Genomic DNA, 57375 nt, shown 5'->3' on the forward strand with positions numbered 1-57375 from the left:
CCAACGAGATCTTCGGGCTTCTGATAGTTGGCTAACAGACTGCTAAGCAGCTCGTCGGGCACTTCGTGTTTGCGTGGACTCATGGTGTCTCCGGGTCAGATGGCAGTTTCCTGCCAATGCCCCGTTTACACAAAATCTAGGATAGGCCCTGCTTTCGAACTGGGGAACCTATCCGTCGTGGTCGCCGTACCAGGGCGAGGTGATTGAACAGGCCATCACATTCAGCCAATCCAACGTCTTCAGCAGCAACATGTATGTTGGTCCCTGGCAGTTCATGGTGGAGGACCAGGGTCAAAGCTTGACTCCAGCGCAATGGCAAGCTGCACCTTATAACCAGGATGCGGGCAGCAGCTTTCACTGAGGCGCACGCCATCCAGCTTGCCACACCGTCGATGGGTGCCCTCGCTCGGCGAAGGCACCCATCGCTTTCAGCACCAGCTGCGGCGAAGATGGACGCCCGAGGGCGATGGCGAATAGCACGTCGCCCTTTACCGTGTAGCGGATGTCATCGCCAGTGAATGCGCCAGCCTTGTCCTCCGCAGACATGCCTGTCGCGCAGGCGCGTGATGACGGTGGCGGCGCTCTTGTAACCGTGCCGCTCGAACAGCCTTCGCTAAGGTTTGCCTAGAAGCTCGACCAGTCGCGACTCGCATGGGGAGAGGTCATAACCTCGTCGTTGCGAGATCACGAACGTGAGCGGACCGAGGTGCCAGGCGCGGCGTTCGAGTTCGACGAGCTCGCCGCGCGCTAGGTCCTCGCCAACGAGGTGTCGCGGCATGTGCCCCCAGCCGAGCCCGGCCTTGAGTAGATCACGCTTGGCGCCGAGATCGTTGACCAGCCATAGGCGCTTGCCGGCTACGCCCTGTTGGGTCTTTTCCGCTTCCGGTTGATTGTCCGTCACGACAATCTGGACATGCCGACCGAACTCGTCCACTGGTATGGGTTTCGCTGTCGAAGCGAGCGGATGGGATGGCGCACACAGCGTCACCATCTCTGCCTCGCACAGCCAGTGGCGTTCCACGGCATCCGGGCTCACCTCCGGCACATTCTGGACAGTGACGGCCAGCGCACACATCTTTTCGAGCACCAGTCTCTCGCCCCCCTGCATGGTCGTGATGCGCAAGTTGATCGCGGCGGTGGGGAACTCTGCTTGCAGCGTGCGCAAGCCCTCGATCAGCTGGGCGCGCGGGAAGTAGACATCGACCGCCACCGAGAGCTGGGGCGCCCCGGCTCGGGTGATCGAGCCGGCACGGGTCTTCATTTCTTCCGTGCGTGAGATCACCGCCCGCGCGTCCGGCAGGAGGCTACGCCCCGCTGCGGTGAGCTGCGCCTTGCGGGTGTCGCGATCGAACAACTCAACATCGAAGGCGCTTTCCAGCGCCTTGATCGCGTGACTGATGGCCGACTGCGCGCGGCTGAGCTTGCGCGCCGCACCCGAGAAGCTTCCCTGATCGCATACCGCAACGAACGCACGCAGCTGGTTGATGGTGACGTTGTCGAGCACGACCATCCAATAAATAGATCTAATTAAGCGATTTTTCGTCAATTGTCTTGATGCGTCAAGCAACCCATCTTGGTTTGGACCCTAAACACAGAACGAAGGATGCATGACATGAACAGACTGAATGGAAAGACCGCCGTGATCACCGGCGGCGCCACGGGTATCCACGATCTGTCGTGCCGTCAGGATCTCGCCGATGACCGGCAGGATGGCGCCGGCGTACTTCTCCGGATGATCGAATATCTCCAGCACGGCGGGTCCGGTCGCGGTAAGCGGGTCGACGAATGGCATGGGCGTATCGGGCGGCAGATAGATGGCGAAGCTCAGGCTGCCGTCGTCTTGGCGCGCGGGGACGTAGTACTCCAGGAAGTTGCTGTAGAAGAACGCCAGGTAGATGAAAGAGCTGCGCAGCGGCAGCGAGCGGATGTGCTCTTCCACCAATGCCTTCTCGGTGAAGTGCGGCGCCCATTTGGCGCCCGCGGTTCGCGCGTGGACGTTTTCCAGACCGCTCCACACGACATGCCTGACGCCCGCGGCGTTGGCGGCATCGGCCAACTCTCGTCCCAGTGCCAGTTCGGGCTGGCTCGGTGGCGGCAGTGGCATGGTCGGCGGGGTCATGAGAAAGGCGCCGTGGGAGCCTTGCATGGCGGCGGTGAGCTCCGCCCGTCGGCCAAGCTCCAGCGGCGCCACGACGACTTCGGCGCCGTGCTCGGCCAGTTGGCGGATCGGCGCGCTGTCGGCGCGCCGGGTCAGTGCGCGTACGCGGTAACGGCCGCTCGCCAGCAAGGCGGAGGCGACGCTGCGCCCTTGTTTGCTGGCCGCGCCAGCGACAGTGATGAGGGGTTTCTGCGAGGCGAGTGACATGGCGTTTTCCCGGAGTGAACAAGCGGCACATGGTGCGAATGAGTGCTTACTCTCGGGTCTTTCTGGCCATTCGTGAAATTGCATCTTTGTTGGCCTAGTATCCATTGCATGAATACCAAGCGCCTGGATCTCAATCTGCTGGTCACGCTGGAAGCCCTGCTGGCGGAGCAGAACGTGACCAGGGCGGCGAGCCGCCTGCACCTGAGTCAGCCGGCGGTGAGCGCGCAGCTCGGTCGCCTGCGCGATATGTTCGACGATCCGCTGCTGGTCCCGGCCCAACGAGGCATGACGCCAACAGCCAAGGCGCTGGAGCTGCTCGAGCCACTGCGTCAGGCCTTGGATCAGGTCCGCGTCACGGTGGCGCAGCACGGCAACTTCGATCCCGCGCGGGCGCGCCTGACGGTGAACATCGCCTGCACCGACTATCTTCAGGTGGCGCTGGCGCAGCCGCTGATCCTGGAGCTGCGCCACCGCGCACCCGGTGTGCGGGTGGCGTTGCGGAGTCTGGACGTACTGCAACTGGAGGCGCAGCTCGCGCGGGGCGAGGTCGACCTGGCGCTGACGACACCTGGCGCTGCGGCACCCGGCCTGCGCGCACGGCATCTATTCGATGAGCGCTATGTATTGATCGGCCGGCAGGGGCATCCCCAATTGCGCAGAAACATCACCGTCGAGAAGTTCGCGCAACTGGAGCACGTCGTCGTATCGCTACACGGCGGCGGCTTCGTCACTCCGGTGGACCATGCGCTGGCTGCACTGGGCCACAAGCGCCGCGTAGTGCTCTCAGCGGCATCGTTTCTGTTTCTTCCGCAGATCGTTGCGCAGTCGGATTTCGTGGCGCTGGTGCCGCAGCAGCTGGTGCGCGATCGCGCCGGTGAGCTGAAGATCGTCGAATGCCCATTTCCCGTACCGGGCTTCGAGGTGGGCATGGTGTGGCACGAGCGCAATCATGGTCACCAAGGCCAGCGCTGGGTGCGCGAGGTGCTGGTCGAGCTCGTGGCCCGCAGGCATGGCATGAAGGGCCACGCCTAGCCTCCGCGGTGCACAGACAATCAGCGGCGTAATGTTGAGGACAACAATGCGAATCGGATCGGTTTTCCTGGCAATCACCATGATGGCTACCCAGGCTGTGGCCGCGCCCTGGCCAGGCGGCAAGCGCGTGGCCGTGGTGCTGACCTATGACGATACGCTCGTCTCGCAGCTCGACACGGCGATTCCGGCGCTCGATGCCGCCGGCCTCAAAGGAACATTCTTCCTGATTGGCAGCAAGATCGCTCCGGAACAGATTGCGCGCTGGCGGTCTGCCGCAGCCGAAGGCCACGAACTCGGCAACCACTCCATTCGCCATGCTTGTCCACAGGCCAACTATCCGCCGGCGAAAAAGATCGACACCAGCGAAACCTACGATGTCGACACCATGCTGACGGAGATACGCACGATGAACACCATGCTGACGGCGATCGACGGCAAGCCGCAGCACAGCTATGCCACACCTTGTGGTCAGCACCTGGCCGGAGGCGTCGATTATCTTCCGGCGCTGCGCGCCAGCGGACTGGCACGCTACACCCGCGCCGCGGATCCATCAGAGCGCTCTCTCGATCCGATGGATGTGCCGGCCCGCTTTTTCCCCTCGAGCGCAACCGGCGCCGATCTGATCGCCGCAGTCCAAGATGCCGAGCGCAAGGGCGGGATGATCGTGTTCGGTTTCCACGGTGTGGGCGGCGACTACCTCTCCGTGTCCGCAGAAGCCCATGCTCAACTCCTTGCCTATCTCAAAGCCCACTCCGACACGATTTGGGTAGCGCCGTTCTCCACCGTGATCGGTTACGCCACCAGACCTCGAGCGTAACGAGCGAAATGGGCGCCGGTGATCGAGCAGCAAGGGAAGGGGACAGGCCCACTTCTAATCATTCGCTCCAGGCGGATGGCTACGCCACCGCTTAACTCCAGCGTTGAACGTCCGCTTCTGGCTGATTTCGGACTTAGGGAAGGGCGATTAGCCCGTGTTATCGGGGGTAGGGCGAAGCCAAAACCCATTACTGGAACGCCTCCGATCCAGAGCGGCTTCCGTCAGATGTGCATACTGCCTGCGCGGGAATGACAGCGTGGGAGGTTTTCGAGGCTTGCCTCCCAAGCCGCCGGTCGTTACGGATTGCAGCGGTTTACCAAGTGACAGTTCACCGATATCCCTGCGCCTGCAACGAGAACAGATGTGCGTAGTGGCCATCCTCGGACATCAACTGCTCATGATTGCCGCGCTCGATGATGCGGCAGTCCTGGATCACGATGATCTGGTCGGCCATGCGCACGGTGGAGAAGCGGTGCGATATGAGGATGGCGATGCGGCCGCCGGAGAGCTCGCGGAAGTGTTCGAATATGATGGCCTCGGCCTGCGCGTCCATCGCGGCGGTGGGTTCATCCAGCACCAGGATGTCGGCGCGTGAGCGCATGAAGGCGCGGGCCAGGGCGATCTTCTGCCATTGCCCGCCAGACAGCTCGCGCCCGTCGTTGAACCATTTGCCCAGTGGCGTCTCGAAGCCGGCAGGCAGGCTGTCGATGAAGTCGCTGGCCATACCCTTGTCGCTGGCTTCGCGCCAGCGCGCCTCGTCATGGAAATGGGTGACATCGCCGGCACCGACGTTCTCGCCCACGCGCATCTGATAGCGGGCGAAGTCCTGGAAGATCACCCCGATGCGCTGCAGCAGGACGGATTCATCCCACTCACGCAGATCGGTGCCGTCGAGCAGGATGCGGCCACTGTCAGGCGAGTACAGGCGCGTGAGCAGCTTGATCAGGGTGGTCTTGCCCGAGCCGTTCTGGCCAACCAGAGCCAGTGATTCGCCGGGACGGATATGCAGGTCGATGTCGCGCAATGCCGGCTCGCCGGCGCCGGGGTAGGTGAAACTGACCCGCTCGAAGCGGATGCCGTCCTTTGGTGTGGCGCCATGCCGCACAGTGCCGGTGACTGCGGGCACAGGCGTTTCCAGATACTCGTACAGCGTGGACAGGTAGAGGTTGTCTTCGTACATGCCGCCGATCGCCGACAGCATCGCCGACACCGCCGACTGGCCCTGACGGAACAGCGACAGATACATCGTCATTTGGCCCAGGGTGATGCGTGCCATCACGGTGCTGGCGGCGATCCATGCGTAGGCGCCGTATAGCGCCAACGTGCCGAGCAGGCCCAGGCCGAAGCCCCAACTGTCGCGACGCACGGCCAGATCGCGATCGGCGCGATACAACATGTGGAAGATGTCGCGATAACGCTGCAGGAACAAGGGGCCAAGGCCAAACAGCTTCACTTCCTTGGCGTGGTCCTCGCGGGCAAGCACGGTTTCATCTCATCTGGTGAGACCGGCTGGCGAAAGAATAACCAACCAGTTGGCGTGGACCGAGGAAGGTGTCATGCATCGATGGATTTGGGTGGCAGTGCGGGCTTATGGCCCTGCCGGATTCATGCTGTTGGTGGCGATAGCATCGGATGCGACCCTATCGTCTTTGCAAGCCAGCCCACTGTTGGCCGGGTTCGTATCGATTACAGACTGGATACCCATGCTGGCGCTCGCGGCCGCGCTCGTGCTGCTGGCACCGCCGACCTACAGATTGCTGAAATGGCAGCGTGGGGCAGGAATAGATTGCCCGCATTGCGGTGGCCCGCTGGGGCACGAACGCATCGGCCGCGAACGCATGGGAGGCGCCTATAGGCGTTGCTATGGCTGCGGTAACAATGTGAATCATCGGCACTACGAATAGCAGTCCTCGTAGCGCCAGCACCATGCGCCACAGCGAGTCCGCTCAATGGGTTACGAGTCATGCCCCATCTCAGCGGCAGTATAGCGACTCGACATATTCGCTCTTGGACTGCAACTGAGAGGTGGCCAAGTCTTTGGCTTCCCCAAGGCGAGAACACATGGCGAAGTCATCCATGGCCCGCAAGCACTGACTACGCTGCCATCAGGAGGGCGGACTCGTACGCCGGACGTTCGGGCTGTCACATGAGAAGCCCAGTTTGATGCTCAGCCTGGGGCGTAGCGTACAGAGGCACAGTGGCGCGTTCCATGGGCGGCGCCAATGCCTTCCATGCTGAGCCCTGGGCGATGAAATCAAGGACTCGATGTGATGCATGGCCAAGTTTGTTGGCCCGCATGGATCAAGTTGTCGGCCGATATGGATCGAGTTTCATGGCTGCAAGCAACAACCGGGAGATTCCCCATGACAGTCTTGGCGGGCTGACGCCCGCCGAATTCCGTATCCAGAACGACCCGGCTACCTCTAATTATTCGTGGCACTGATCTGAGGGGAGTCGACACTGGCGCTCTGCGTTATAGAGCCAATTCAAGCGCTTGCGGGCCATTCCTGCGTTCCATGCATCAGGGAACGCAGGAAAGCACGGAGCATGCCCGCCGCCCGCCGCAGCCTTCCGAAATTGCGCATAATGTATACACAGAGCTATTAGAAACTGCGCTGTAGAGCGGTTTTGCGACCGCCGCATGAGCGGGGTTTAGGCCTATGGCGAGCGTGACCGCCGCAGCCATCTGTGCAAGCCGAAGCCACACCTTGCGAGCCTCCGGGTTCCGCGCCCGGTCAGCTTCGATCAGTGGTAGCCAGTGCGCCACGTTCTCGCCGCTGGCTTCGCACATCCTCCCCACGCTGTCCGCGTCAGGGTGCGAGTGACCATTTCTCCACCCGCTCACCGCCTGTTTCGTCACGCGTAGACGTGCCGCCAATTCCTTGTCCTGCTTGATGGAGCAGGCTTCCGCGTACTTGTCAAGCAATTTGTTTGTGGCGTTCACGGTCCGAGGGTCCTTGACTTAACGGTACGAGGGTACTTTACTCCGCCCTGAGTCCGAGAGTCTCGGACCGACAGGGGATCAAGGATGCTCGCTCTAGCCGCTCTCTGCGTGCTTTTCCCGGCCGTCTGGCTGTTGGCCGCCGCTTTCACCCTCCGCGATCTGACCGCCCGCCAGCGCCGCAGCTTGGAAGGGGTGACGGCATGACCCGCTACGCCGTGCAAACCAAGATCGGACGGGGCTGGGGGACCGTTGAAGTCTTCGGCACCCGTGCCGCCGCTCTCGAATGGCTGCGTCCGGTCATTGAGCGGTGCGGCAACAGCGACGGTCTGCGCGTCAGGCGGGTGCGCTGATGTTCTGCATCTCTCGCGACTCCCTGGCATACGGTCTCCTCCACAGCTCTGTCGTCGGCGACGTGCAGTTTTGCCTATTCGCGGCTATCGCCATTGCGTTCTGGTGGCGTATGCGGGGTCGCCGTCGATGACTGCTCGTGAACCCACCCCGGTTTATGTCGACGCCGCCATGGTCTTCGCCGAAGGCCGGCTCTCCGCGTTTCGCGACATCGCGAACCTGCTTGGCCGCCGCGATATGGGTGGTGTGCCGCCCGAAGTACATCACCTGGTGCGCGCTGCCTGGGCGACGGTGATCCACAACCAATGGCTCGCCCAGCAAGGCCGGCCCGCTGACCTCCCGCCCATTCCCGACCGTGACGCGCTCATCGCGCGCGTGCACGCCTTTCTCTCCACCTTTCCGGACGCACGTGATGGCTATCGAGAGTGACGGCCCCGTCAGCATGGCTGACGTTGAGGCGATGCAGCAGCAGCTAACCGCGCTGACGATCCGTGCGGCCGAGAACGGTCAACACGGCTTTGGCGTGGTCTTCCATCTCGCTGCGGCCGCGCTGGTCGACAACGCCGAGATGCTCGCGGAATGGGAAGAGGCTGAGCATGCTGACGGCGGCTGACCTCTCGCGCGTCGACCGCGAAATCAGCTTCCTCCGGCGCGCCCCGTACATGCAGTGGGGCAAGGTGCCGGATTTCGTGCCCGCGCGTGACCTGGTGCCGGCGTCGGCGCCTATCGTGCTGGAGGGCAGGGCAGAGACCGCGTATGACGCCGCCCAGCACGCTCGCCGCGTGACTGGCGCGCTCGATTACGTGCAGCAACAGAACGCGCTCGATGCGCCTTTTGCTCAGATTGCCAAGGCCAGAGCCACGGGCAAAAAGGGCGAGGCGCACCAGGCGTCACCCGCGCGTAGCGCGGGTGACGCCCTGGGGCTTGTCTCCAATGCAACAAAGTGGAAAACCGCTGGCGAAACTTCGGAAGGGCGGCAGCCGCGCGAGAAGCTACTCATCAATCGCGACGCGCAGCGTGTGAAGCGCATGCGGACCGCTGTCGGACACGCGGCTCGCCTTCTGCACTTCGATGCGCACATGGAGCGCCACGCGCAGCGCTGGAACATGAAGCTCATCACGTTGACCTACGCCAAGGTCGACGGCTGGCGACCGGGTCACTTTGCGGCCTTTCGCGACAACCTGCGCAAGTGGTGCCAGGCCAACGGCGTGCACGCGCGCTGGGTGTGGGTGGCTGAGCTGCAAGAGCGCGGCGCGTTGCACTACCACATCATCGTGTGGCTGCCCAAGGGCAAGTTCATTCCGACGCCCGACAAGGTCAACAAGCACCACAAGTGGTGGCCGCACGGCCAGACCAACGTCAAGACGGCGCACTCCGCCGTGAGCTACATCGCCAAGTATGCGAGCAAGACAACGGCGGGCCAGGCCGGCATGTATCCGCGCGGTGCGCGTATGCACGGCTGTGGCGGTCTCGATCGCGAGGCGCGTCGGCACATCCGCTACTGGCAAGCCCCTTTCTGGGTGCGTGACGCACTCACTGGTCGCGCCGACATCCGCAAGGTCTCGGGCGGCTACATGGATCGTTTTACCGGCGAATTCCTCGCTTCGCCGTGGCGTGTGTGTATCGGCCCCGGACGCGAGGTGTGGGCCTATCGAATCGACCAACCAACGGAGACTATCCAATGAAAATTCGTGTCCTCGACCGCGCTGTGGAACTGGTGCAGCAGACCTGGGAAGGCGTCACGCGCGATCGCGCCAAGCAGTGGTGCGTGATCGAAATCGACGGTCTGCCGACTGCGTTCCAGGTGACCAACGATCCGGACAAGGTGCTCAAGCCCGGCGAATACGAACTGGCGCCGCAGTCGTTCGGCGTCACCAACGGCCGGCTCACGCTGAGCCGCCCGGTGCTGATCCCGGTCGACGCGCCCGCGATCAAGCCGCAGCCCGTCAGCAAGGCGGGCTAAGCCATGACCACAACCGTTGTGAAGTACTACGCCTGTACGCAGTTCGATGACGCGGGCCAGTGCGTCACGGCGGTGTGGATCGATCAGCCGACAGTCATTCCGCCGCTGTCGTTTGAGGACGGTGGTGCCATTGGCATGCAGATGTTCATTGGCATCGTCGGTGTCTACGTCGTGCGGAAGCTCATGGGCGCTGCCCTTTAACCAACGAAAGGAGATACACACATGAAGTACGTCGAAACCAAGCTGCTGGCCGCCAAGGCCTCCGTGAAGTCGCTCGCCAAGCGCGGCTCCGGCGCGCTCGCGCTGGTCATGTTCGCGCCGATGGCGTTCGCGCAGACCGCTCCGAGCGACCCTGCCAGTGCGCAGACCTCGATCCTCGCCACCATTGCCACCTGGTCGGCGGTCGCCATCGCTGTTTCGATCGCGATCACCGTGGCCGTGATGAGCATCCGCGCGTCCAAGCTCGGCCGTCGCGGCTAATCGGGGTCCTGACCATGAAAGGGCCGCAGACTTCTCGCAAGGGCCGTCTGTGGCCCTTTTCTTTTCTCACGGAGTGGACGTATGGACGGCTACATCGCAATCGTGTTCTGGCTGCTCTTGGCACGTGCGGTCTGTTCTTCCTGATGGCCGTTGCGCCATCGTTGGCGCTGGCTACGCAGTGCCCAAGCTATGACAGGGCGATGGCCGCCTGTCAGACATCACTCGCCGGGGATGCGGGTAACCCGCGCATCAACAACCCGGTGTGTCGGCCATCTGGCAGCAACATTGTTGAGTTCTACACGGACTCTGACGGCAGCCCCGGGCAGGCCGGCAACTGGTATTTCGAGTGTCCGCCAGGACTGTGCACGTGCGGCCCCACCACGCGGCAGATGTCGATGGCGCAATACGGCCCGATCACGGGTGGTGGTCCGCATATGGCCGATGGCATTTGCGACGTAGTGTTTACCTCCGGCGGCGCGTTGCTCGGCAATTTCCGCGGCGTGAGTCAGTGCACCGGCCACTACACGTGGGAAGTGGGTAATGGCACGCCGCCCGGTGATGCGCCGCCACCGGATGCGCCGTGCAACGTCTCGGACCTGCTGTGCTTCAACCCTGGCGATGGCACGGTGTGTGGCAATGTCGGCGCCAACAAGGTATGCACGTCGCCTGGCAGCTCGGGACCGCCACCCAACTCGGGGGGATGCAATAGCGCGGGCGGATCGTCGTACATCTGTGGTGGCTCGCCTGATGCGCCTCGACCTATTGACCCATCGGGCAACACGGTTCCGCCGACCGCGCAGAACAGCAACAACAGCGGCCAGATTGCACCAGGTGGCGGCCAGCCGCCGTACACGATCAACATCACCACGTACAACACCAACCCGCAAACCAACACCGGCGGCACGGGTGGCAATGGCAGCACCGGCACCGGCAGCGTTCCGCCCAGTCAAGTGCAAGACGGCAAGTCTGACACCAACGGCCATTGCCCCGATGGTTCGACGCCTTCAGCGGGCGGTTGTGGCGCGGGCTACACCGACAACGGTTGCGACACGCCGCCGATGTGCACGGGCGACCCGCTGCTTTGCGGGCAGCTTCGCGAGACGCATCGTTACGCGTGCGAGGAACGCAAGTTTCGCGCTGACAACGGTCTCGACTTCACGCCGAGTGATATCGAGAAAGAGCTAGCGCAGTGGGCGCCGGTATCGATTGATTACGACGGTACGGACGCATGGATGCATCAGCTCCCCGATGGCTGCGTCAAGGGCACGGATGGCTCCGTGCAGTGCACGCCTGGTGGTGCGTCGACGGACCCGCTGCAGCAAAACGTGCCGCGCCTGCAGTGGTCTCGCTTCTGGGGCGGACGTCAGGCTTGCCCAGGTTTGCCGGAATACAAGGTGGGCGACGTGGGCGGAAAGATCGATGACGGCTTGTGCACCACAGCCGGTTATCTCGGCGATCTGATTCTGGGCCTCGCATTCATTGGCGCCGCGATCATCATGCAACGCGGCCTCACGAACTGGAGCTAACGACTATGTGGGCCATTCTTCGCAAGCTGGCAGGCCTTCTGCTGGGCGGTACGGAAAAGATGTTGAGCACGCGCCTTGGCCGCTGGTTCGCAGCGGCGATGGCGTTTCTTGGCATCTCGTTCGGCGTCACGCGTGGCGTGCGCTACGTGACCGACACCATCATCTCCGATGGACTTTCGCAGATGCCAAGCCAGCTGATCGGCTGGCTGAGCTACCTCAACTTTGACGCGGGCGTGGCGGTCATCATGGCCGCCTATGCCGCCGTCGCCGGCATCAAGGCAGCTACCGGTGGGCTGCTCAAGCTGCAAGCGCGCAACGCGGCAGCCAGCATCCCTAACGGCACGCACAACTAGCCATGCGCGTTCACCTCCATGCCGCTGTCAGCGGCCCGCAGTGCTCACGCTGCCTCGCCCCTCCGGACGTATACGCCCTTGACCTCGGCGCCCATCGGAGGCGGGGCAGGGGTGGCCCTGTGGGGGAGGTGAGTGCCCCACCTTCCATGGCCTCCACGCCAACCCGCTTTTGTTCTCGCGGGCAGGCGTCAGTGCCACGGGCAAGGCTGGCCGGGCAAGTTGCAAGGCAACTTGTTCGGACGGTCTTGCGTGCGCACACCCAGGATCGAAGCGCGGGGTGTGGGGCGGAGCCCCACGGATACGCACTTGACCTCGGCGACGAACGAAGCCCGTTCCGTGTGTGGCCCGATCAACACCACGGTGCAACACCTTTCATGGCCCACCCGCCAACCCGCTTTTCACTCGCCACCTAAGCCGGGCATGCCTAGGGAAATGGCTCGCCATTTTCCTAGGCATGTTCGGCCAACTCTCGATGCCGCCTCGTTGATGCGGCCACACGACAGGGGATGTTTATGCTCTACGTGATTACCGGTGGACCTGGTGCCGCCAAATCGCTCAACGCCGTTGCCACGTTTGTGGAGTGGCAGAAAAAGGATGAGTACAAGGGGCGCCAGTTCTTCACGTGCAACCTCAACGGCGCGAACATCCCGGGTGCCGGCATCTTGCCGAAAGAAGAGTTTCCGCGCTGGCATGAGTTGCTTCCGGAGGGCGCGGTGCTGCTCGTGGATGAGGGCCAAGAGGTGATGCGCCCCGACAGTGGTCGCGGCACGCCGCCGCCGCATCTGACGGCGCTGGAGAAGCACCGCCACAGCGGCATCGACATGATCATTACTACGCAGCACCCGAGCTTCATTCACACGCACGTGCGCAAGCTCGCCACGGTGCATCGCCACCTGGTGCCATTGACCAACAACAGCAGCACGATTTTCGAGTGGCGCGAGTGCAACGAAAACCCGGATTTCAAGCGCGACTCGGCGGACATGAAGCAATGGCTGTATCCGAGCGAGTACTACAGCTACTACAAGTCCGCGACGCGCCACACGAAGAAACTGAGAATGCCGCCGTGGCTGCGCAAGCTGGTGATCTGCGCGTGCATCGGCATTCCGCTGGTGATCTGGATCGTCTACAAGTTCGCGACGATGTTTCACTCGCAGATGGACGTGGTGCAGGGCAAGGGCGCTCCTACGTCGAAGACGGAGGCCGCTGTGGCGTCGATCGCGCATGACGCCGAAGGTGTGCGACCGCAAGCACCGATGACGCAAGAGCAATACCTCAAGCGCTTCGTACCTCGCGTGGCTTCGATGCCGTGGAGTGCGCCGGCCTACGATGACCGCAAGCCGGTGACCAACCCGGAGTTGTATTGCGTGACCATCGCCGACGATAACAGCGAGACGTGCCAGTGCTACACGGAGCAAGCGACGCGGTATGAGGTCGACGCCGCGACGTGTCGGCATAACGTGCAGTTCGGCAGCTATAACCCATTCCGCGCCGCGCCAGAGGAACAAGCCAAGCGGCGAGGCCGCTCCGCCGATGACCAGGGCGCCGCGCCGTCGCGGACCCCCTCCGCCCCCGTACCGGTGGCCGTGGTGGGTGCGTCGACGGGCAGGGACAGGGCCACGGCCACGCCGTACACTCCGCCCACGTTTGGGCACTGGGAAGCCGACGCATTTGGATCATCTGCCAGCCATAAATAGTATGGAATTGAAATAACGCAATAAGCGTGCCATTCATTTACGGCTCATTATTGAGTTGGTTTTCATTAAGGATTGCGATGCGATCGATGGATCGATGGCTATGGGGGCTCACCGCATTGGCCGTGCTCATGGCCAGCGCGCTCGTATATCGCACCCATCGGCAGAATGATGCACCGGAACCGGTCCCGGAGCCCGACCCGGTTGTTGAGGTTCGGCAGGCAAAGCCGGCCACACATCTCTCGGTCGCGCCGCCTAAGCCGGCACGCATGGCGTTGACCGCGCCGCCTGAGGGTGTTCGCTGCTACGGCGAGACTGCTGTGCGTGTCACCGGGAACGCGTATACACAAGCCGTAGGCGCGGACGGTCGCCCGATGAGATGCGTGGCTGGGAAGGTGCTGAGGCGGGGTCAGTGACCCAGCGCGCGAAGGCGGCGGCGTTGTTCGTCGTGATGGCTGCGCCGCGCATCGAGCCGCCTGGCGGGATGAGCCGGCCACCGCGTATTTTCCAGCCCGACCAGGGACCAGCAAGATCTATCCGGCACTGCGCATAATCGGCGAGTAGGCCGGCTATCTCATGGAGTGAGATAGTCCGGCCGCTGGGCGTGGTGAATTCTTGGCGTTCTTCGTTCCATTGCCAATTCAGGCGCTTGCGTGACATTCCTGCGTTCCATGCAACAGGGAACGTAGGAAAGCACGGAGTATGCCCGCCGCGCGCCGGACACCTCTAATTGCGCATAATGTATATTATGTAAAATTAAATAAGCGCCCAGTAAGCAAGCAGCTCCAGGCATCAGTCCCCTCACTCATAATGCGTCTCCTCTCCCAATAGCCTCGGCAGCCTGTATTTCCTGCTGGCTGCGCCCGCGCTGATGTGGTCGCGCGAAGGCTTCAAAAATGAGAAGCCCCGTGCGAAACCACGCCCAGGGAAACTTCATGATCAACGGCGGCCATACGAATGTATCGGCCGTCGTCCAGCGCAGTCGTACCGGGCCCAAGGCATGCCCTTTTTTTGGACCCGGAATTTAGATCGATCTACATCGAGGCCGGATTCCCGCCTGCGGTCCGGCCATGGACTGGCGGATGGGGTTTGCTTCCATCCATTTCGTGGGCATCCGAAAGGAGCGCTTCCGATCATGAAGCTCGAAGCCATACGCACCCGAGTTCGGACACTGCTGGCAGTGACCACCCTGACCATGGCCGCCGCAGCCATGGCAACCGAACCAAGCTATCCAGCCAACCCCCGAGCCGACGGCGCGACCGCCGTCGCCCGCGCCCGGGTGGCAGCGGACGTATTGATGAATTCCTACGACCCCGGCAAGGCCTGGTTTCCATCCAGCTGGTGGAACTCGGCGGTGGCGCTGCAGACCATTGGCGATTACATGCAACGCACCGGCGACCGCCGTTATCTCGGCCAGCTCGATAACACCTACGAAAAGGACAAAGGCGTATTTCCACCCGGCGTACTGTCGGGCGATCCCTTGCTGGGCAATTTCACCAGCCGCGCCATCGACGATTCCGAATGGTGGGGCCTGACCTGGCTGCAGGCCTACGACCTCACCAGGAACCCCAAGTACCTGGACATGGCGATCACCATCGCCAACTACGTGGATGGCTATTGGGACACCAGCACCTGCGAAGGAGGCGTCTGGTGGAATGCCGAGCGCACCTACAAGAACGCCGTCACCAATGGGCTCTGGATCCGGCTTACCGCGGAGCTGCATAACCGCATCCCTGGCGATCAACTGTGGCTCACCCGATCGCGCACCGCATGGAATTGGTTTCAGCACAGCGGCATGATCAACGCCGGCGGCCTGGTCAACGATGGCCTCACCGACGCCTGCACCAACAACGGCCAGAACGTGTGGAGTTATAACCAGGGCCTGGCGATCGGCGCCGGCCTGGAATTGTGGCGTGCCACCCGGGACCCGGCCATCCTCGCGAGCGTGCGCCGCCTGGCCGACGCCGCGATCGGCCCCAACGGCTTGGCCACATCTGGCGTGCTGACCGAAGCCTGCGACGCCATCACTCAGACCTGCGATGACAACGGCAAGCAGTTCAAGGGCATCTTCATGCGCTACTGGACCGACCTTGTCGACACCACGCGCGACCGCCGCTACGCAGCATTCCTCGAGCAGCAGGCCGAAAGCATCTGGAATGAAGACCGCGATGCCGCCGGCCGCCTCGGCACGCGCTGGTCCGGCGCCAGCAGCGACGACCATCCCAATGTATTCGACTGGCGCACCCAGGCCAGCGCACTCAGCGCCCTGATCGGCCACGTGCCGACTCCGCCACCGTGGGAATCGCTGGCCGCAACCATGTCTCCGGCGCAACCGGTGATCATGCCGTCGGCATCGGGAACCACCCCCATCGCGATCGATCTCGGCATCTCAGCCACTGGCTTCGTTCCGCTCCAGGCGCTGGCCTCGATCGATGCACCTTCGGGCTGGAGCGTTTCTCCACGCGCCACCCTGGTGCGCCTGCAACCGCACGGCAATGCGACCCCGGTCAGCAACACGCTTCCGTTGAAAATCACCGTGCCAAGTTCGGCAACCGATGGGCATCACCTGATCACCGCGAACCTGATGGCAGCCGGCTTGCGCTTCAACACCCAGGCCGACGTACTGGTTGCGCACACGATCGACTTCGACACCGGCACCGCCGACGAAAACCCGTGGCTGTTCGATCCGGATGGCTCGCAGAGCAATGGCGTGCAAAATCGCTTTGCCGACGGCAATGCTCATTTCACCTATCGACTCCCCTTCCCCGCCGACACCACCTCGGCACAGGTCACCCTGACCATCGACGCTGAATTCCTGGTGCAGGTCAGCGCTGACAACGAACACTGGACGACGGTGCTGCAAGAAACCCGGCGTATCACTGACGGCTCGAACAAGGCCGACCGCAGCATCGACCTGACGCCATACCTCGGCGCTGCCACCCATGGCTCCAGGCCGATATACCTGAAGGTGTCGGATGCGTTCCCCGATGATGGCTGGGGTGGGCGCGTGTATCACGTGTCGGCGAATATCGTCGAATAAACCGACCGGCGCCTCCGTCCTTCATCAAGCGGGGACGGAGGCATCGATCAGCCCAGTGCCGGAAACGCCGCGATACGCAACTTGGCGCCTGCATAGGGCACCAGCGTGATGTCCTGGACGTCCTCGTCAAGCGACGGCTCGGCATGGGCGGGCACCGCATCGGCACTGCCATCGGATGCTTTCCAGGCCGGCACATAGCGCCCTTGCATCGCCAATTGAACGGCTGGCGTGGCGCCTGCAAAGGGCCGCTCTGCCACCGGATGCTCGCTCACCGTGACCTGCACGTCCGGCTTGATGCCGATATTCCAGCGCGAGCCGGGATACACCTGCCAATCGTTAGTGCGATCGCGCTTGCGCCAGATGACCCAGTTCTCCTTGATCGGCAACGCATAGACCAGCGCCCCGCGACTGAAACTCAGCGCGCCGTTGTAGCCGCGTTCGACCGCCACGCCAGCACCGAAGGTCAATTCAATCGTGTCACCCGCGGCCCAGGTGCGCTCGATCGTCGTAAAACCAGAAACAACCGCAACCGGCTTTCCGTTGACCGAGATCCGCGTACCCTGCGACCAGCCAGGTATGCGCAAGCGCAAAGGAAACGCGACTGCCTGTTGCGGTTTCAATGTGATGCGGGCGACCTGCCGAAACGGATACTCGCTGACCTGTTCGACCACCACCCGCACCCCGCGCACGACGGTGGTCACCGTACACGGCGCATAGCTCATCGCCGCCAAGCCCTGATCGGCGGTCGCCATCCACAAGCTATGGGCGAACTTCGGCCAGCCTTGATGGAAATTCGCGGTGCAGCAGCGGAAATTAGGTTCCAGCCCGAACAGATTCGACTCCGGCCCGTCGGTGGTCCACGGCTCGCGATGAAGGCTGCATTCGACCTGGTTGGGCTGCTGGTTGTATTGATGCGCCCACATATCGTCGGTCAGCGCGGCGGGCAGCGCATTGAAGGCGATCCGCTCCAGGCGATCGCCCAAGCCGGCATCGCCGGTAGTCGCCAACGCCACCTCCAGCGAGAACATGGTCTCCACCACGGTGCACAGCTCCGTGCCCTGCGAAGGACTGCGACCGGCAAGATGTTCATCCGCGGAAAACATGCCATTGGGCAAGCCGTGATACGTATCCAGCATCCGCAACTGATGATGGATCGCATCGCGGTCGGATGCACCGCCGGACACCGCCGACCATGCCGGCGATGCCTTCAAGGCCTGCGCGACATTGACGCCATGCACCTGCAGGCCCAGGTCCTGCATGAACGCATCGGAAGCACCGGCCTGCTTGCGCAACGCCTCGGCATCGGTCTTCTGCGTGAATGGAAAATGGGCAAACATGCGTTGCCAGTCATAACCCTGCTGCTTAAGCAGATGCGCAAGCTCAAGCAGGCTCGCATCATGGGTGCGCTGATACAGCCACAGCACGGAAACAAGCTCGTCCTGCCAGCGCATGCGGCCCCAATCGCGCAGCGGCCGGCCGGGCAGCGCCTGCAGCTGGTAATGAAAATACCGTGTCATCAGCGGCATGACGCGGGCATCGCCGGTGAGCTCGTGATACTGCGTCAGCACCTTGAGCATGACCATGCGCGGCCACCAGTCGTCGTTGCCACGCGGACCGAACATGCCGTTTTCCCAGGGGTGGTCCAGCGTCCAGTCGATAAAACGCATCGCCTTCGCCTTGAGCTTCGGCGAATCGAGCTGCCACGCGAGCGGAACCAGGCCATCGAGAAAATACGGGCCGTCCTCCCACGATTCGCCCTTGCCGCCCGACCATCCGCTATCCGGCCCCACGATCGGCCAGAACTCGTCGAGATGGCCACCCAGGCCGTCCGCCTGGATCTGTAGCTGGCGCAACAACCAACCACCTGCCTTGATGGAGCCAGCTGGAAGCAGTGCGAAGGGCTGCTGCGCCAACGGCGCCTGCGGAAATAACGGTGCTTGCTGCGCCTGCCCTGCGCTCGCCTCGGTGGCCTGCACGGCAGCGGCGTGAAGCGGACGGAACGTCAGCGTACTTGCCACGCCGGCCAAGGCCATGCCCTGCAGAAAGGAGCGGCGGCTCATCGAAGACAGCGGAGTCATGCGTTCACTCTCGGACTGTGGCGATCCGTCGAGTGTCATTTAATTATCAGACAAATTCAAATGACCGCGGCAACAGGCGCCTCACTACCGTCGACTGGTGCACATGCGTCGAGTCTCGCGGCCAACACGGCGGCCTGATCCGCGACGCAGCTTACTGCCCCGCCTGGCTCGACCGCTCCCGCGGATTTTCGAAGGCCAGCTGGGTCTGGAGCAGCACCTGGTAAATGCGCCGCCCCTTTGCCGTCAGCCCGTGCACGCGGATATCGACCGTCAGATAGCCGGAGGCATCGGTGAGGATCTCAGAACTGGTCAGCCCGTGCTGATGCAGCACACTGAAGCCACCCAGCACCTGTTCCCGTGTATGGCTGCCGCCCGGATCGTATTCCGTGGCAATCATCGGAGCGCACAGCGCCGCGGCGTGCAGAAGCTCGAAGATGAGCGTGATATCAGCGAACGACACGAATGCCACCCATATCGCCGTGCATTTTTTGACGAGGCGAACGTGTAGAAGTTGCCGCGCCGCCGCCCGCGCGGATCACCATTCCATGAAAATCCGGCGTGGTGAGCAGCGTCTCGCGCAGCAGGCGATGCATGCCCCTGCCGCAATCGTTGGCTCCATGGCCAAATGAAATGACGCTGTCCTGTCCGTCGACGAAGCTGACGACCGGCGGCATGATCAAGCGCTCCCGCCAAAGCATGCAAAGACAGGACAAAATTTCCGTTCGGGTGTAATCCCCATTCTTGACGTAATGGGAGATATCGAGTTCGCCTCGCGCAATGGCCGCGCCGAGCAAATCGTAAACGAGAAAGATATCGGCGTATGGCATAAGGCGAACCCCTGATCGAAGGCCGCCAGACTAAAAATGCCCGAAGAGCTTACCAACCGGAAATTTCTCGTCCCCTTTCGCAAAACCCCATGGAACGAAGCAACCCCACCAAACTGGACTATTCCGGAAGGAATGATGAGCCGCCATCGCTGCAATGAGCAACGCCCGCGCATCGATGACGTGGGCTTTTCGAAGGCCACTCTGGAGGACATCATGACTTGGTTCAAACCACTCGCATGGATCGCCACCTGCGCACTCGCAGCGACAAGCGCACATGCCGCTGCAACGCATGGGATCAGCGTACACGTACTGGATCAGGTGCGCGGACAACCGGCAGACGCGGTAGGCGTCACACTCGAAGAACAGTCGTCCACGGGCGACCACTGGACGACCATTGCCAGGAAAACCACCGACGACCATGGCCGGGTAGCCAGCCTCCTTCCCGACGACAAGCCGCTGCACAAAGGCGCCTATCGCGTCACCTTCGCCACCGGCGACTGGTTCACCGCGCATGCCCAGTCCACCTTCTTTCCGTCGGTAACGGTGACCTTTCGCATTGAGAACTCTGACCAGGCGTATCACATTCCGCTGCTGCTGAGTCCGTACGGATATTCGACCTATCGAGGCAATTGATCGACCCACCTCGCCGCCGGAGCCGATGCATGGCTCCGGCGGCTCGATGGCAGCGCCACCTGGAATAATCGAGTCAAAGCCCACGTTCCTGCGACGCAGGAACATTCCAGTTAATCACCACCGTCATTTTGAGCAATTCTCTCGGCGATCTTTCAATCGGCCCATGGCCACTGGATAGCTCGCCATGCCCTCTTCCGTCTTCATGGCACTTCTGTTCGTGACTACCCACGGAAAGCGCCACTTTCACCAGCTCGTCCTGATTGCCCGCATCATGCTGGCCGCGGCCGCGGCATACGCCGGGCTTACCCTGTTCGGCGACGAGAGCAATCCGCGGGATATGCCGAGCCTGCTCGTGGCCATCGGCGCCTGCCTGGCTGTCCTGTCGGCCACCCTCCTCCCACGGCGATAAGACCACCCACCCTAAGCATCACACCCCGGACGGCTCGACGCCTGCCGGGGTGTACGTGGATGGGATACGGAAGCGCAGCCGTTCATAACGCCCTTGCGCGCCGCCTGTCTATCGGACCACCGGTGAGCGCTTCAACGACAGCAGCGAAGGACCCTCTCCACCGGCACGACTCGAACAGGTGAGCCCAGGGGTAGGCTGTTGCCGATCATGATCATCCTTGCGGTGGAGAGGGTAAAGCGAAGCGTCAAACGAGGCGAGACACTATCCGTGAGGAAGCTTATTGCCCTCAGGATTTTTCCAATTCGATGACATCGAATCGGCAACCACCGCCCGCCCTCCAAGCCTGAGCCACCTCGAACCCCGATGAGTTCATTTGCCTGGCAGCGCCACAGTTTCCTCGCGCGCCGGATCACATGACGCCTGCAGGCGCGCATAGTCCTGCACCCCCTTCGCGCCCTTCTGCCTGGGCGGCAAGCGGTATCTGATGCGGCAAGACTTGCTCTGCGGCAACGGAATCGTCAGCTGCCCTTCGTCGGACACGCCGCGAACCAGGATCCGCCCGCCCTGCGACACCACGCCAATCGCCTGCCCGCCTTCGTCCAGCACGTCGCTGCCAAAGGGAATGGTCATGCCATCCATGGGCGCCACATCGATCACCGCCACCCTTCCCTGCCTGGTTGCGAACGTCGCCATGATCACCGCATTGCTTCGCGGCACCGCCTCATGGCTTCCTTCGAGCAGCTCCACATCGGCCGACAAGCCCTGCGGATCGAGTTCGATCTGGTTGCGCCGATACGGAATGAGGTACGGCACGATGGCGTAGCCGCGCTTGTCCAGCTTGACGCCCGGATAGGAGCTGACGCTGGCGCCGGCTGCGTCCGGCGCCTTGATCAGCGCCACCGTATCGCCGATGGACTGGCCGAGGGTCACGCCACCCGAATGAATGAGCATGCCACCGGTGGCGCTGAAGCCGTACTGGCGATACCCCTGCCCCAGAGCCAGAGATCCATTCAACAATGCATACGGCGAGCGATAGCTGCCGCTGGCATTGAAAGCCGCAACGCCTTGCTGATCGCGGGAAACGGAAGCGCCGTAGCTGACCCGGTCGCCGCTGGACCCGCTGTAGGAGGCCTGTTCGTCATGACCGCCACGGCCGAAGCTGATGCCGGTATCCAACATGCCCCGGCCAAGCGGAATGGAGACCGTGGCGTACAGGCGGTTATCCACCCGCCCCGTGCCATCCCGCTGACGGGCTGCCGAGATCGAATAGTTGAACCAGCGCGTGCTGCTGTTGTAACCCAGCTGATACTGCAGGTCGGAACTGGCCCGTCCCCAATAATTCTGGGTCGAGCCGGTGAAATACAGGCTGCCGCTCTGGCCGATCGACTGGCTGAGCGTGATCTGCGCGGAATTGCGCCGATGCGGCGCATCGGCACCTGCGGCCGTTGAGCCAAGCACCGCATCGTGCAGGCTGTAATAGTCGCGCGTGGAATAACGATAGGCAGCCACCGTCAGATTGGTGCCGGTGGCATTGAGGTTCTTGCTGTAGCTCAAGCGCAGGCTGTCGCCCTGCGCTGTATGTCGACGGCTCGCATCACTGCCACCGGAACCTTCTTTCGGCGCAAGTCCGGGCACATTCACCACGGTCCGCGCATGGGTCAGATCCAAGCCGAATGCGCCAATCGGCGTATTCAACGCCGAACCCAGCTGTACGGCCTGATAATTTTTCGACACCACGGCGCCGGCGTAAGCAGTGACGCGATTGGACAAGCCACGTTGCCAGGTGGCCTGCGCCACCCACGGATGCTCGTCCAGGCCGCCTTCGCGATAGGCACCGGCCGCCACGCTGAACCGGGTCGATCCCGGACGAAGCATCCGCGCCACCGACGCATACGGCACCGTGAATTTCTGCTCGCGGCCGTCCGCCTCCAGCACACTGACTTCCAGGTCGCCGCCGTAACCGGTCGGATAGAGATCGTCGATACGGAACGGCCCCGCCGCTACCGTCGTTTCGTAAATGACATAGCCATTCTGGCGAACAGATACCTTCGCATTGCTCGCCGCGATGCCACGCACTACCGGCGCGTAGCCTTGCTGCGAATCCGGCAGCATCCGCTCATCGGAGGAGAGCTGGAAACCGCGCAGCGCCGCCGTATCGAACAAATCGCCGCTGGTGCTGAAATCACCCATCACCAGCTGCGACTTCAGCGCGGTGACGTCCCGCTGCACGTAGTTGCGCAGGTTCTGCCATTGCAGGCCATCGGCCTTGCTCCACTGGAACGACGACTGGTGCCGAAAATGCCATGCGCCGGCGTTGAAGCCGCCGGTAAGCCCGAGGTAAGCCTGGCCATCCTCGTGCCCGCCGCCTTGGCGCTGAAACCAGTTGTATTGATAGTTGAGCATGCCCGCCGTAATGCCATTGTCCCAGCGCGAGGGATCGACATAGCCGCGCACGCTTCGCCGCATGGCAGCCTGCGGAATACCGATATCCAGGCGCTGCTCGCCGACATCGAAGCGCACCGTCGCCGACGGAACCAGCGCGGCCAGATCCAGGCAGGCTTGCGTGGCGGCTTCAGGCGGAAGCTTGTCGACCAGGCGAGCCATGAAATCATAAGTCAGGCAGGGAACTGCACGTCCCTTGCCGGACTGGACGCGGAACTCGACATTGTCGCTACCTTGCGGCATGTCGTTGACGTAGATGTTCACGCGATAGGTGCCGGGCGCGACCTGCGCGCCCCGGCTGAACCTGGCCAGGTCCGCCGAGCCCACGCCGCCGGGCAGGAACACAGGATCGAAATCCACCGAACGGGCGCCTTCGATGGGCGCACCTTCGGCAGCTTCCGCGAACGCAAGGGCGGGGCTGGCCGTCAGCGCAGCACCGGCCAGCGCACGCATCATCCATACATGCAATATTTTGGGGCGCAATCGCCCAGCCCCGCCTCCTGCGAGGCAGGTCGTCGCCATTGACATGAGCAGGTCCTACGGAGTGATAAGCAGAAAAAGGCGTGTAGCGCGAAGCACGGACTTAGCCAGCCGGTGTCGCCGAATAGTCACGGCTCGCGCCGTAGTCATCGATGGCCACATATGTCACGCGCGGATGGCCGGGCGGTGCCTGCAGGCCTTTCAGGGTGAAGCGGTGCCTGCCCTGGGGCTCCACCATACCGTCGCCGCCATCGAGATCCTTGCCGCCATCGTCCAGATGCACGGCGCTGAGCGACACGTGATACGGACTATTATTGACCGCCTCGAGCATGTAGCGATCGCCCTCGCGCACCACCGACCAGGACAGCTGGGCAGCCGCCTCATCGGACTTGCTCTTGATGCCATCGGGACGAAAGAACAGCTTGATCCTCGAACGAATCGCGAACTGCAAGGTGTTCTGCCCGGCATCCTTCGTCGACTTCGGCGGGATCTCCAGCACGTTGAGCCAGAACACGGACTCTTTGTCGACCGGCAACGGCTCGCCGGTATAAACGATACGAACGATCTGACTGCGACCGGCATCGAGCCGCGCCATCGGCGGCATCAGCACGAACGGCGTGCGGATGCTGTCCGGCGCCTGGCGCGGATCGCCGGTATCGAGCCACGACTGCACCACGACGGGATCCCCGCCGTCGTTGCGCAAGCGCACGTCGACCTCTTTGTTCTGCGCTGGATACGCCCTGGCTGCCAGTGTGCGAGCCGGCGAATCGGCGAATCAGCACCTGCCGATCCTGGCGCTGACCGCCAGCGCCATGCCCGACGAAGCGGAGCGCTGTTCGCACGCCGGCATGGATGCGCTGCTGGTCAAGCCGGCGGGCATGGCCGAACTGCGCGAGGCGCTCTATCGCTGGATGCCTGCGGAGGTGCGCGGCAAGCGACCGGCTGCGGCTCCTGCGCAGGCTGCTTCACCGATCGAAGCGCTGACCGATCTGTTTGGCCCTTCGGCCCGGGTGGGTGAGTTGATCGATGGCTTTCTCGCCACCGTCCACGACGACCTGGCGAGATTCGACGAAGCCACGCGCACCGAGAACGCGCCAGCCATCGCCGGCCACATCCATCGGATCAATGGCGCGATCAAGATCTTCGGCGGCAGCGCCTTGGCGGACGAAGGCGAACGGGTTCGCACCATCCTGCTTGAGCAGGGACGGATCGATGGACAGGACATGCCGCTGGGGAGATACCGGCAGGGCCTGGTGAGTTTGATCGGCGAACTGGAACGGCATCGATCGGCGCCCGGCCCGGCACCGAAATCCATCGCCCCATAAAAAAGGCCCCCGAAGGAGCCTTGGCGGCAAAGTACGCGTGAGCCCAGGGCTCCGGCCTTGGCCCGCCGGCCCTGCATGGCTGACGGAGGCTCCGTGCGAACCCCATCCACCTAAACAGGGAGGTCTCTATAAAGGGAAGGCCCTCGTTGCTGAGGGAGATCTCTATAAAGGGAAGGCCCTCATTGCTGAGGGAGATCTCTACAAAGGGAAGGCCCTCATTGCTGAGGGCCTTCGGGTTGGCTACCGCATCACGCGGTTGCCGGTGCCTGCGAGAGGAACCTTCACGGGCTGGCTCGAGCAATGCTCCAGAGGCCCAGGGGGAAGAGAGCATGGAAGCATGTGTGTCGAGCCGTGGACAGATTGCCGGATTTGCCCGCCGCCGTAGCCTGGAAAATTCTCAAATCGCGGATGCTTGAATTGCAGATGGATGCGCAAGCCGATCCATTCCGCTACGTACATCAGCGAAACCGGCCGAACCTCAGGCGCGCGATCAGACTTCCATCAGCTGATCGAACGCCGCACCGCTCTCCACCGGCATGGCGATGACGTTCTGCAGCACGCGGCCGGGGAATACGTTCTCGCCCTGCCCCATGATGTTGCCCGGGTTGTACATGTGCGGCGCATGCGACCAGCAGCGGTAGCCGAGTTCCTTGATCGCCCGGACTTCCGCCAGCGCCTGCTCCGGCTCCAGCCGGGTGTAGATGACCGGACGATGCTTGCGCACCGTTTCTACGGCGCCCTGCAGCAGCGCGATGGTCGAGCCGGGTACGTTGATCTTGAGCAGGTCCAGGCCGCCCAGGCCCAGGTCGTCGATGGCGACCGGGCGCACCGTCTCGTCCGCCTCGCACTTCAGCGACGCGCCGCCCGGCAGCGTGCTCAGCGGCGCCGCGGCGCCGCTGCGGCCGAGCCACTGGTTGAGCGTGTACACATTGGTCAGGCCATTGAGCGCTGCCGTGGCGCACAGCTGCTGGAAACCGATGCGCGCCGGCTCGGCCACATAGACCTTGCCGGCCTCGCCCACCACGCGCGCCAGCCACAGCGTATGCGCGCCGTACTCACCGCCGAACTGCATCACCGTGTGCTTTTCCTGCAGCACGGAGCTGAGCAGGTCGATCTCCGCCTCGGCCCATTCGCCGTAGAGCTGCAGCGAGCGCGCCGCCGGATGCTGCGAGCTGGTGGCGCTGACGACGCCGTAGCGGACAGTCCACAACAGCGGTGCCACGGGTTCCTGCGCGGTGGAATTGAAAACGTTCATGGGTAAGTCCTCTTGGATGGTGAAATCGTTGGATGAATCGAAGGGGTGATGCAGGTTGCGGGAACGACCGTGGATCTGCTCAGGCGCGCATCGTTTGGGCAGGGCGAAGCGAAGCTGCCAAGGCCGCCGCTTCGGCGTGCTTGGCCTTGGCCGCCGGGCCGAGCAGCGCCGCGGCCCAGACATGCAGGACGTGAATCCGCGCATCGAGCGTTTCCGGCGCGGTGAAGCGCGCACCGGCGTCATGCAGGGCGCGCAGTTCCAGCAGGCGCCATGCACCGCTCATGCCGGCCAGGCGCGCCAGCCGCAGCTCGATCCAATGAGCCTGCCAGGCACCGCGCGAGGCTTCGGGTGCGCTACGGGCCACGCGCTCGGCCAAGGCTTCCGCTGCATCGAGCCATGGCGTGCGCGCGGCCTGCGGCAGCGCTTCGGCGTGAGCTGCAAGGCGTCGCGATGCATCCCACAGGGCTGGCTCGGTTTCCGCTGCGGCATCGGCTTCCCAGGCGTGGAGCAAGGGACCGATGCCGGCGAGCCAGGCCATGCCGCTTCGATCTTCCGGCGGCGTGGCTGCGGGTGCGGCTGGCGCTGAAGCCTCGGCTGCGCGGGAAGGAAGTTCGGGCAAGACCTCGGCGACGACCGGCTCCATCGGCTCCTCGATCGCCGGCTCAAAGATCCGGGGTTCGGGCTGAACGTCACGCTCCCGATCGATCGAGGCGATCGGTTCCTGCGCGGGCACGACGATATCGATGGGCGACGCGGCAACCTCGCTCGATGCAATGCCGTCCGCTTCGCCAGACATCGGCGAATGCAACTCGAACGGAACGTCCACCACATGCCCGACCACTTCTTCCTCGAGCACGGGCTCAACAAACCGGGCGAGCTGCAAGACCTCCTCCTGGACCGGATCCGGCGCCCCGCTCTCCGGCGTCGGAACCGCCGCCATCGATGGCGCGAACCGCCACTCGACCTGGCTGCCAGACATCGAGGCCTCGCGCGGATCGCCATGCAGGCTCAGGCCCAGCCGGCACCATCGGGCCAGGTGTTCGGCCGCATCGCCGGACAGCGGCGCGTAGCGCCAGTGCGGACGAACGAGCAAGGACCGCTGCGCGCGCGGCGCTGGCTGCCGCCAGCCGGAGAACAGGTAGGCATTCGGGACGGCATGGCCGGCGATGGCCATCAGCAGGCCCCACTCGCCAGAAATACTCAGCGCGATCGAATCCCAGCGCCGCAGGAAATCGTCCGAATCGTAATGGCCGGGGTCATAGTCCCAGTGCGGACGGATCAACTTGGGGCCGCCCCAGCGAATCGGTGTCCACGCTTCGCGACGCATGCGCCTGCGGCGTTCGCGCCGGCGCCGCCACAGCAAAAAGCCGCCAAGCATGCTGCAGCTCACCACCACCAGCCAGGTAACCGGACTTCCGCCCGCTTCCGCGGAGAGCGGCGGCGGCGCGAGATCGGGCGTCGGCACTTCCTCGATGGCCAGCGGCTCGGTCCATTCGACGGCAGGCGTCGATTCGGCACTCGGTGTTTCGATGATTTCGGGTGGCGCGGCATCCAGCTCTTCGGGCGGGACGGCTTCCGCTTCATCACGCGGCGGCTTGGCGCCCTTGTTGCGCTGCGCCTGCCGCGAGGTTGCGGCGGAGCGGGATTTCCTCGCCTTGCGCTCGTTATCGACCGGCTCGACCGGGAAGGTCTGCGCGGGCATCGGCTCCGGCTCCGGCGACCGTTCGTCGCTCTCGCCGGAGCGCACCAGCTCGCTGTCGTAAACCGGCGTCGGCTCCTGCCAGAAGCCCATGGCGCAGGCCGTCATGGTCGAGGCGACGAAGATCGCCAGCACCACCGGACGCAGGCGGCCGGACGCAGGCGTCAGTCCGGCGCGCCCGGTGCAAGCCGGCGCGCTATCGAGTTCGGACATCGACACGAAGGGCGTGTCGTTGAGCTCCCCCTTCGACACATCCGTATTGGTTGGACAGATCGTTCCCATGCCGCCAGCGTATGAAGCCGGCCGTGATCGCTGAACCTGAATTTTCCGGAGCTGGGACGGGATGTCACTTATCGGTGGTGTTCGAGCTTATGCAACAAGCTAGCGAAGTGAGCATTCACAGCGAATATTCTTTTTCTAGCCTGTACCTTGCGATGGCCAGCCGGCGCGCCGAATCTCTGGATAATTCCAATTCTGCAAGCCCGGTCGCCTGGCTAACGTCGCCAACATCCGATGCGGCACCCGCCCGCACTCCGCCGGAGCTCGCATGAGCATCAGACTCGCCATAGGCATCCTGCTTTCCTGTGCGATCACCGTGGCGCTGGCCTGGCTTGCGGTGGAGCGCCCCTTTGCCGGACCGCCGCCGCTGCCAGCCCTGATCGCACACCGCTGCGGCACCGCGGATGCGCCGGAGAACACGCTCACCGCCTGTCGCCTGGCGCTCTCTTATGGCGTCAAGAAACTCTGGGTCAGCGTTCAGGTGAGCCGCGACGGTGTCCCGGTGCTGTATCGGCCGCGCGAGCTTGCGGCCTTGACCGATGGCGCGGGCGACGTCGCCGAGATGTCTTATGCGAGCCTGGCGAACCTCAATGCCGGATGGCACTTCCAGGAAACAGGGGCCTCCGGCGCGGTGACTTATCCGTATCGGAATGCGCCGGTGCACATTCCCGCATTGGAAGATCTGATCGAGCAGCTGCCGGAGGATGTCGAACTGTTCGTCGACATCAAGACGCCGGACGCCGCGCGCGCGGCGCAGGCGATCGCCGACGTGCTGCAGCGGCATGGCATGTGGAACCGGACCTGGATCTATTCGACGCTGGCCGACAACCTGCGCGCCTTCGACAGCCATGCCCAGGCTCACCGTTTCGAGGCGCGCGAGCAAACCCGCCAGCGGCTGGCCACCCTGGCCATGGAACAGCGCTGCGCCAACCCGCCGGCCGCGGGTGCGCGCATCGGCTTCGAGCTGCGCCGCGCGATGGAAGTCACCGAGCCGCTGACCCTGGGCCCGGGCACCAGCAAGGTATCGGCGCTGCTGTGGAATGCGCGCAGCATGGAATGTTTCAACGCGGCGAATGGCAGCCACATCACCCTGTTCGGCATCAACAGCGAGCGCGACTACCAGCTCGCCGCCACACTGGGCGCCGACGCCGTGATGGTCGACTCGCCCAAGGCGGCATCGGCGTACCGGCCCGGCGCCAGCGGCCCGCTGCGGCGACTGCTGGCCCGCTGGGGCTGGCCCGAATCCTGATTCCGTGAAGGCCTGAGCCGCCCTCGCCCGTCCGGGCCAGCCAGGACTGTAACTTTCCTGTTATCCAGCCATCGATAACGGCGATCTGTGCTAGCTTCCATCCGGACAATGGGACCATTCCTATTCGTCCCAGCAGTCTCTCGAGCCGCATCGCCCCCTTCACCGGGCGGCATGTCCAGCCAACTCACGGGAGCAGCACAGCGATGGCACTTACTCGTCGCGAGTTCATCAAGATCACCGGCCTCGGCCTGGCCGCCTCGGGCTTGGGCGTACTGGGTTTCGGCGCCGCGGGCGAAGCACAGGCCGCCGCGGTGCGGCCGTTCAAGCTCACCCACGCTACCGAAACGCGCAACACCTGCACCTACTGTTCGGTGGCCTGCGGCATCCTGATCTACAGCATGGGCGACCGCGCCAAGAACGCGCGCTCGAACATCATCCATATCGAAGGCGACCCGGATCATCCGGTGAACCGCGGCACGCTATGCCCCAAGGGCTCGGCCCTGCTCGACGTGGTGCATGCCCCGACCCGGCTCAAGGCGCCAAGGTATCGACCACCCGGGGGCACCGAATTCAAAGAGGTCTCCTGGGACTTCGCACTGGACCGCATCGCCCGGTTGATGAAGGACGACCGCGACAAGAACTTCATCGCCAAGAACCCGGCCGGCACCACGGTCAACCGCTGGATCACCACCGGCATGCTGGCGGCCTCGGCCTCGTCCAGCGAAACCGCCTACCTCACCTGGAAGGTGGCCCGCTCCCTCGGCATGGTGGTGTTCGACAACCAGGCGCGCGTCTGACACGGACCGACGGTGGCCAGTCTGGCCCCATCATTCGGTCGCGGTGCGATGACCAACACCTGGCAGGACATCAAGAACGCCAATGTCGTGGTGGTGATGGGCGGCAATGCCGCCGAGGCGCATCCGTGCGGCTTCAAATGGGTGATCGAGGCGAAGATCGAGAACGGCGCCAAGCTCGTCGTGGTCGATCCGCGCTTTACGCGTACGGCCTCGGTGGCCGACTACTACGCGCCGATCCGCCCCGGCACCGATATCGCCTTCCTCAATGGCGTCATCCATTACCTGCTGGAGAAGGACGCGATCCAGCACGAATACGTGCGGGCCTATACCAATGCCGGCCTGATCGTGAAGGATGGCTTCGGCTTCCAGGACGGCCTGTTCAGCGGCTACAACGAGGAAAAGCACAGCTACGACAAGTCCAGCTGGGACTACGAGCTGGACAAGGACGGCTACGCCCAGTCCGACGACAGCTGGCAGAACCCGCGCTGCGTGATCAACCTGCTCAAGCAGCACGTGTCGCGCTACACACCGGAGATGGTCTCGCGCATCTGCGGCACGCCGCAGGACAAGTTCCTGCATGTGTGCGAACTGTTCGCCAGCACCGCCGCACCGGACAAGGCGATGACCTCGCTGTTCGCGCTGGGCTGGACCCAGCACTCGGTGGGTTCGCAGAACATCCGCACCATGGCGATGGTGCAGCTGCTGCTGGGCAATATCGGCGTGGCCGGCGGCGGCATGAATGCATTGCGCGGACATTCCAATATCCAGGGCCTGACCGACGTCGGCCTGCTCTCCAACCTGATGCCGGGCTATATGAATCTGCCGGTGGACAAGGAGACCAGCCTCGACGAATACATGAGAACGAAGCTGTTCAAGCCGCTGCGCCCGGGCCAGACCAGCTACTGGCAGAACTACCGCAAGTTCTTCGTCAGCCTGCAGAAGGCGCTGTGGGGCGATGCCGCCAGCAAGGACAATGACTGGGCCTACGACTGGCTGCCCAAGCTGGACGTGCCGCTGTACGACGTGATCAAGGCCTTCGAGATGATGGATCACGGCCAGATGGGCGGCTACATCTGCCAGGGCTTCAATCCGCTGCAGGCCTTCCCGGACCGCGGCAAGATCCGCCGCGGCCTGAGCAAGCTGAAGTTCCTGGTCACGATGGATCCGCTGGACACCGAAACCTCGCGTTTCTGGCAGGACTTCGGCCCGCAGAATCCGGCCAAGTCCGCCGAGATCCAGACCGAAGTGTTCCAGCTTCCGACCACATGCTTCGCCGAGGAAAACGGCTCGCTGGTCAATTCCGCGCGCTGGCTGCAGTGGCACTGGAAAGCGGCCGATGCACCGGGCGAAGCGAAGTCCGACATCTGGATCATGACCGGCCTCTTCCAGCGCCTGCGCGAGCTGTATCGCAAGGAGGGCGGCGCCTTCCCCGATCCGGTGCTGGGCATGACCTGGAAATACACCGATCCGCGCGAACCGGACCCGGAGGAACTGGCCAAGGAAATGAACGGCCGCGCATTGACCGACCTGATCGACCCGGCCACCAATACCGTGGCCACCAAGGCCGGAACGTTGCTCGACGGCTTCGCACAACTGCGCGACGACGGCAGCACGGCCTCGGGCTGCTGGATCTTCACCGGCAGCTTCACCGAGAAAGGCAATCAGATGGCGCGCCGCGACGCCACCGATCCGCGCGAGCAAGGCATCGCACCGAATTGGGCATGGGCGTGGCCGGCCAACCGGCGCATTCTCTACAACCGCGCCAGCGCGGACCCGGACGGCAAGCCGTGGAATCCGGCCAAGCCGGTGATCTCGTGGAACGGCAGCAAATGGGTCGGCGTCGATGTGCCCGACTACGGCCCCACGGTGAAGCCGTCCGACGGCGTCGGCCCCTTCATCATGAATGCCGAAGGCATGGGCCGCCTGTTCGCCCGCGACCTGATGGGCGACGGCCCCTTCCCCGAGCACTACGAACCGCTGGAGTCGCCAGTGGAAAACGTGCTGCATCCGAAGGTCGGCTCCAACCCGGTGGCGCGCGTGTTCCCTGGCGACCGCGAATCGTTCGGCAGCGCGCAGCACTTCCCGTACGTGGCGACCACGTATCGCCTTACCGAGCATTTCCATTTCTGGACCAAGCACGCGCTGATCAACGCCATCCTGCAACCGGAGGAATTCGTCGAGATCGGCGAGGTGCTGGCCAAGGAGAAAGGCATCGAGCAAGGCGGCTGGGTGAAGGTCAGTTCCAAGCGCGGCGAAGTGATCTGCAAGGCCTACGTGACCAAGCGCATCAAGCCATTGACGGTGGATGGCAAGCCGACCCACGTGATCGGCGTGCCGATCCATTGGGGTTTCACCGGCCAGGCGCGCAAGGGCTACGGCGCCAACACGCTGACGCCATCGGTGGGCGATGCCAATACGCAGACGCCGGAGTTCAAGGCGTTCCTGGTCAATGTCGAACGAACCACGGCACCGGCGGCCTGAGGACAGCAGTCATGTCAGATCTGCAATCGCAAGACTACGTCCGCCGCTCCGCCACCACCATGACGCCGCCGATGGCGCGCAGCCATGAGGACCAGGTTGCCAAGCTGATCGACGTCAGCCGCTGCATCGGCTGCAAGGCCTGCCAGTCCGCATGCATGGAATGGAACGACCTGCGTCCGGAGATCGGCCATTTCGAAGGCTCGTACGAAAACCCGGCGGACCTGGGCCCCAGCGTATGGACCCTGATGAAGTTCGCCGAGCACGAGAACGAACAGGGCAACCTCGAATGGCTGATCCGCAAGGACGGCTGCATGCACTGCGAAGACCCCGGCTGCCTCAAGGCCTGCCCGGCTCCCGGTGCGATCGTGCAGTACGCCAACGGCATCGTGGATTTCATCAGCGACAAGTGCATCGGCTGCGGCTATTGCGTGAAGGGTTGCCCGTTCAATATCCCGCGCATCAGCAAGCAGGATCACAAGTCATACAAGTGCACGCTGTGCTCCGATCGCGTCGCGGTCGGCCTGGAGCCGGCCTGCGTCAAGGCCTGCCCCACCGGCGCCATCATGTTCGGCGCCAAGACCGATATGCAGCACCAGGCGCAGGAGCGCATCGTCGACCTGAAAGTGCGCGGCTTCGAGAACGCCGGCCTGTACGACCCGCAGGAAGTCGGCGGCACTCACGTGATGTATGTGCTGCATCACGCGGACAAACCCTCGTTGTACTCGGGCCTGCCGGACAAGCCGCGCATCAGCGCCACGGTCGATCTGTGGAAAGGCTTGATCAAACCGCTGGGCTTGGCCGGCATCGCGCTCGCCGCACTCGCCGGCTTCTTCCACTGGATCAGCGCCGGCCCGAACGAGGTCACCGAGGAAGACGAGGCCGAGGGTGCGCGCGTATTGCACGAAGGCGAGGAGAAAGCGTCATGACCCGCCCGAACAACGCGATCGTCCGCTACACCCTGGCCAACCGCATCAATCACTGGATCACCGCGATCTGCTTCGTGCTGCTGGTGCTGTCGGGCCTGTCGATGTTCCACCCGATGCTGTTCTTCCTGTCCGGCCTGTTCGGCGGCGGGCAATGGACGCGGGCGGTACATCCGTGGATCGGCGTGGTGTTGCTGATCAGTTACCTCGGCTTGATCGTGCAGTTCTGGCGCGAGAACCTGTTGAACCAGGACGATGCGGCGTGGATGAAATCGATCGGTCCGGTCATTGCCAATGACGAGGAACACACGCCGCCGGTCGGCCGCAACAACGCCGGCCAGAAACTGGTGTTCTGGTCGATGACCTTGCTGGTTCCCGTCTTGTTCCTCAGCGGCCTGGCGATCTGGGAAGTGTATTTCGGCAGCGCCACCTCGATTCCCGTGCAGCGCGCGGCAGCCTTGATCCATAGCCTGGCGGCGCTGGCGGCGATCATCATCTGGATCATCCATGTCTACGCGGCGATCTGGGTACGCCACTCGGTGCGCGCGATGACCCAAGGCTATGTCACGCCCGGCTGGGCCTGGCGCCACCACCGCAAATGGCTGGTGGAACTGGCCCGGCAAGACAAGACCGACTCCAGGAAGCCACGCACGTGAGACAAGCCGAAGCGCCGCCCAGCGGCAAATGGACCGGACCGTCGCACGCCGGCGTCAAGGCGCCCGAGCCGATCCTGCTCCCGGACCCGTCCCGGCGTTTCGCCACCACCGCGCAACGGCTCGAACAGTTGGCGGCGGGGCATCCGATGGAAGCATGGTTGCGCTTTGTCGCCGGGCTGGCGCGTGCGCAACACGAGGTGGCGACGACGCTGCACCCGGCTGTCATGCTCGACCCGGCCACCGTCGCGCAATCGATCGATGCGCGCCTGCCGCCGCTGGCGGCCGATGGCCATCGTCGCGACGTGTCCTGGCGCGAAGGGCTCATCCTGCTGCTCGACCGTATCGATCGCAAAAGCTTGCCGCCTGCGGCGCTGGTGGTAGTCGATGCCTTGCTCCGCGGCGATGCCAGCACGCACGAGCGGCTGGCCGATCAGTTCCTGCGTGGCGGATTGGCCAGCGCCGATGCGGGCGCGGCGATCTATGTCGCCGCCGCCTTGCAGGTCTACTTCACCTGCTCCGCAGCGCAGCTGAAAGCCGATGATTTAAGGCTGCTGGAAGAGCGCGGACTGTGCCCCTGCTGCGGCTCGCCGCCGGTCGCCGGCGTGGTCACCGCCACGGGCTCCACGCCGGGCACGCGCTATCTGTATTGCTCGCTGTGTTCGAGCGCATGGAACCACGTGCGCGCCGTGTGCATTACCTGCGGTGGCACGCGGAAGTTGGCGCTGCAAGGCATCGAAGATGACCCAGGCGTGGTGAAGGCCGAGACCTGCGGCGAATGCCAGACCTACGCCAAACTGCTCTATCCGATCCAGGACATGCAGGTGGACCCGTATGCCGACGATCTCGCCTCGATCGGCCTGGATATCCTGGTTGCAGAAGCCGGCTTCGCGCGGCACGCACCGAATCCGCTATTGCTCGTATGACGTAGGTTGGGGGGAGCCGCAGGCGAACCCCAACTATGCGATATGTTTGGAACTGGCCATGTTGGGGTTCGCCTGTGGCTCACCCCAACCTACGCCAGGCGTAACCACACTGCGATGGCGCCACCCAGCACGCCGAAGCCCACCACCGCCGATGCCACCGCCAACAGCACGCGCAGCGGAAACGAGCGCGCCAGCATCGCCAGCGACGGCAGGCTGACCGGCGGCAAGGTCAGCAGCAAGGCGGCGGCCGGACCGCCACCCATGCCCAAGGCCAGCATCGCCTGCACGATGGGCACTTCGCCGGCGGTCGGGATCACGAACAGCATGCCGGCCAGCGCCATCGCGGCGATCCAGTACCACTGGTCGCCGATGGCCGGACCGATGACCGGGAACATCCAGGCGCGGAAGGCCCCCCAGCAGCAGCACGATGACCAGATACTCGGGCAGCAGCCGCATCGTCATGCGCGCAAAGATCCGCAGCCAGCGCTTGCCGACTTCCGTCAGCGAATGCGCTTCGGGCTCCGCTGCGGGCAGATCGACTGCCGACGCCGCATCCGACCCCGCCGCGAGACGGCTGGCGAGATAGCCCAGGCCAAACACCAGCGGCACGCCCAGGCACAGGCGGAACAAAGTCCAATGCCAACCGAGCACGAAGCCGGTGAACACCAGCGTGGCCGGATTCAACACGGTATTGCCGAGCCAGAACGCCATCGCCGGCCCCGGCGCCGCCTGGTGCCGGCGCATGCCCACCACCACCGGCGCAGCGCAACAGGTGCACATCATCCCCGGCATCGCCAGCAAGCCGCCGGCCACCACGCCACCGAAGCCATGGCCGCCCAGCACGCGGCGCACCCAGTCGGCCGGCAATAACGCCTGGATGCCCGAGCCCAGCAACAGGCCCAGCAGCATCGCCTGCCAGATCGCCTTGCCGTAGGCCAGCGCATAAGCGAGCGCCGCATCCCAGGATGGCGCCGGCGCACTCGCCGCATCGCCCATCAGGATCGAATGGCCGATCGAATGACCGGCCGCCGCGACGAACGCGCGGTCGTAATACGGATGCCATTTCACGTAGAACAGGCCGGCCACCGCCAGCAACAGGAACACACCTAAGCGCGCTGCACGCGCAGCCGGCAAAGCGACGGACATCGCCCACCCCGCATACCACTGGAAGATGACGGCCCTACAGGGCACCACGTTGCCGGCATGCCGCAGGACGAATGCGCTGCGCAGGGGCAAGCTGCGCAGCGGCCGCCATGGCCCGTCGCGCGTGCCGCAGGATGCTACGGCAGGCAGGCAAAGTCACTACGACACTTGTGCACCCTGCACTTGTCCACACCGTCCGCCTTGACCATCGACCGATCCGCGCCGCAGCATAGGTCCCGTTGCCACCCGGTTGTCACGCCATCTGCGCAAGCACGCGCTGCAATCGGCCACCCGGCAATGCCATTGGATGAGCCATGTGACCGGAACTGAGGCCACCTCCCTGCGCCACCTCCCCGCGGTTGCCTCCGTCCTGGCAACCAGCGGCGCTGCCACCCTGGTGGAGCGGCACGGGCGTATCGCCACCACCGAGGCCATCCGCAGCGTGATCGACGAAGCTCGCGACGCCATGCGCGCAACATCCTCCAGCGCACCCGGCGCCGACGAACTGGCGCAACGCGCCGCGGCACGCCTGGATGCGCAACGGCCCAGCCTGCGCCCGCTGTTCAATCTCACCGGCACCGTGCTGCACACCAACCTCGGCCGCGCACTGCTGGCCGAAGCCGCGATCGAAGCGGCCACCGCCGCGATGCGCAGCGCGGTGGCGCTGGAATACGACCTGGACGACGGCGCACGCGGCGAGCGCGACGACCACCTGCGCGGCTTGCTACGCGAATTGACCGGCGCCGAAGACGCCACCATGGTCAACAACAATGCCGCCGCCGTACTGCTGTGCCTCAATACCTTTGCGCTGGACCGCGACGCGGTGGTCTCGCGCGGCGAGCTGATCGAGATCGGCGGCGCCTTCCGCATGCCGGAGATCATGGCGCGGGCCGGTGCACGCATGATCGAAGTGGGCACCACCAATCGCACCCATCTGGCCGACTACCGAGAAGCCATCAACGAACGCACCGGCCTGGTGCTCAAGGTGCATACCTCCAACTACCGCATCCAGGGCTTCACCGCCGAAGTCGGCGCGCGCGAACTGGCGGTGCTCGCCGACGAAGCCGGCGTGCCGCTGCTGAACGATCTGGGTTCCGGCATGCTGGTCGACCTGTCCCGCTATGGACTGGCGAAGGAACCGACCGTGCGCGAAGCGGTGGAAGAAGGCGCGCAGCTGGTCACGTTCTCCGGCGACAAATTGCTGGGCGGACCGCAGGCGGGCTTTATCGTCGGCGACCGCGCGCTGATCGAACGGATCAACCGCAACCCGCTCAAGCGCGCACTGCGCGTGGACAAGCTGCGCCTCGCCGCGATCGAAGCCACGCTCCAGCTTTATCGCGACCCCGATCGCCTGGCCGAACGCCTGCCCACCTTGCGCTTTCTTGCACGCACGCAAGCCGGCATCGAAGCCCAGGCGCACCGCCTGCAACCGGCTGTTGCCGACCGGCTGGGCAAGCACTTCGTCGTCGAGGTTGGCGCCTGCCGCAGCCAGGTCGGTTCCGGCGCGCTGCCACTGGACACGCTGGCCAGCGCTGCCCTGCTGATCCGCCCGCACGGCAGCCAGACATGGCTGGAAGGCCTGGCCGCGGCAATGCGCGCATTGCCGCAACCGGTGCTCGGCCGCATCGCGGACGGCGCGCTGCGCCTGGACCTGCGCTGCCTGACCGACACCGACGAAGCGCCATTCCTGGCCAGCCTGGCGCAACTGGATATCGACGGACTCGCGGGCACTCCATGATCGTCGGCACCGCAGGCCATATCGATCACGGCAAGACCTCGCTGATCAAGGCCCTGACCGGCGTCGATGGCGACCGGCTCAAGGAAGAAAAGGCGCGCGGCATCACCATCGACCTGGGTTTTGCTTATCTGCCGCTGGGCGATGGCACGACGCTCGGCTTCGTCGACGTACCGGGCCACGAGCGCTTCGTGCACACCATGGTGGCCGGCGCCAGCGGCATCGATATCGCCCTGCTGGTGGTGGCCGCCGACGACGGCGTGATGCCGCAGACGCTGGAGCACCTGGCGATCCTGGACCTGCTGCAGATCCGGCGCGCCGTGATCGCACTGACCAAGGTCGACCTGGCCCCACCCGGGCGATTGGCCGAAGTGGGCGCGCAGATCCAGGCGGTGATCGCCGGCACCGTGCTCGAAGGCGCCGATGTATTTCCGGTGTCGTCCGCGATCGGGCTGGGCATCGATGCCTTGCGCGACCGTCTCGCCGCAGAGGCGAATACGCTGGGCGAACGTGCGGCCGACGGCCGTTTCCGCCTGGCGGTCGATCGCGTCTTCACCCTGCCCGGCATCGGTTTGACGGTGACCGGCACGGTGCTGTCCGGCGTGGTGCGCGTCAAGGATCAGGTGAGCTTGAGCCCTTCCGGCCTGAGCGCGCGCGTGCGTTCGCTGCATGCGCAGAACCGCGCGGTGGAAGTCGGGCGCGCCGGCGATCGCTGCGCCCTGAACCTCGCCGGCGACGGTGTCGTCAAGGACGCCATCCGCCGCGGCGATATGGTGGTCGATCCCTTCCTGCATGCGCCGGTCGAACGCATCGACGCCCGCCTGCGCCTGCTGCCCGGCGAGCCGAAGCCGATCGGCCAGTGGTTTCCCGCGCACCTGCACCACGGCGCCAGCGAGGTTAGCGTGCGCGTGGTGCTGGTCGAGGACGAGCAGCTGGCCCCGGGCCATGCGGCCGATGTGCAACTGGTGCTGAGCCGGCCGATCGCCGCCGCCGCGCTCGACCGCTTCGTGCTGCGCGATGTCTCCGCCCAGCGCACCATCGGCGGCGGCCAGTTTCTCGATCTGCGCGGGCCGCCGCGCCAGCGCCGCAGCGCCGAACGCCAGGCCCAGCGCGCCGCGCTGCTGACCAGCGATCCGCTGGAAGCGTTCGCCGCCCTGCTCGACGCGCCGCCGTTCGCCTGGGATCTGCTGGCCTTCGCGCGGGATCGCGCGCTGTCCGCGGCCAGGGCGGACGCCATTGCTACCGCGCTGTCACCGGTCATCTTCGCCAACGGCGAGGAACGCGTCGCCATCGGCCAGGCGCATTGGCGACGCTTCGTGGACCGGCTGATCGAATTCCTCGCGGCCTTCCATACGGCCAATCCGGATCTGCAAGGCATCGGCCGGGAACGCCTGCGGCTGGCCTTGCAGCCGCGCCTGCCTGCCGCCGCCTTTGCGCAGGCGCTGCAGCATCCCGAGCTGGCCGGGCGCATCGTCCGCGACGGTGCCTTCGTGCGCCTGCCCGGCCATACGATGCGGCTGAGCCCCGAACGCGAACTGCTATGGCAGGCCATCGCCCCACTGCTGGACGGCGAAGCCCGCTTCCGCCCGCCACGGGTGCGCGACCTGGCCTGGATGCTGACGCGCCAGGAACCGGAGGTACGCCAGTTGCTGCGCTTCGCGGCGCGGCTGGGCCGGGTCGACGAGGTGGCGCACGACCATTTCTTCCTGCGAGCAACCATGCACGAGATGGCGCTGATCGCCGCCGCGCTCGCCACCGAAGGCGAGGACGGCCGCTTCACCGCCGCGGAATTTCGCGACCGGCTGGACAACGGTCGTAAAGTGGCGATCCAGATCCTAGAATTCTTCGACCGGCAAGGCGTCACGCTCAATCGCGGCACCTTGCGCCGGGTACAGGCGCGTTACCTGGACCTGTTCGCGCCCGCGGCCACTGCAGCACATGGAAGAGAATCGCCTCCGGTGGGGCGTCCGGACTTCAAATCCGGGTGAGGCAGATCAGACTGTCTCGGGTGGGTTCGACTCCCACTCTCTTCCGCCATTGCTGCTCGCGCGCGATGTGCCGCCCTTGATCGTCATCGCGCTTTCGATCGTCATCCCGGCCGCATCAAATCACCTCGATACCGGGCGTTCCTTGTTCCACCGTCCCGATAATGCTCGCCCGCGGATACCCCGCCGCCTCGATCATCGCCCGTATCGCCTCCGCCCGCTCCGCCTTGCACGCCACCAGCAGGCCACCGGAGGTCTGCGGATCGGTCAACAACGCACGCCGCCACTCCGGCAACTCCGCCGGCAGCGCCACGCCATCGCCATAGCTGCTCCAGTTACGCTTCGACGCCCCGGTTACGTAACCCGCCTCGGCCAAGGCCTCGGCGCGCGCAAAGAACGGCAGCCGCGCCAGCTCGATGCGCATCCGCACGCCGCTGCCGCGCGCCATTTCCATGCCATGCCCGAGCAGGCCGAAGCCGGTGACATCGGTGATCGCATGCACGTCGTCGTCCTGCGCCAGCTCGTGCCCGATGCGATTGAGCAAGGTGGTCGAGGCCAGCATCTCGTCGTAAGCATCCGCCGGCAGCACCTGCTTCTTGAACGCCGCCGAATAGATGCCGACGCCGATGCCCTTGGTGAGAATCAGGGCATCGCCCGGCCGCGCCGCGGAATTGCGCCGCAGCTGCGCCGGCGTGCACAGGCCGATCGCCACCAGGCCATAGATCGGTTCGGCCGAATCGATCGAATGTCCGCCGGCCACCGGAATGCCGGCCTGCGTGCAGATCGACTCGCCACCGGCGAGGATCGCGCGCACCGTGTCCACCTCGAGCTTGCCCAGCGGCATGCCCAGGATGGCCAGGGCCATGATCGGCTTGCCGCCCATCGCGTACACGTCCGACAGCGCGTTGGCCGCGGCGATGCGGCCGAAATCGTAGGGGTCGTCCACCACCGGCATGAAGAAATCGGTGGTGGCGATCACGCAGGTGCCTTCGTCCACCTGCCACACCGCCGCGTCGTCGCTGGACTCGGTGCCTACCAGCAGTTGCGCGAACGGCTGCAGCGCGGGCTTGCCGGCGAGCAGCTCCTGCAATACCGCCGGCGCGAGCTTGCAGCCGCAGCCGCCGCCGTGCGCCAGATCGGTCAATCGCTCAGAGGCCATGTCGGATCCCTTGAATGCCGATAGCCTGAGGCCAGGCCGCGGGCAGCATAGCGGAACGATTACCCACTTTCCGTCACACGACGGGGCTATAGTCGGGCGTCCATTCCGCCAAACGCCTACGCCCATGCCGATCCTTTCCCGCCTTGCTTTCGCCGTGGCCCTGACCGCGACCACCCTGTCCGCCTCCGCGGCGGAACTGAAAGTGATGAGCTTCAATGTCCGCACCCTGGCCGCCCAGGACGGGCCCAATGCCTGGGACAAGCGGCGCGACCTGTTCGCCGAGACCATCCGCCAGGCGCATCCGGACGTGATCGGCACGCAGGAGCTGTTCAAGCAGCAAGGCGACGACACCGTGGCGCGCCTGCCGGAATACACCTGGTTCGGCCGCGACCGCTTCGGCAAGCATGCCGAAGAACACATGGGCATCTTCTATCGCAAGGATCGGCTCAAGCTGGTGAAGTCCGGCGACTTCTGGCTGTCGGATACGCCTGACAAGGTGGCCAGCATCACCTGGGGCAACGTGTTCCCGCGCATGGTCAACTGGGCGCTGTTCGAGCGGCTGGACGATCACCAGCGCTTCTATCTGCTGGACACGCATTTCCCCTATCGCGACCAGGACGAGGACGCCCGCACCAAAGGCGCGCGCGAAATGGCCGCGTGGATCGCCAAGCTGCCGGCGGACGTGCCGGTGATCGTCACCGGCGACTTCAACACCGAACCGGGCAGCGAAGCGCACAAGCTGCTCACCGCATCGTTGAAGGACGCCTGGGACACCGCGCCCAAGCGCGAAGGCCCGACCAAGACCTTCCACGACTTCACCGGCCAGCCGACCGTGCAGATCGACTGGATCCTCTATCGCGGCGTGAAGGCCAATGCGGTCCGCGTGCTGACCACCTCGAAGGACGGGCGTTATCCGTCCGATCACTTCCCGATCGCGGCCGATTTCACTATGTAAGCGGGTGGTCGCAACCATTCGTCGCTGTGGGGCGACTCAGTAGTGATCCAGGGCGTCCGGCCCTGGCGAGCCAGCGTCGCCCCGACTCATGAACGCACCCCAGCCCCGTCCTGCCGCCGGCCCCGGCCTCCTGGGCGATACCGTCGCTCGCGATTACTCCCACAAGCTGCGGCTGTTCAATGCCTTCGCCGAACCGGAACTGCGCCAGGCCATCGCCGCGCTGGCGCTGCAACCGGGCATGCGCGTACTGGATGCGGGCTGCGGCACCGGCGAAGCCCTGGGTTGGCTCGGCGCCCAGGTCGGCCATGCCGGCATGGTGGTGGGCCTGGACCTGGCGGCGGCCCACACCTCCGCGGCGCATCGGCAAGCGCCCCGCGATGCCTGGATCATGCAGGCCAACCTGCTGATGGCGCCGCTGGCGCGCGAGACCTTCGACCTGGTCTGGTCGGTCAATACCGTCAATCACCTGCGCGATCCCGAACAGGGCGTACGTGCCCTGGCCGCGCTGCTGCGTCCCGGCGGCCGCATCGCGCTGGGCCAGAGTTCGCTGCTGCCGGACATGTATTTCGCCTGGGACGCGCGCCTGGAGCGAGTGACCAACGAAGCCGTGCGTCAGTACTACCGCGACCGCTACAGCCTGCACGAACGCGACCTGACCGCCGTGCGTTCGCTGGTCGGCCTGCTGCGCCGCAGCGACCTGCGCGACGTCGCCGTGCGCACCTGCTTGATCGAACGAGTGGCGCCGGTGAATGCAGCCGACGAGGCCTATCTGGTCGAGGCGATCTTTCGCGGCAGCTGGGGCGAACGGCTACAGCCGTATCTGTCGGATGGGGACTACGCCGCGCTGGTCCGGCTGTGTGACCCTGAACATCCGGACTTTGCGCTGCGCCGTCCGGACTTCCATTTTCTGCAGAGCTTCACACTCGCCATCGGCGCGCTCTGATCGACAGAACCGGCCCGGCCGCCCATGGCATCCGCAGGCCATGTGTTAAGGTCGGCCGCTTATCGGGTACAGGACATTTATATGGCTATCAATCTGAAGTCGCTCTCTGCCGATCAACTGGCGGCCCTCATTTCCGACGCCCGCTCGCAACTGGAACAATCGCGCGGCCAGCAGATCAGCGAAGTGCGCGCCAAGATCGAAGCGCTGCTGCGATCGTCGGGCCTGACCCTGGCCGAGGTGTTTCCGCGCCAGGTCGGCAAGGGCCATAAGACCAAGGGCAGCGTGGCGGCCAAGTACCGCAACCCGGAAGATCCGAGCCAGACCTGGTCCGGCCGCGGCAAGCGCCCGCTGTGGCTGGTCGCCTCGCTGAAGAAGCGCGGCGTGACGCTGGACAGCCTGCTTATCGACGGCGCATCCGCAGCGGCCCCGGCCCGCGGCAGCGTGGCCACCAAGCGCGGCGCCAAGAAGGTGGCCGCGAAGGTGGCCAAGAAAGCCGGCAAGCGCGCGCCCGCGCGTGCCGCGAAGAAGGCCACCAGGAAAACCACGCGCCGCACCCGCAAGGGCTGATCCGCGCATGCCTCGCGGCCCGGCCAGTGCCGGGTCGCGACAGGCCGGCCGGGCCAGCCTCTATTTATCGTCACGTCGCACCATCCGGAATGGCAACGAGCCGCGCCCTGCTGCGCCGCACTCGATCTCAGCGCACGGGACTGCCGGTTTCCGTAACGTAAGCCGCGACTATCGCGACCATGCAGCCGGGCGAACCCCTGAACGCAAAGTGCCCCGCAAAGGCGGGGCACTGGATGCTTCCTTGAAGACGCCGCTGGCGCTTACTGGTGCACCTGCACCGGGTTGCAGCTCGGCGCGCTCAGGGTCGGCGGCGAGGCCAGCAGGCCCGGGGTCTGCATCGACGAGCAATTGAACACGCGACCCTTGTTGGTGGTGGCGGTGTAGGTCAACTGCTGGCCGCCCAGCTTGTCCGGCTCGCCAGCCTTCACATTGGAGATGGTCAGCTCGTCCGACGAGGCCAGGCCGATCATCTTCGCCGTCTCGGTCTGCAGCGGCACGATCGCCTCATTGACGCTCATGGTGGAGCAGCCGGCGAGCGCCAGCATGGACAACAGGCTCAAAGTCTTCCTCATGATTCCCTTTCCTTTTCCATGGTCGGTGTGGTCCCGCCGCCGTCGCGGACAAGCGGAGGAACGCCAGAAGCGCGTGGGGTGGTGGTCTTGCTGGCATCCCCTGAGCGGAATGGAATCCCCTTTCGACGCCTGAGCGCTTCGCGGCCAGATCCCTTTCCGCCGATCGAGACACCGGCAATGCGACTGATCCGACAGGGCATTCCTGGATCGGACGCATGACCGGCGCGCCTCGCTCGCGAGCATAGCACGCAGGTAATTGCGCACCAGTCGCGCTTTTCGGGTCGGCGAAATCCGTCACGTAATGCATGGCGGCGGCGCGATCGCCGCACCGTCACGTCACGCAAAGCGACGTGTCCGCCGCCTGCCTCACTCATCGCAACGACGAGCCATCTCAAGAATCCAGATCGCCCTCGTCCGGCCGGGCTGAGGTCGCCGCCACCAACGACTCCAGCTCGTGGCGAGCCATCCCCGTATCGCCCTGCTCCAGATAACCGAGCGCCTTCAACAGACGCTCGCGCAGCACCTGTGCCTGCGCTTCGCGGCGAGCACGGAAACGCGCCTGGCGTTGCGCACCAGTGAGCGGACTTTCCTTGCGCGGCCGTCCGCGGCTGCGCTTGAACGCCAAGGGCAACTGCAAGGTGCCGGGATCGCGTACGTCGACCATGTTCGTGCTCCTGGTGAGATCGCGCACATTTTAAGTTACGTAACTATAAATAGCAAGAGAAAATCGTCGATTTCTTAAAGAAATTCCAGAAAAACAAGCTTGTTAGGAAATTTTCTTAGAGTGATTTGTCTTGCTGTGGCGCGAAATCGGGGCCAGCCGATGTCATCGGACGGACGTCACGTAACGTCGCCGCGCGCAGCACAGAAATAAGCGAGGGTCGACCGCGTGGAATCGCTCGCACCCACCGGCCAGCCACGTCCCTGTCGGATTTTGTAAACGGCGGTCGCGGATACCGTAATGGCGACTTTGTTATACAAAGTGCCTGGCGATTTCCCAGGCAAAGGATCCGGCATGCACCGTCAATTCCTGCAGTTCTTCCTCGCCGGCGCGCTGTGCGCCCTGCTCGCTCCGGCATCGAGCCTTGCCGCTCCCGTCAGAGACACGCACTGGGTCGCCGCCTGGAGTGCAGCCATGGATTCGCCGGGGCCGCGACTGTCCGACCAGACCGTGCGCCAGATCGCCCGCGTCAGCATCGGCGGCTCGGCGCTGCGCGTGCGGCTGTCCAATCTCTACGGCGACGGCCCGGTGACGCTCGGTCCGGTGCATGTCGCCTTGCGCGCGGAAGGCTCTTCCATCGCGGAAGGCTCCGATCGCGAACTGCGCTTCGGCGGCAAACCCACCGTCACCATCGCCAAGGGCGACAGCGTGCTGAGCGACGCCGTCGCGCTGAAGGTGACGCCCCTGCAGGAGCTGGCGATCAGCCTCTACGTCCCTGCCGGTGCCGCTCCCGGCCCGTCGACGTTACATAACGCCGGCATGGCCACCGCCTACCTGACCGAACACGGCGATGCCACCGGCAGCACCAATTACCCCGGCACCGAAGTGCATGGCAGCCGCTTCTTTCTCAGCGGCATCGAAGTCGCCGGCCCGGTCGAACGCCACGTCATGGTGGCCTTCGGCGACTCCATCACTGACGGCGTCGGCGCCAGGCAGAACGTCTACGAACGCTGGCCCGACCATTTCGCCGCACGCCTGCGCGCCGATCCGGCACTGGCCACGGTCGCCGTGGTGAACGCCGGCATCGGCGGCAACCGTGTCTTGAACGACAACTTCGGCCCGAGCGCGCAGGCGCGCTTCGATCGCGATGCGCTGGACCAGCCCGGCGTGCGCTGGATCGTGCTGCTGGAGGGCATCAACGATATCGGCGGCTCCGGCCAGCCGGCCACGCCTAAGGACGACGTCTCCGCCGAGCAGATCATCGACGGCATGAAGGCATTGATCGCTCGCGCACACGCCAAGGGCGTGAAGATCTACGGCGCCACCCTCACCCCGTTCGGCGGCGCGGGCTGGCCGTATCACTCGTCACGTAACGAGCAGAAACGGCAGGCGGTGAATGCGTGGATCCGCAACGGCGGCGCCTTCGATGGCGTCGCGGATTTCGACCGCGCGACCCAGGACCCGGCCCACCCGGACCGCATGCTGCCGGCTTACGACAGCGGCGATCATCTGCATCCGAACGGGGCGGGTTTCGAGGCCATGGCGAAGGCGGTCGACCTGAAGTGGTTTGCGCCGTGAGCGCCCGCCCTTAGAAAAACTCCACGCGACCTGTCGATTCCCGGAAACTCCATTCGTCGTTCCCACACAAGCCGGATCGCCCGGCTCTGACGAGGAGATCCGATCATGCGACGCCTTATTCTGAAAATGTCCATCTCGCTCGACGGCTTCGTGGCCGGCCCGAATGGCGAGATGGACTGGATGCTCCGCAGCCGCGACGAAGGCGGCCGCAACTGGGTCGAAGAGACGCTGTGGCAGGCCGGCCTGCACATCATGGGAAGCCGCTCATTCTTTGCCATGGCCGGTTACTGGTCGACCGCGAACGACCCGCTCGCCGCGCCCATGAATGAAATCCCCAAGGCGGTCTTTACGCGGCAAAGCGCTTTGGACGTGAGTGCGGCAGGCTCGGGCAACTGGCCCCAGGCCGAAATCATCAACGGCGACCTGGCGACCGAAATCGCACGGCTCAAGCAGCAGCCCGGCAAGTACATCCTGGTGCAGGGCGGCGTCGAATTCGCACAGAACCTGGCGGCGGCCGGCCTGATCGACGAGTACCGGCTCGTCGTGCATCCGGTGGTGCTGGGGCAGGGTCAGGCGCTTTTCGCGCGAGTGCCCAAGCCGCTGGATCTGCAACTGCACGCATCGACGGTGTTCCGCTCCGGCACCACCGCCCTCGTCTACCGGCCGGCCTAGCGCGGATCGGCGGGCCTGCACGATTCCGGCTGCCGCTTTCAAAGCGAGGTTGATGCGCTTCAGGCGCACAGCCGGAATGCCTCACCAGCCGGAAAAAACTCCTACGCCGGATGCTGCTTTCCACACCCCATGCAGCATCGGTATGGCCCCCGGCGCCCTTCCCGCTCTCGCCCAAGCAGGCAGCCGCAGACATAGCAGGCCACCCCGCGCCCACGCCGCCAGCGCAGCAAGCGCCCGGCCTGCACCGCATACAAGGCCACGCTCGCCGCGCCGCCGGCGACGATCAGACAGGAAGGAAGATCGAGCGCCGACATGTCGCGCGCCAGGCGCGGCATGCCGAGCAGGCTTTCCGCACCCCAGGCGAACAGCGCGCCGCACAGCGCCGGCAGCAGGCAGGGTGCCATCAGGCGCAGGCACATCCGGTCGACATAGGACATGGCGGGCTCTCCGGGGACGAGCCCGCAAGCCTCGCCGAGGCACATCTCAAAGACTGAGACCGGCCGGCGCGCGACTACGCCGCGTGGATGAGCGGCCGCCCCTCGCCATCGCGCACGCAGGCCAGCGCCACGCCGTAGATCTTCGACAGCACCTGCGCATCCAGCACCTGTTCGCGGCCGCCGTGGCGCACCAGCCGCCCCTGCGCCAGCAGGGCAACGTCGTCGGCATAGCGCGCGGCGAGGTTGAGGTCATGCAGCACGGCGATCACGCCGAAGCCCTTGGCCGCGAGCTGCCGCGCATGGCCAAGCAACTCGTGCTGGTGGGCGATGTCCAGCCCGGCCTCCGGCTCGTCCAGCAACAGCCAGCCCGGCGCCTCGCGGCAATCCCAGATCTGCGCCAGCACCCGCGCCAGTTGCACGCGTTGCTGTTCGCCACCGGACAGCTCCAGGTAATTGCGCTGGCGCAAATCCCAGGTGCCGGCGGCCTGCATTGCCGCTTCGACGATGCGGCGATCGGACACCCGCGGCGCAGCCGCGCCATGCGGGCTGCGCCCGAGCATGGCCACCTCCTCGGCGCGAAAACCGAAACCTAGCTGCACCCGCTGCGACAGCATGGCGCGCCGCCGCGCCAAGGCCGCCGCGGGCCAGCGCGCCAGCGACGCGCCATCCAGCGTGGCGACCCCCATCGAAGGCTGCAGCAAACCGGCCAGCACGCCGAGCAGGCTGCTCTTGCCGGCGCCGTTCGGGCCGATCAGGGCCAGCACCCGGCCCGGTTGCGCGCGCAGATTCACCGCCTGCAATACGCGGCGGCTGCCGTAATGCAGGTGCACGTCGTGCGCCTCCAGGCAATGCTCATCCGCACCGGGCGCCGCGCGCCAATCCACCGCCAGGTTCATGCCATGTCTCCCACGCGCAGGCGCGACAGCAGCCACAGGAAGAACGGGCCGCCGAGCAAGGCGGTGATCACGCCCACCGGCAGCTCCGCCGGCACGACCGCGATGCGCGCCACCGCATCCGCGCCGATCATCAGGCTGGCCCCGGCCAGTGCCGAACCCGGCAACAACCATCGATGATCCGGCCCCCACACCAGCCGCAGCACATGCGGCACCAGCAGGCCGACAAAACCGATCACACCGCACATCGCCACCGCCGCCCCCGTAGCCAACGCCACCAATGCCACCAGCCGGCGTCGCAGGCGGCGCGGCTCGAAGCCGAGCAGGCTGGCCTCGCGTTCGCCGAGCAGCAAGGCATTCAAGGCGCGCGCCTGCGTCGGCAACCACAGCAGGGGCAGCAGCATCAGCGGCGCCACCGCGCCGAGCCGCGCCCAACTGGTGCCGCCGAGGCTGCCGAGAGTCCAGAAGGTCAGGTCGCGCAACTGGTGTTCGTTCGCCAGATACGTAAGCACGCCCACGCCGGCCATCGCGATCGCATTGATCGCTACGCCTGCAAGCAGCAGCGTGGCGACACCGGGGCGACGGCTGCCGAACAGGTACACCAGGAACGTCGCCAGCAAGCCGCCGGCGAAAGCAGCGCCGGCGATGACCAGCGAACCGAGCAAGGGCGACAGCGCCGTGGTCAGCGCACCGCCGAGCACGATCATGCCAATCGCACCGAGCGCCGCACCGGCCGACACGCCCACCAGCCCTGGTTCCACCAGCGGGTTGCGGAACAAACCCTGCATGGTGGCGCCACTGCAAGCGAGCGATGCGCCCACCAGGCTGGCCATCAGCACACGCGGCAAGCGCAGGCTCAGTACGATCGCATCCTGGCCCTGCATCGGCATGCCATCCAGCCAGCGCAGCAGTGCACCGAGCACCTGCGCCGCCGACAGCGGCATCGCGCCCACCGCCATGCCGCCGAGCGCGGCGGCAGCCAGCAGCGCCGCCAGCCCAAGCAGCGCCCAGGCACGTGCACTCAAGGCATGGCGATGAGGCAGCGCGATGCTGTTCAAGGCTGCGCGCCTGCCAGTACGCGTTGCAGTTGCAGTTCGTGCTCGGCATTGCGCGGACCGAAACCGAGCAGCGCCTGGCCGTCGACGAACACGATGCGCCGCGCCTTGCCCGCCGGCGTCAAGGCCACGCCGGGCAGGCGCAACACACCATCGACACCGCCCGCCGCATCCGCGCGCTCGCGCATCAGCAGGATCACCTCTGGCGCCAGCGCCACCAGCGCTTCGGCCGACACCGACTTGTAGCCGGTGAAGTCGTCCGCGACCTGGGTGCCGCCGGCCAGCGCAATGGCACTGGCCGCGGCCGTTTCGCGCCCGCCCGCCTTGGGACTGCCTTCGGTCGCCATCAGGAACAGCACGCGCGGGTGGCTTTTCATACCGGCAACCGCTTTCGCCAACTCGGTATATTGCGTGTCGAGCCGATGCGCGAGCGCTGCGGCCGCCGCATCGCGTCCCAGCGCATGCCCGATCGCGCGCACCTTCGCCACCACACCTGCGGGCGTGCGCGTGGTCGGCATCAGCTCGATGCGCACGCCGGCTTCGCGCAACTGCGCCAGCACCGTCGGCGGCCCTGCATCATGGGTGGCAAGGATCAGGTTGGGCCGCAAGGCCAGCACGCCTTCGGCGGCGAGCTGGCGCACATAGCCGACGTCCGGCAGTTCGCGCGCCGCCGCCGGCCACAGGCTGGTGCTGTCCACGCCGACCAGGCCCTGCTGCGCATCCAGCGCGTACACGGTCTCTGTAATGTCGCCGCCAAGCGCCACCACGCGCGGCGCCTCGGCCGCCACGGCCATCTGCGCGCACAGCGCGAGCGCCACGGCACCGAGCCAGCAACGGCTATGCTCAAACATGCGATACCTCCGCGCCGGACAGGCCTTCGGCCAGCTCGCGCCACGCCACCAACTCCGGCGTGCCGGGCTTGCGCTTGCCGAAGAACTGCACGATCTGGCCACCCTGGGCGTCGTACAACTCCAGCGAGGTTACCTGCCCTTCGGGGCTGGGCTTGCGCACCATCCAGCTTTCGGCGATGCGGTCCTCGCGCAGATGCAGGTTGAAATCCTCGTCCAGCACGTTGAGCCAGGGGCCGACGGTTTTGATGTTACGTACCGGACCGGTATGGATCTGCACGACGCCAGGCGAGCCGACGAACACCATGATCGGCAATCCGCTCGCCGCGGCGCTGTCCAGCACCGTGCGCACCGCGGCGCCATCCACCCGCCGCGCGAATTCGGCGCCGACCAGGCGCAAGGCCTGGGTACGCGTCACTTCATTTTTCTTCAGCAGCGCGAAGAAGTCGTGCGGGTCGCGCATGCGGCGCCATTGCTCGCGCAGCGAGACGACGTCCACCGCTTCGTCGTCGCGGCGCCGTGGCAGCGGCTCTTCCACCGCCACCAGCTCCAGCAGCGGCGACTGCACCGGCGCGGCGAAGCGTGTCACCAGGCCGGACCAGGCATCCTGCCGGCTGTGCTCGGTGAGATACACCTTGTGCACCGCGCGCCCGTCGCCATCGAAGAACTGCAAGCTGCGCAGCCAGCGTCCGCGCGATTCCTCGCGCACGGCAAAACCGAACACCCAGTGGCGCAGGAACAGGCGCAGGTCGATCGCCTCGTCCAGCACCACGCCCATCGCGCCGCCGATCTCGATGTTGGCGAACGTGCCCTTCTTCTCGTGCACGCAATGCTCGTTGCGGGTCAGCACCATCACCTGGCCCAGTTCCGGCAAGGCGCCAATCAGTTCGGCCCACGGGCCGTGCAGGCGGGTGACACCGTCGCCGCAGCGGCTGGCGACCAGTTCGGCCTCGCTCACGCCAAGCCGTTCGGCCAGATCGCGGGCGCGCAGCTGGGGTTGTTCCTCGCGCAGGCGGCGCCAGGCATCGAGCAGTTCCGGCAGCGAGGGCGGGACGGAAGCGGAAGTGATTTCGTTCAACATGCGTGGCACTCCTCTCAGAACGCGATCCGCGCAGCTACGCTGAACGCGCGGCCGGGCACGGTGAGGCGGTCGGCCGGGATACCGGCGGTGCCGGCGTCGTTGATCCCGTTGCCGCTGACCAGGTTGCCGAGGGCGCCGCTGTTCAAGCTGCCCCAGTCCCAGTACTTGCGGTCGGCCAGGTTGGTGACGCCGGCGTACAACTCGACCTTGGCCAGCGGCGAGTAATGCGCATACAGATCCAGCGTGGCGTAGCCACCGGGCCGGAACGCCTTGGGATCGCCCAGCCGGCTGTGCCGGCGCACGCCGGTGCCGAGCAGTTCGGCGCCCCACTGCCTGGCGTCGTAGGCGATACCGAGTACCAGCTTGGCCGGGTCCACCGTATTGAGCGGGCTGTAGCCGCTGGCGCCCGGCGCGATCAAGCGCCCGCTGGCGACCGCCGCGCTGCCGCGCACCGACCAGCCCTGCAAGGCCTCGTTGAAATAGCCCAGACGCAGTGCGCCGCTGGCTTCGGCACCTTTGATATAGGCCTTGCGCGCATTCACCGCCTGGTAGAACAGGTTCATGCCGGGATTCACCTGCACCCAATCCGGCACCTGGCTGGCCTTGAGCTGGTAGCCCGACCAGATGAAGTCGCGATAGCGGTTGTAGTACGCCGCCACATTGAACCAGCCCGCCTCGCCCTTGCCGCGCAGGCCCAGCTCCAGGCCGCGGCTGGTTTCGGCCTTGAGCTTCTCGTTGGGCAGGAAGGCGATATTGAAACCGGGGAACGGCTGCTCGTTCCAGGCGCCGGCGATCTCGCTGTACAGCGGTGGGCGAAAGCCCTGCGCGTAGTTGGCATACGCACTGAGCGTGCCGTTGAAATGCCACAGCACGCCAAGCTTGGGCGAGGCGTGGGTCTTGCTGTAGTTCTGCCGCACGTAGCCGGGGTTGTAGGCGGCGTACAGCGCATCCTCCTGCGGCTTGTACGCATAGCGATCCACGCGCACGGCCGGCGTGAGTTCGAGCTTGCCGCCGAGCAGGCCGATCTCGTCCTGCACGAAGGCCGAGTAGCGGTCCGTTTCGCTGCTCGGCATCAGATGCAGCGGATAGTTGCCAGGCATGAACGGCTTGCCGCTGCCGCTCGCTCCCGTGCGCTTGTTGACGCCATAGCCATCGGCGTACGACTGCGCATCGGTGCGCGACAGTTCCACGCCATAGCTGATCGCCTGCGTGACCGGCCCGCCCTCGCCCACCAGCTTCACCGCCACCAGCTTGCCGCCGAACACCTTCTCCTGCAGCGGCAGGCTCTGGTAGTAGCGCCGGAGCGTCGCGGTCTCGGTCTGCGTATTGGTGCGGGTACGGCTCTTCTGCCAATAGACATTCCAATCCAGCGTATCGGCCAGCACGCTGCCCAGTTGCGGAAACCATTGGCCGGCGGTGGCGCGCATGCGCACGTTCTCGTCCTGCGAGCGGTAATAACCGACGGTAGGCGTTACGCTCGACAAGGCGTCGGTGCGCGTGCGCGTCTGCGAACCGTCCAGGCTGATGCGGTCGGCGCGGCCGCTGTCGGCGGTGTGGACGTACTTGCCGAGGAAGCTGTCCAGGCTGTAGCTGCGTGGATCGGGCCGCGTGCGGGTGGCGCCGGTGCCGCCCACCTCGCCCTGGTTGGCCAGCTCCTGGCCCTCGCGATGGTTGCCGACAAACAGAATGCCGTTGCGCTTGTCGCCGCCTGCCAACGTCACCGTCGAAGTGAGGCTGCGATCGCTGCTGTCGTAGAGCTCCTTCAACGAGACATAGGTATCGCGGCCATCGCGCAGGTAATCGGCTGGATCCTTGGTGCGCAGGCTGACCACGCCGCCCAGCGCATCGGAGGGATACAGCACCGAAGCCGGGCCGCGCACGATCTCCACCGACTTCAGCTGATCCAGGTCGACGAAGTTGCGCCCCGCGCGGAAACTGCCGCCGGCCACGTCGGCGCCGAACGAAGCCGGCATCGAGACACCGTCGATCTCGATGCGCGTGCGGTTGCCGGACAGGCCGCGGATATTGAAGCTGTCCAGCCCAAAGCGGCCGCCGGTGCCGATCGCCGACACCCCCGGTTCGTAGCGAACCAGATCGCGGATGGACACATTCAGATGCCGGTCCATCTGCACGCGGTCGATGGTCGACACCGTGCCGGGCACATTGAGCTGGATCGATGGCGCCAGCGCGGTGACCTGCACGCGCGGCAGGTCGGTGGCGCCGGCAAGGGCAGCCGTATCGGCAGCCACGGCGGGAACAGCAAGCAGCGCGCCAATGATGGCGGCCAACGGAGTGATGCGAAGCATGGGCGAACCAGTCCTTTGCCTGAGCGTGAAATCACGCGGCGGGCTGGCAAAGGAAACGGAACTGCAGTTCCTGAGGCTGGCGGCCGATGGATGAAGCGTGGCGAGGGGCTGAACCCCTCACCCACAAATGAGAATCTATCTCATTTGGAAAACGGATGTCCAGATGGGTTCGTTCAAACGCGATGAAGGAGCACTGATTCCAGACGCCGATGCCGCAGCGTCAGACCGCCATCTGCATCAACACGGCCTTGTCGATCGCCTGCATCAACTCGGCGCGGCCATAGGGCTTGGCCAGGCGCACCACGCTTCCGGGCAGATCCTTCGGCGTCTCCGAATAACCCGAGGCCAGGATCGCCGGCAACTGCGGCCATTGCGCACGCGCCTGTATCAGCAACTGGTGGCCCTGCACGCCGGGCATCATCTGGTCGGTGATCAGCAGGTCCACTTCCACGCCGCCGAACAGCGCTTCCAGCGCTTCGTTCGCGGAAGATTTCTCGTAGGTGAGATGACCGATGTCTTCCAGCACCGCCGCGGTGGTGGCCAGGATCAGCGGATCGTCGTCCACCAGCATCACCCGCAACTGGCCGTTGCGCGAAGGCTCATCCATCGGCGACGGCGCTGCTTCGACTTGCGTTTCCGACGGCGCCACCGGCAGCCAGACTTCCGCCCGCGTGCCCTGGCCCGCTTCGCTGTGCAGCACCAGCCGCCCGTCGGACTGCTCGGCCAGCCCGTGCACCATCGACAGGCCCAGGCCAGTGCCCTTGCCCACCCCCTTGGTGGTGAAGAACGGCTCGGTGGCGCGTTCGAGCGTCGTCGCATCCATGCCCTGTCCTTCATCGCTCACCGACAGGCAGACATAGCGGCCAGGCGCCAGGCCCACCGCATGCCCTGGCTCGACCTGCACCGATTGCGCGCCGAGCGTGATGCGCCCGCCCTCCGGCATCGCATCGCGCGCATTCATCACGAGGTTGAGTATGGCCAGCTCGAGCTGGTTGGCATCGACCAGCACGCGCTCCAGCGAAATCGGAAACGCCAGGTCGACGCCGATGCGTGGCCCCAGCGAACGTTCCATCAATCCCATCAGGTTGCGCGCCAGCGGACGCAGATCCAGCGCGGCGGGTTTCAGCTCCTGCCGCCGCGCGAAGGCCAGCATGCGCCTGGTCAGCGTGGCGCCGCGCTCGGCGCCGGACAAGGCATTGCTGAGCAGGGCCAGGCTCGATGGATCGTGCTGCAGGCGGCGGGTCAGCAATTCCAGGTTGCCGATGATCGCCATCAGCAGATTATTGAAATCGTGCGCCACGCCACCGGTGAGCTGGCCCACCGCTTCCATCTTCTGCGCGTGGAACAGCGCCTCGCGCGTCTTCGCCAGCTCTTGCTCGGCCTCGCGCCTGACGGTGATGTCGCGGGTGATCTTGGCGAAGCCGACGTGCCGGCCCTGATCGTCCAGGATGCGGTCGATCACGATATGCGCCCAGAACCGGCTGCCGTCCTTGCGCAGGCGCCAGCCCTCGTTCTCGAACCGGCCCAGCCGCGCGGCGGTGGCCAGGCCCTTGGCCGGCAATTCGCGCGCGCGGTCTTCCTCGGTATAGAAGGTGGAGAAATGCTTGCCGATGATTTCGCGCGGCGCATAGCCCTTGATGCGCTGTGCGCCGGCATTCCAGCTCGATACCTTGCCTTGCGGGTCGAGCAGGTAGATGGCGTAGTCGGTGACGCCCTGTACCAGGATGCGGAACTGTTCCTCGCTGCGCCGCTGGTTTTCCTCGGCCAGTTTGGCCGCGGTGAGGTCGCGCGCCAGGATGGCGAAGCCGATCTGTCCGCCGTCGTCGCCATAGACCGGGTCGACCGTCAGATGCGCCCAGAAGCGGCTGCCATCCTTGCGCAGCTGCCAGCACTCCGTCTCGTGGCGGCTATCCTCCAGTGCTTGGTCGAGGATTCCGGCGGGCAATCCCAGCGCGCGGTCTTCGTGTACGAAGAAGGTGTCGAAGGGTGCGCCGAGGATGTCCTGCGCAGCGTAGCCTTCGCAGCGTTCCGCCCCTTTGTTCCAGCTACGCACGGCGGCGTCGGTGCCCAGCATATAGATGGCGTAATCGATGACGGCGTCCACGGGATAGTCGGCAGGTGTGCTTTTCGGTATGCGCCAAACGCTTCGCCATCGGACGCTAATCGCCCCAAAGTGATCGTGACGTGACTCATGCAGCACCGCATCTCATGCCGCTAACTTGCATGAAGGGGTTCCCCTTCAGCGTCCCCAAGCGCGAACATAAGCGCTTCGTTTCCGGAGCCCCGCGATGCCAGCGCCAGCCCAGTCCCTCGTCCACGCCCCGCTCATCGCCTTCGACCTGGGCGCACTCGATGCCCTCATCCGCGGCCTCCCCGACGACTTCCCGCCCCCGCTCTACCGCACCCTCGAAGAACTGCATACCCGCCTCAGCGACTATCACCGCCTGGCCGGCACCATCGTCCCGCGCGAGGAACTGGCCGCCCTGTATCAGGCCATCGTCGCCCCGCTGGACGAGGTCGAGGCGCAATCCCGCGCCCGCGTGCTCAGCGAATCGATGGAACCCTGGTGCCATGAAGTCAATCGCCAGATGACCCCGCTGCGCGAGGCGATCACCGGCGAAGTCACCGATATCGTGGCGTTCGACGACGAAGGTTGGGACGCCTGAGCCGCCAGGCGCATGTTTTTTCGGCCAAACTGACTGGCGGCGAAACCAAGCCATGGTGTTTCACTGCTTTTTTGACAGCCCCTTCACCGCGCATTTCAAAAAGTCCGTCATCACCCGTCTAGGCTTCCGTTCAAGTGGTTTGGACCGGAAACGTCATGAAGGCAGCGGTACGCGAAGAGTGGCTGGAAGAGGCCCCCGTGGCGATGGCGCCGCGCGCGGGAGCGCTATTGCTGTGGCGTTCGTTCCAAGGCCGCTGGGACCTGGGCTACACCCCCGTCCCGCGCCAGCTCCACGGCTATCTCAGCCACGCGCGCCATAGCCTGGCCCATCTGCCGCGGCAACTGGCCTGGCTGCGCTTCCTGGATGGTTCGGAAGAAATGCGCCAGGCGGTGCGTAGCGATCCCGGCCTGTACAGCCGCTGGCATGCCCCCTTCGTTTCGCGCGAACTAAGCGCGTCCGCACGCCTGCGCATTCTCGAAGCGCACTATCGCTTCCTGCTCGACCGCTTCCCGCCGCGCCTGCGCGACAAGCTGCTGCGCGGCCACGACGTACGCATCGGCACCCTGCGCCTGCGCAACGGCGAGCCGATCCATCTGCATCTGCGCAAACCCGCCGTGCGCGCGATGGGCGAACTCGGGCTGTATCTGGTCACCGGCAACAAGGAAGTGCTGTCGTCGTGCATCTTTACCTTCGGCGGCGAGGAAGGCCTGCTGATCGGCGCCATGCAAGGCTCCTGGTCCTTCCTGGGACGCGCGCCGATCCGCGAATTCACCCGCGGCAGCCATGGCGTGCGGCCGAAGAACCTGCTGCTGACCCTGATGCGCGTAATGTCGCGCCTCTACGGCATCGAGCGCCTGCGCGGCGTCGCACACTCGGCTCATCCATTCGCCACGCGCATCCAGTCCGACTACGACAGCTTCTGGCAGGAGAACGGCGGCATCGCCGGCGACGACGGCTTCCACGAACTCCCGCGCTTCGGCGCACGCCGCCCCGTCCGCCTGCTACCCAGCAAGCGCCGCGCGGCGCGCCGACAACGCGAACAGTTCCTGGATGAAGCACGCGCCGTGTTCCTGCGCGCGCTGGATTGGCGCCGGCCTTCGCAAC

53 protein-coding genes and 1 tRNA gene (1 of these 54 only partly in view) are annotated in these 57375 nt (G+C 65.1%); 32 read left to right on the forward strand and 22 right to left on the reverse strand.

Features of this window, described 5'->3' with window-relative positions; all coding sequences use genetic code 11:
- Positions 1–613: 613 nt before the first annotated feature.
- Positions 614–1510, reverse strand: a complete 897-nt coding sequence (locus tag AB4083_RS19765; RefSeq protein ID WP_441610218.1) for a LysR family transcriptional regulator — start codon at positions 1508–1510, stop codon at positions 614–616.
- Positions 1511–1585: 75 nt separating this feature from the next.
- Complete coding sequence (locus tag AB4083_RS19770; protein ID WP_441610219.1) at positions 1586–2365, reverse strand: NmrA/HSCARG family protein; 780 nt, start codon at positions 2363–2365, stop codon at positions 1586–1588.
- 108 nt (positions 2366–2473) lie between these two features.
- Here AB4083_RS19770 and AB4083_RS19775 point away from each other — a divergent pair, with 108 nt between their 5' ends.
- Both AB4083_RS19775 and AB4083_RS19780 read left to right on the forward strand, forming a co-directional pair.
- Positions 2474–3397: a LysR family transcriptional regulator gene (locus tag AB4083_RS19775; protein ID WP_441610220.1), complete on the forward strand. Its 924-nt coding sequence runs from the start codon at positions 2474–2476 to the stop codon at positions 3395–3397.
- A 79-nt stretch (positions 3398–3476) separates the two neighbouring features.
- Positions 3477–4214, forward strand: coding sequence for a polysaccharide deacetylase family protein (locus AB4083_RS19780; protein ID WP_441610221.1), 738 nt, complete (start codon positions 3477–3479; stop codon positions 4212–4214).
- Between the two features lie 328 nt (positions 4215–4542).
- Here the strand turns inward: AB4083_RS19780 and AB4083_RS19785 are convergent, their stop codons facing one another.
- Positions 4543–5697: an ABC transporter ATP-binding protein gene (locus tag AB4083_RS19785; protein WP_441610222.1), complete on the reverse strand. Its 1155-nt coding sequence runs from the start codon at positions 5695–5697 to the stop codon at positions 4543–4545.
- Between the two features lie 73 nt (positions 5698–5770).
- Here AB4083_RS19785 and AB4083_RS19790 point away from each other — a divergent pair, with 73 nt between their 5' ends.
- A complete protein-coding gene (locus AB4083_RS19790) occupies positions 5771–6118 on the forward strand; it encodes a hypothetical protein (RefSeq protein WP_441610223.1) in 348 nt (115 codons plus the stop codon).
- A 617-nt stretch (positions 6119–6735) separates the two neighbouring features.
- Here AB4083_RS19790 and AB4083_RS19795 read toward each other — a convergent pair.
- Positions 6736–7158, reverse strand: a complete 423-nt coding sequence (locus AB4083_RS19795) for a DUF3693 domain-containing protein (protein ID WP_441610224.1) — start codon at positions 7156–7158, stop codon at positions 6736–6738.
- A 200-nt stretch (positions 7159–7358) separates the two neighbouring features.
- Between AB4083_RS19795 and AB4083_RS19800 the strand changes: the two genes are divergently transcribed.
- From AB4083_RS19800 to AB4083_RS19850, 11 genes are all read left to right on the forward strand, one after another.
- Positions 7359–7508, forward strand: a complete 150-nt coding sequence (locus AB4083_RS19800) for a hypothetical protein (protein ID WP_441610225.1) — start codon at positions 7359–7361, stop codon at positions 7506–7508.
- Positions 7509–7635: 127 nt separating this feature from the next.
- Positions 7636–7935 carry a hypothetical protein gene (locus AB4083_RS19805; RefSeq protein WP_441610226.1) on the forward strand — a complete coding sequence of 100 codons (300 nt, stop codon included), beginning with the start codon at positions 7636–7638 and terminating at the stop codon, positions 7933–7935.
- On the forward strand, positions 7919–8119 hold the full coding sequence (locus AB4083_RS19810; protein ID WP_441610227.1) for a hypothetical protein: 201 nt from the start codon (positions 7919–7921) through the stop codon (positions 8117–8119). The genes AB4083_RS19805 and AB4083_RS19810 overlap by 17 nt, the downstream gene beginning before the upstream one ends.
- Positions 8103–9191 (forward strand): rolling circle replication-associated protein, encoded by a 1089-nt coding sequence (locus tag AB4083_RS19815; RefSeq protein WP_441610228.1) that lies wholly within the window; start codon positions 8103–8105, stop codon positions 9189–9191. The genes AB4083_RS19810 and AB4083_RS19815 overlap by 17 nt, the downstream gene beginning before the upstream one ends.
- Positions 9188–9469: a hypothetical protein gene (locus tag AB4083_RS19820; RefSeq protein WP_441610229.1), complete on the forward strand. Its 282-nt coding sequence runs from the start codon at positions 9188–9190 to the stop codon at positions 9467–9469. The genes AB4083_RS19815 and AB4083_RS19820 overlap by 4 nt, the downstream gene beginning before the upstream one ends.
- A 3-nt stretch (positions 9470–9472) precedes the next feature.
- Positions 9473–9670 carry a hypothetical protein gene (locus AB4083_RS19825; RefSeq protein WP_441610230.1) on the forward strand — a complete coding sequence of 66 codons (198 nt, stop codon included), beginning with the start codon at positions 9473–9475 and terminating at the stop codon, positions 9668–9670.
- Positions 9671–9691: 21 nt separating this feature from the next.
- Positions 9692–9949: a hypothetical protein gene (locus AB4083_RS19830; protein WP_441610231.1), complete on the forward strand. Its 258-nt coding sequence runs from the start codon at positions 9692–9694 to the stop codon at positions 9947–9949.
- 14 nt (positions 9950–9963) lie between these two features.
- Positions 9964–11475: a hypothetical protein gene (locus AB4083_RS19835; protein WP_441610232.1), complete on the forward strand. Its 1512-nt coding sequence runs from the start codon at positions 9964–9966 to the stop codon at positions 11473–11475.
- Positions 11476–11480: 5 nt separating this feature from the next.
- Positions 11481–11828 carry a DUF2523 family protein gene (locus AB4083_RS19840; protein ID WP_441610233.1) on the forward strand — a complete coding sequence of 116 codons (348 nt, stop codon included), beginning with the start codon at positions 11481–11483 and terminating at the stop codon, positions 11826–11828.
- Between the two features lie 512 nt (positions 11829–12340).
- On the forward strand, positions 12341–13522 hold the full coding sequence (locus AB4083_RS19845; RefSeq protein ID WP_441610234.1) for a zonular occludens toxin domain-containing protein: 1182 nt from the start codon (positions 12341–12343) through the stop codon (positions 13520–13522).
- An 868-nt stretch (positions 13523–14390) separates the two neighbouring features.
- Positions 14391–16559, forward strand: a complete 2169-nt coding sequence (locus AB4083_RS19850) for a glycoside hydrolase family 76 protein (protein WP_441610235.1) — start codon at positions 14391–14393, stop codon at positions 16557–16559.
- 47 nt (positions 16560–16606) lie between these two features.
- Here the strand turns inward: AB4083_RS19850 and AB4083_RS19855 are convergent, their stop codons facing one another.
- The 3 genes from AB4083_RS19855 to AB4083_RS19865 all read right to left on the reverse strand — a co-directional run bounded on the left by AB4083_RS19855 (position 16607) and on the right by AB4083_RS19865 (position 19464).
- Positions 16607–18637: a beta-L-arabinofuranosidase domain-containing protein gene (locus AB4083_RS19855; RefSeq protein ID WP_441610236.1), complete on the reverse strand. Its 2031-nt coding sequence runs from the start codon at positions 18635–18637 to the stop codon at positions 16607–16609.
- Between the two features lie 151 nt (positions 18638–18788).
- Entirely contained in the window at positions 18789–19106 is a 318-nt protein-coding gene (locus AB4083_RS19860) for a hypothetical protein (protein WP_441610237.1), read from the reverse strand.
- Complete coding sequence (locus AB4083_RS19865) at positions 19084–19464, reverse strand: hypothetical protein (RefSeq protein WP_441610238.1); 381 nt, start codon at positions 19462–19464, stop codon at positions 19084–19086. Before AB4083_RS19865 ends, AB4083_RS19860 begins: the two co-directional genes overlap by 23 nt.
- Positions 19465–19500: 36 nt before the next feature.
- Between AB4083_RS19865 and uraH the strand changes: the two genes are divergently transcribed.
- Positions 19501–20097 carry a hydroxyisourate hydrolase gene (gene uraH, locus AB4083_RS19870; protein WP_441610239.1) on the forward strand — a complete coding sequence of 199 codons (597 nt, stop codon included), beginning with the start codon at positions 19501–19503 and terminating at the stop codon, positions 20095–20097.
- Positions 20098–20281: 184 nt separating this feature from the next.
- Entirely contained in the window at positions 20282–20506 is a 225-nt protein-coding gene (locus AB4083_RS19875; RefSeq protein ID WP_441610240.1) for a hypothetical protein, read from the forward strand.
- 369 nt (positions 20507–20875) lie between these two features.
- Here the strand turns inward: AB4083_RS19875 and AB4083_RS19880 are convergent, their stop codons facing one another.
- Both AB4083_RS19880 and AB4083_RS19885 read right to left on the reverse strand, forming a co-directional pair.
- The gene (locus AB4083_RS19880) at positions 20876–23404 is read right to left on the reverse strand and encodes a fimbria/pilus outer membrane usher protein (protein ID WP_441610241.1); all 2529 of its coding nucleotides are present in this window, start codon (positions 23402–23404) and stop codon (positions 20876–20878) included.
- Between the two features lie 127 nt (positions 23405–23531).
- A complete protein-coding gene (locus tag AB4083_RS19885; protein ID WP_441610242.1) occupies positions 23532–24104 on the reverse strand; it encodes a fimbrial biogenesis chaperone in 573 nt (190 codons plus the stop codon).
- Here AB4083_RS19885 and AB4083_RS19890 point away from each other — a divergent pair.
- Complete coding sequence (locus tag AB4083_RS19890) at positions 24052–24753, forward strand: Hpt domain-containing protein (RefSeq protein WP_441610243.1); 702 nt, start codon at positions 24052–24054, stop codon at positions 24751–24753. The two genes, AB4083_RS19885 and AB4083_RS19890, sit on opposite strands and share 53 nt — an antisense overlap.
- Positions 24754–25243: 490 nt before the next feature.
- Here AB4083_RS19890 and AB4083_RS19895 read toward each other — a convergent pair whose 3' ends face one another.
- Complete coding sequence (locus tag AB4083_RS19895) at positions 25244–26008, reverse strand: FkbM family methyltransferase (RefSeq protein ID WP_441610244.1); 765 nt, start codon at positions 26006–26008, stop codon at positions 25244–25246.
- Between the two features lie 79 nt (positions 26009–26087).
- A complete protein-coding gene (locus AB4083_RS19900) occupies positions 26088–27989 on the reverse strand; it encodes a hypothetical protein (protein WP_441610245.1) in 1902 nt (633 codons plus the stop codon).
- 265 nt (positions 27990–28254) lie between these two features.
- Here AB4083_RS19900 and AB4083_RS19905 point away from each other — a divergent pair, with 265 nt between their 5' ends.
- The 5 genes from AB4083_RS19905 to fdhE all read left to right on the forward strand — a co-directional run bounded on the left by AB4083_RS19905 (position 28255) and on the right by fdhE (position 35015).
- Complete coding sequence (locus tag AB4083_RS19905) at positions 28255–29235, forward strand: glycerophosphodiester phosphodiesterase family protein (RefSeq protein ID WP_441610246.1); 981 nt, start codon at positions 28255–28257, stop codon at positions 29233–29235.
- A 203-nt stretch (positions 29236–29438) separates the two neighbouring features.
- Complete coding sequence (fdnG, locus tag AB4083_RS19910) at positions 29439–32513, forward strand: formate dehydrogenase-N subunit alpha (protein ID WP_441610247.1); 3075 nt, start codon at positions 29439–29441, stop codon at positions 32511–32513.
- Between the two features lie 11 nt (positions 32514–32524).
- Positions 32525–33439, forward strand: a complete 915-nt coding sequence (fdxH, locus tag AB4083_RS19915) for a formate dehydrogenase subunit beta (RefSeq protein WP_441610248.1) — start codon at positions 32525–32527, stop codon at positions 33437–33439.
- Positions 33436–34092 carry a formate dehydrogenase subunit gamma gene (locus AB4083_RS19920; protein WP_441610249.1) on the forward strand — a complete coding sequence of 219 codons (657 nt, stop codon included), beginning with the start codon at positions 33436–33438 and terminating at the stop codon, positions 34090–34092. Before fdxH ends, AB4083_RS19920 begins: the two co-directional genes overlap by 4 nt.
- A complete protein-coding gene (gene fdhE, locus AB4083_RS19925) occupies positions 34089–35015 on the forward strand; it encodes a formate dehydrogenase accessory protein FdhE (protein WP_441610250.1) in 927 nt (308 codons plus the stop codon). The genes AB4083_RS19920 and fdhE overlap by 4 nt, the downstream gene beginning before the upstream one ends.
- Before the next feature lie 33 nt (positions 35016–35048).
- Here the strand turns inward: fdhE and AB4083_RS19930 are convergent, their stop codons facing one another.
- Positions 35049–36101, reverse strand: a complete 1053-nt coding sequence (locus tag AB4083_RS19930) for a permease (protein WP_441610277.1) — start codon at positions 36099–36101, stop codon at positions 35049–35051.
- A gap of 373 nt (positions 36102–36474) precedes the next feature.
- On the opposite strand from AB4083_RS19930, the gene selA reads away from it, so the two are divergent.
- The 3 genes from selA (at position 36475) to AB4083_RS19945 (ending at position 39930) form a co-directional block, all read left to right on the forward strand.
- Entirely contained in the window at positions 36475–37896 is a 1422-nt protein-coding gene (selA, locus tag AB4083_RS19935) for an L-seryl-tRNA(Sec) selenium transferase (protein ID WP_441610251.1), read from the forward strand.
- Positions 37893–39881: a selenocysteine-specific translation elongation factor gene (gene selB, locus AB4083_RS19940; RefSeq protein ID WP_441610252.1), complete on the forward strand. Its 1989-nt coding sequence runs from the start codon at positions 37893–37895 to the stop codon at positions 39879–39881. Before selA ends, selB begins: the two co-directional genes overlap by 4 nt.
- Positions 39834–39930: transfer RNA gene (locus AB4083_RS19945), tRNA-Sec, on the forward strand. The genes selB and AB4083_RS19945 overlap by 48 nt, the downstream gene beginning before the upstream one ends.
- Positions 39931–39996: 66 nt before the next feature.
- On the opposite strand, the gene selD is transcribed toward AB4083_RS19945, so the two are convergent.
- Positions 39997–41037, reverse strand: coding sequence for a selenide, water dikinase SelD (gene selD / locus AB4083_RS19950; RefSeq protein WP_441610253.1), 1041 nt, complete (start codon positions 41035–41037; stop codon positions 39997–39999).
- Between the two features lie 124 nt (positions 41038–41161).
- Here selD and AB4083_RS19955 point away from each other — a divergent pair, with 124 nt between their 5' ends.
- The 3 genes from AB4083_RS19955 to AB4083_RS19965 all read left to right on the forward strand — a co-directional run bounded on the left by AB4083_RS19955 (position 41162) and on the right by AB4083_RS19965 (position 43502).
- The gene (locus tag AB4083_RS19955) at positions 41162–41992 is read left to right on the forward strand and encodes an endonuclease/exonuclease/phosphatase family protein (protein WP_441610254.1); all 831 of its coding nucleotides are present in this window, start codon (positions 41162–41164) and stop codon (positions 41990–41992) included.
- An 88-nt stretch (positions 41993–42080) separates the two neighbouring features.
- Positions 42081–42935: a class I SAM-dependent methyltransferase gene (locus AB4083_RS19960; RefSeq protein ID WP_441610255.1), complete on the forward strand. Its 855-nt coding sequence runs from the start codon at positions 42081–42083 to the stop codon at positions 42933–42935.
- 81 nt (positions 42936–43016) lie between these two features.
- Complete coding sequence (locus AB4083_RS19965; protein ID WP_441610256.1) at positions 43017–43502, forward strand: H-NS histone family protein; 486 nt, start codon at positions 43017–43019, stop codon at positions 43500–43502.
- Between the two features lie 260 nt (positions 43503–43762).
- On the opposite strand, the gene AB4083_RS19970 is transcribed toward AB4083_RS19965, so the two are convergent.
- On the reverse strand, positions 43763–44074 hold the full coding sequence (locus AB4083_RS19970) for a hypothetical protein (RefSeq protein ID WP_441610257.1): 312 nt from the start codon (positions 44072–44074) through the stop codon (positions 43763–43765).
- Between the two features lie 391 nt (positions 44075–44465).
- Positions 44466–44738 (reverse strand): hypothetical protein, encoded by a 273-nt coding sequence (locus AB4083_RS19975; protein ID WP_441610258.1) that lies wholly within the window; start codon positions 44736–44738, stop codon positions 44466–44468.
- A 351-nt stretch (positions 44739–45089) separates the two neighbouring features.
- Here AB4083_RS19975 and AB4083_RS19980 point away from each other — a divergent pair, with 351 nt between their 5' ends.
- Positions 45090–46313, forward strand: coding sequence for an SGNH/GDSL hydrolase family protein (locus AB4083_RS19980; protein ID WP_441610259.1), 1224 nt, complete (start codon positions 45090–45092; stop codon positions 46311–46313).
- Positions 46314–46418: 105 nt separating this feature from the next.
- The gene (locus tag AB4083_RS19985) at positions 46419–46985 is read left to right on the forward strand and encodes a dihydrofolate reductase family protein (RefSeq protein ID WP_441610260.1); all 567 of its coding nucleotides are present in this window, start codon (positions 46419–46421) and stop codon (positions 46983–46985) included.
- Positions 46986–47086: 101 nt separating this feature from the next.
- Here AB4083_RS19985 and AB4083_RS19990 read toward each other — a convergent pair whose 3' ends face one another.
- The 7 genes from AB4083_RS19990 to AB4083_RS20020 form a co-directional block, all read right to left on the reverse strand.
- The gene (locus tag AB4083_RS19990) at positions 47087–47422 is read right to left on the reverse strand and encodes a hypothetical protein (protein ID WP_441610261.1); all 336 of its coding nucleotides are present in this window, start codon (positions 47420–47422) and stop codon (positions 47087–47089) included.
- 74 nt (positions 47423–47496) lie between these two features.
- Positions 47497–48318 (reverse strand): heme ABC transporter ATP-binding protein, encoded by an 822-nt coding sequence (locus tag AB4083_RS19995; protein ID WP_441610262.1) that lies wholly within the window; start codon positions 48316–48318, stop codon positions 47497–47499.
- Positions 48315–49373: a FecCD family ABC transporter permease gene (locus tag AB4083_RS20000; protein ID WP_441610263.1), complete on the reverse strand. Its 1059-nt coding sequence runs from the start codon at positions 49371–49373 to the stop codon at positions 48315–48317. Before AB4083_RS20000 ends, AB4083_RS19995 begins: the two co-directional genes overlap by 4 nt.
- Positions 49370–50221, reverse strand: a complete 852-nt coding sequence (locus tag AB4083_RS20005; protein WP_441610264.1) for a heme/hemin ABC transporter substrate-binding protein — start codon at positions 50219–50221, stop codon at positions 49370–49372. The genes AB4083_RS20000 and AB4083_RS20005 overlap by 4 nt, the downstream gene beginning before the upstream one ends.
- The gene (locus AB4083_RS20010; protein ID WP_441610265.1) at positions 50214–51299 is read right to left on the reverse strand and encodes a hemin-degrading factor; all 1086 of its coding nucleotides are present in this window, start codon (positions 51297–51299) and stop codon (positions 50214–50216) included. The genes AB4083_RS20005 and AB4083_RS20010 overlap by 8 nt, the downstream gene beginning before the upstream one ends.
- Positions 51300–51313: 14 nt before the next feature.
- Positions 51314–53605: a TonB-dependent hemoglobin/transferrin/lactoferrin family receptor gene (locus AB4083_RS20015; protein ID WP_441610266.1), complete on the reverse strand. Its 2292-nt coding sequence runs from the start codon at positions 53603–53605 to the stop codon at positions 51314–51316.
- A gap of 220 nt (positions 53606–53825) precedes the next feature.
- Entirely contained in the window at positions 53826–55709 is a 1884-nt protein-coding gene (locus AB4083_RS20020; protein ID WP_441610267.1) for a PAS domain S-box protein, read from the reverse strand.
- A 184-nt stretch (positions 55710–55893) separates the two neighbouring features.
- Here AB4083_RS20020 and AB4083_RS20025 point away from each other — a divergent pair, with 184 nt between their 5' ends.
- The gene (locus tag AB4083_RS20025; RefSeq protein ID WP_441610268.1) at positions 55894–56271 is read left to right on the forward strand and encodes a hypothetical protein; all 378 of its coding nucleotides are present in this window, start codon (positions 55894–55896) and stop codon (positions 56269–56271) included.
- 155 nt (positions 56272–56426) lie between these two features.
- Positions 56427–57375: the 5' portion of a DUF535 family protein gene (locus AB4083_RS20030; RefSeq protein WP_441610269.1), read on the forward strand. Its footprint extends 71 nt past the window's final position; only the first 949 of its 1020 coding nucleotides appear in the window; its start codon is at positions 56427–56429; the stop codon falls past the right edge of the window.

It is taken from the genome of Dyella sp. 2RAB6, assembly GCF_052115385.1.
GTDB lineage: Bacteria > Pseudomonadota > Gammaproteobacteria > Xanthomonadales > Rhodanobacteraceae > Dyella_D.

Coding starts and splice junctions, on each gene's coding strand:
- AB4083_RS19765 (WP_441610218.1), bottom strand. CDS start 1,510: ATGGTCGTGCTCGACAACGTCACCATCAACCAGCTGCGTGCGTTCGTT.
- AB4083_RS19770 (WP_441610219.1), bottom strand. CDS start 2,365: ATGTCACTCGCCTCGCAGAAACCCCTCATCACTGTCGCTGGCGCGGCC.
- AB4083_RS19775 (WP_441610220.1), top strand. CDS start 2,474: ATGAATACCAAGCGCCTGGATCTCAATCTGCTGGTCACGCTGGAAGCC.
- AB4083_RS19780 (WP_441610221.1), top strand. CDS start 3,477: ATGATGGCTACCCAGGCTGTGGCCGCGCCCTGGCCAGGCGGCAAGCGC.
- AB4083_RS19790 (WP_441610223.1), top strand. CDS start 5,771: ATGCATCGATGGATTTGGGTGGCAGTGCGGGCTTATGGCCCTGCCGGA.
- AB4083_RS19800 (WP_441610225.1), top strand. CDS start 7,359: ATGACCCGCTACGCCGTGCAAACCAAGATCGGACGGGGCTGGGGGACC.
- AB4083_RS19805 (WP_441610226.1), top strand. CDS start 7,636: ATGACTGCTCGTGAACCCACCCCGGTTTATGTCGACGCCGCCATGGTC.
- AB4083_RS19810 (WP_441610227.1), top strand. CDS start 7,919: ATGGCTATCGAGAGTGACGGCCCCGTCAGCATGGCTGACGTTGAGGCG.
- AB4083_RS19815 (WP_441610228.1), top strand. CDS start 8,103: ATGCTGACGGCGGCTGACCTCTCGCGCGTCGACCGCGAAATCAGCTTC.
- AB4083_RS19820 (WP_441610229.1), top strand. CDS start 9,188: ATGAAAATTCGTGTCCTCGACCGCGCTGTGGAACTGGTGCAGCAGACC.
- AB4083_RS19825 (WP_441610230.1), top strand. CDS start 9,473: ATGACCACAACCGTTGTGAAGTACTACGCCTGTACGCAGTTCGATGAC.
- AB4083_RS19830 (WP_441610231.1), top strand. CDS start 9,692: ATGAAGTACGTCGAAACCAAGCTGCTGGCCGCCAAGGCCTCCGTGAAG.
- AB4083_RS19835 (WP_441610232.1), top strand. CDS start 9,964: ATGAAAGGGCCGCAGACTTCTCGCAAGGGCCGTCTGTGGCCCTTTTCT.
- AB4083_RS19840 (WP_441610233.1), top strand. CDS start 11,481: ATGTGGGCCATTCTTCGCAAGCTGGCAGGCCTTCTGCTGGGCGGTACG.
- AB4083_RS19845 (WP_441610234.1), top strand. CDS start 12,341: ATGCTCTACGTGATTACCGGTGGACCTGGTGCCGCCAAATCGCTCAAC.
- AB4083_RS19850 (WP_441610235.1), top strand. CDS start 14,391: ATGTGGTCGCGCGAAGGCTTCAAAAATGAGAAGCCCCGTGCGAAACCA.
- AB4083_RS19855 (WP_441610236.1), bottom strand. CDS start 18,637: ATGACTCCGCTGTCTTCGATGAGCCGCCGCTCCTTTCTGCAGGGCATG.
- AB4083_RS19865 (WP_441610238.1), bottom strand. CDS start 19,464: ATGCCATACGCCGATATCTTTCTCGTTTACGATTTGCTCGGCGCGGCC.
- uraH (WP_441610239.1), top strand. CDS start 19,501: ATGCCCGAAGAGCTTACCAACCGGAAATTTCTCGTCCCCTTTCGCAAA.
- AB4083_RS19875 (WP_441610240.1), top strand. CDS start 20,282: ATGCCCTCTTCCGTCTTCATGGCACTTCTGTTCGTGACTACCCACGGA.
- AB4083_RS19880 (WP_441610241.1), bottom strand. CDS start 23,404: ATGATGCGTGCGCTGGCCGGTGCTGCGCTGACGGCCAGCCCCGCCCTT.
- AB4083_RS19890 (WP_441610243.1), top strand. CDS start 24,052: ATGCTGTCCGGCGCCTGGCGCGGATCGCCGGTATCGAGCCACGACTGC.
- AB4083_RS19895 (WP_441610244.1), bottom strand. CDS start 26,008: ATGAACGTTTTCAATTCCACCGCGCAGGAACCCGTGGCACCGCTGTTG.
- AB4083_RS19900 (WP_441610245.1), bottom strand. CDS start 27,989: ATGGGAACGATCTGTCCAACCAATACGGATGTGTCGAAGGGGGAGCTC.
- AB4083_RS19905 (WP_441610246.1), top strand. CDS start 28,255: ATGAGCATCAGACTCGCCATAGGCATCCTGCTTTCCTGTGCGATCACC.
- fdxH (WP_441610248.1), top strand. CDS start 32,525: ATGTCAGATCTGCAATCGCAAGACTACGTCCGCCGCTCCGCCACCACC.
- AB4083_RS19920 (WP_441610249.1), top strand. CDS start 33,436: ATGACCCGCCCGAACAACGCGATCGTCCGCTACACCCTGGCCAACCGC.
- selB (WP_441610252.1), top strand. CDS start 37,893: ATGATCGTCGGCACCGCAGGCCATATCGATCACGGCAAGACCTCGCTG.
- selD (WP_441610253.1), bottom strand. CDS start 41,037: ATGGCCTCTGAGCGATTGACCGATCTGGCGCACGGCGGCGGCTGCGGC.
- AB4083_RS19955 (WP_441610254.1), top strand. CDS start 41,162: ATGCCGATCCTTTCCCGCCTTGCTTTCGCCGTGGCCCTGACCGCGACC.
- AB4083_RS19960 (WP_441610255.1), top strand. CDS start 42,081: ATGAACGCACCCCAGCCCCGTCCTGCCGCCGGCCCCGGCCTCCTGGGC.
- AB4083_RS19965 (WP_441610256.1), top strand. CDS start 43,017: ATGGCTATCAATCTGAAGTCGCTCTCTGCCGATCAACTGGCGGCCCTC.
- AB4083_RS19970 (WP_441610257.1), bottom strand. CDS start 44,074: ATGAGGAAGACTTTGAGCCTGTTGTCCATGCTGGCGCTCGCCGGCTGC.
- AB4083_RS19975 (WP_441610258.1), bottom strand. CDS start 44,738: ATGGTCGACGTACGCGATCCCGGCACCTTGCAGTTGCCCTTGGCGTTC.
- AB4083_RS19980 (WP_441610259.1), top strand. CDS start 45,090: ATGCACCGTCAATTCCTGCAGTTCTTCCTCGCCGGCGCGCTGTGCGCC.
- AB4083_RS19985 (WP_441610260.1), top strand. CDS start 46,419: ATGCGACGCCTTATTCTGAAAATGTCCATCTCGCTCGACGGCTTCGTG.
- AB4083_RS19990 (WP_441610261.1), bottom strand. CDS start 47,422: ATGTCCTATGTCGACCGGATGTGCCTGCGCCTGATGGCACCCTGCCTG.
- AB4083_RS19995 (WP_441610262.1), bottom strand. CDS start 48,318: ATGAACCTGGCGGTGGATTGGCGCGCGGCGCCCGGTGCGGATGAGCAT.
- AB4083_RS20005 (WP_441610264.1), bottom strand. CDS start 50,221: ATGTTTGAGCATAGCCGTTGCTGGCTCGGTGCCGTGGCGCTCGCGCTG.
- AB4083_RS20010 (WP_441610265.1), bottom strand. CDS start 51,299: ATGTTGAACGAAATCACTTCCGCTTCCGTCCCGCCCTCGCTGCCGGAA.
- AB4083_RS20015 (WP_441610266.1), bottom strand. CDS start 53,605: ATGCTTCGCATCACTCCGTTGGCCGCCATCATTGGCGCGCTGCTTGCT.
- AB4083_RS20025 (WP_441610268.1), top strand. CDS start 55,894: ATGCCAGCGCCAGCCCAGTCCCTCGTCCACGCCCCGCTCATCGCCTTC.